Source organism: Dyella sp., assembly GCF_035486915.1.
Classification (GTDB): domain Bacteria; phylum Pseudomonadota; class Gammaproteobacteria; order Xanthomonadales; family Rhodanobacteraceae; genus Dyella_B.
In genome coordinates, this window is sequence record NZ_DATHMR010000010.1 from 1 (window position 1) to 45,736 (window position 45,736).

At 57.1% G+C, this 45,736-nt stretch carries 35 protein-coding genes and 1 tRNA gene; 19 read left to right on the forward strand and 17 right to left on the reverse strand.

Annotated features, from left to right (window positions below; translation table 11 throughout):
* Positions 1–208, forward strand: a 208-nt coding sequence (locus VK725_RS00750; RefSeq protein ID WP_325316160.1) for a hypothetical protein, incomplete at its 5' end; no start/stop codon positions are given.
* 71 nt (positions 209–279) lie between these two features.
* Positions 280–1,128: a nuclease-related domain-containing protein gene (locus VK725_RS00755; RefSeq protein WP_325316161.1), complete on the forward strand. Its 849-nt coding sequence runs from the start codon at positions 280–282 to the stop codon at positions 1,126–1,128.
* Between the two features lie 742 nt (positions 1,129–1,870).
* Here the strand turns inward: VK725_RS00755 and VK725_RS00760 are convergent.
* The 3 genes from VK725_RS00760 to VK725_RS00770 form a co-directional block, all read right to left on the reverse strand.
* On the reverse strand, positions 1,871–2,062 hold the full coding sequence (locus tag VK725_RS00760) for a hypothetical protein (RefSeq protein ID WP_325316162.1): 192 nt from the start codon (positions 2,060–2,062) through the stop codon (positions 1,871–1,873).
* A 369-nt stretch (positions 2,063–2,431) separates the two neighbouring features.
* The gene (locus VK725_RS00765) at positions 2,432–2,614 is read right to left on the reverse strand and encodes a helix-turn-helix transcriptional regulator (RefSeq protein WP_325316163.1); all 183 of its coding nucleotides are present in this window, start codon (positions 2,612–2,614) and stop codon (positions 2,432–2,434) included.
* A 683-nt stretch (positions 2,615–3,297) separates the two neighbouring features.
* Complete coding sequence (locus tag VK725_RS00770) at positions 3,298–4,203, reverse strand: integrase domain-containing protein (protein WP_325316164.1); 906 nt, start codon at positions 4,201–4,203, stop codon at positions 3,298–3,300.
* A gap of 1,090 nt (positions 4,204–5,293) precedes the next feature.
* Here VK725_RS00770 and VK725_RS00775 point away from each other — a divergent pair.
* Together VK725_RS00775 and VK725_RS00780 are read left to right on the forward strand one after the other, a co-directional pair.
* A complete protein-coding gene (locus VK725_RS00775) occupies positions 5,294–6,100 on the forward strand; it encodes a tetratricopeptide repeat protein (protein ID WP_325316165.1) in 807 nt (268 codons plus the stop codon).
* Between the two features lie 242 nt (positions 6,101–6,342).
* On the forward strand, positions 6,343–6,714 hold the full coding sequence (locus VK725_RS00780) for a lysozyme inhibitor LprI family protein (RefSeq protein ID WP_325316191.1): 372 nt from the start codon (positions 6,343–6,345) through the stop codon (positions 6,712–6,714).
* 871 nt (positions 6,715–7,585) lie between these two features.
* On the opposite strand, the gene VK725_RS00785 is transcribed toward VK725_RS00780, so the two are convergent.
* Positions 7,586–8,314 carry a peptidoglycan-binding protein gene (locus VK725_RS00785; protein ID WP_325316166.1) on the reverse strand — a complete coding sequence of 243 codons (729 nt, stop codon included), beginning with the start codon at positions 8,312–8,314 and terminating at the stop codon, positions 7,586–7,588.
* 812 nt (positions 8,315–9,126) lie between these two features.
* Here VK725_RS00785 and VK725_RS00790 point away from each other — a divergent pair.
* Positions 9,127–12,555 (forward strand): hypothetical protein, encoded by a 3,429-nt coding sequence (locus VK725_RS00790; protein WP_325316167.1) that lies wholly within the window; start codon positions 9,127–9,129, stop codon positions 12,553–12,555.
* A 111-nt stretch (positions 12,556–12,666) separates the two neighbouring features.
* Here the strand turns inward: VK725_RS00790 and VK725_RS00795 are convergent, their stop codons facing one another.
* Both VK725_RS00795 and VK725_RS00800 read right to left on the reverse strand, forming a co-directional pair.
* The gene (locus VK725_RS00795) at positions 12,667–13,020 is read right to left on the reverse strand and encodes a hypothetical protein (protein ID WP_325316168.1); all 354 of its coding nucleotides are present in this window, start codon (positions 13,018–13,020) and stop codon (positions 12,667–12,669) included.
* A gap of 505 nt (positions 13,021–13,525) precedes the next feature.
* Positions 13,526–13,602: transfer RNA gene (locus VK725_RS00800), tRNA-Arg, on the reverse strand.
* Positions 13,603–14,180: 578 nt separating this feature from the next.
* On the opposite strand from VK725_RS00800, the gene VK725_RS00805 reads away from it, so the two are divergent.
* Positions 14,181–15,878: an MASE1 domain-containing protein gene (locus VK725_RS00805; protein WP_325316169.1), complete on the forward strand. Its 1,698-nt coding sequence runs from the start codon at positions 14,181–14,183 to the stop codon at positions 15,876–15,878.
* A 134-nt stretch (positions 15,879–16,012) separates the two neighbouring features.
* On the opposite strand, the gene VK725_RS00810 is transcribed toward VK725_RS00805, so the two are convergent.
* Positions 16,013–16,513 carry a hypothetical protein gene (locus VK725_RS00810; RefSeq protein ID WP_325316170.1) on the reverse strand — a complete coding sequence of 167 codons (501 nt, stop codon included), beginning with the start codon at positions 16,511–16,513 and terminating at the stop codon, positions 16,013–16,015.
* Positions 16,514–16,973: 460 nt separating this feature from the next.
* Here VK725_RS00810 and VK725_RS00815 point away from each other — a divergent pair, with 460 nt between their 5' ends.
* From VK725_RS00815 to poxB, 6 genes are all read left to right on the forward strand, one after another.
* Positions 16,974–18,509, forward strand: coding sequence for an aldehyde dehydrogenase family protein (locus tag VK725_RS00815; RefSeq protein WP_325316171.1), 1,536 nt, complete (start codon positions 16,974–16,976; stop codon positions 18,507–18,509).
* A gap of 137 nt (positions 18,510–18,646) precedes the next feature.
* Positions 18,647–18,940, forward strand: a complete 294-nt coding sequence (locus VK725_RS00820) for a DUF4190 domain-containing protein (RefSeq protein ID WP_325316172.1) — start codon at positions 18,647–18,649, stop codon at positions 18,938–18,940.
* A gap of 22 nt (positions 18,941–18,962) precedes the next feature.
* Positions 18,963–19,730, forward strand: coding sequence for a class I SAM-dependent methyltransferase (locus VK725_RS00825; RefSeq protein ID WP_325316173.1), 768 nt, complete (start codon positions 18,963–18,965; stop codon positions 19,728–19,730).
* A gap of 3 nt (positions 19,731–19,733) precedes the next feature.
* Complete coding sequence (locus VK725_RS00830; RefSeq protein ID WP_325316174.1) at positions 19,734–20,771, forward strand: quinone-dependent dihydroorotate dehydrogenase; 1,038 nt, start codon at positions 19,734–19,736, stop codon at positions 20,769–20,771.
* 10 nt (positions 20,772–20,781) lie between these two features.
* On the forward strand, positions 20,782–21,810 hold the full coding sequence (gene murB / locus VK725_RS00835; RefSeq protein WP_325316192.1) for a UDP-N-acetylmuramate dehydrogenase: 1,029 nt from the start codon (positions 20,782–20,784) through the stop codon (positions 21,808–21,810).
* Between the two features lie 89 nt (positions 21,811–21,899).
* A complete protein-coding gene (poxB, locus tag VK725_RS00840) occupies positions 21,900–23,630 on the forward strand; it encodes a ubiquinone-dependent pyruvate dehydrogenase (protein ID WP_325316175.1) in 1,731 nt (576 codons plus the stop codon).
* Between the two features lie 38 nt (positions 23,631–23,668).
* Here poxB and murJ read toward each other — a convergent pair whose 3' ends face one another.
* From murJ to VK725_RS00855, 3 genes are all read right to left on the reverse strand, one after another.
* Entirely contained in the window at positions 23,669–25,249 is a 1,581-nt protein-coding gene (gene murJ, locus VK725_RS00845) for a murein biosynthesis integral membrane protein MurJ (protein WP_325316176.1), read from the reverse strand.
* Between the two features lie 91 nt (positions 25,250–25,340).
* Positions 25,341–25,649 carry a hypothetical protein gene (locus VK725_RS00850; protein WP_325316177.1) on the reverse strand — a complete coding sequence of 103 codons (309 nt, stop codon included), beginning with the start codon at positions 25,647–25,649 and terminating at the stop codon, positions 25,341–25,343.
* A gap of 14 nt (positions 25,650–25,663) precedes the next feature.
* Positions 25,664–25,987 (reverse strand): YbjQ family protein, encoded by a 324-nt coding sequence (locus tag VK725_RS00855; protein ID WP_126672044.1) that lies wholly within the window; start codon positions 25,985–25,987, stop codon positions 25,664–25,666.
* A 186-nt stretch (positions 25,988–26,173) separates the two neighbouring features.
* On the opposite strand from VK725_RS00855, the gene VK725_RS00860 reads away from it, so the two are divergent.
* Positions 26,174–28,879 (forward strand): pitrilysin family protein, encoded by a 2,706-nt coding sequence (locus tag VK725_RS00860; RefSeq protein ID WP_325316178.1) that lies wholly within the window; start codon positions 26,174–26,176, stop codon positions 28,877–28,879.
* Positions 28,880–28,938: 59 nt separating this feature from the next.
* On the opposite strand, the gene VK725_RS00865 is transcribed toward VK725_RS00860, so the two are convergent.
* A complete protein-coding gene (locus VK725_RS00865; RefSeq protein WP_325316179.1) occupies positions 28,939–30,198 on the reverse strand; it encodes an MFS transporter in 1,260 nt (419 codons plus the stop codon).
* Between the two features lie 112 nt (positions 30,199–30,310).
* Between VK725_RS00865 and VK725_RS00870 the strand changes: the two genes are divergently transcribed.
* A complete protein-coding gene (locus VK725_RS00870; RefSeq protein ID WP_325316180.1) occupies positions 30,311–31,102 on the forward strand; it encodes a helix-turn-helix transcriptional regulator in 792 nt (263 codons plus the stop codon).
* Between the two features lie 146 nt (positions 31,103–31,248).
* Positions 31,249–33,375: a polyphosphate kinase 1 gene (ppk1, locus tag VK725_RS00875; protein ID WP_325316193.1), complete on the forward strand. Its 2,127-nt coding sequence runs from the start codon at positions 31,249–31,251 to the stop codon at positions 33,373–33,375.
* 10 nt (positions 33,376–33,385) lie between these two features.
* Here ppk1 and VK725_RS00880 read toward each other — a convergent pair whose 3' ends face one another.
* A complete protein-coding gene (locus VK725_RS00880; RefSeq protein ID WP_325316181.1) occupies positions 33,386–33,943 on the reverse strand; it encodes an NAD(P)H-dependent oxidoreductase in 558 nt (185 codons plus the stop codon).
* A 357-nt stretch (positions 33,944–34,300) separates the two neighbouring features.
* Here VK725_RS00880 and VK725_RS00885 point away from each other — a divergent pair, with 357 nt between their 5' ends.
* Positions 34,301–36,001, forward strand: coding sequence for a diguanylate cyclase (locus VK725_RS00885; RefSeq protein WP_325316182.1), 1,701 nt, complete (start codon positions 34,301–34,303; stop codon positions 35,999–36,001).
* A 48-nt stretch (positions 36,002–36,049) separates the two neighbouring features.
* On the opposite strand, the gene VK725_RS00890 is transcribed toward VK725_RS00885, so the two are convergent.
* The 5 genes from VK725_RS00890 to VK725_RS00910 form a co-directional block, all read right to left on the reverse strand.
* Positions 36,050–38,320: a thiamine pyrophosphate-dependent enzyme gene (locus tag VK725_RS00890; RefSeq protein WP_325316183.1), complete on the reverse strand. Its 2,271-nt coding sequence runs from the start codon at positions 38,318–38,320 to the stop codon at positions 36,050–36,052.
* Positions 38,321–38,417: 97 nt separating this feature from the next.
* Positions 38,418–38,885 carry a hypothetical protein gene (locus VK725_RS00895; protein ID WP_325316184.1) on the reverse strand — a complete coding sequence of 156 codons (468 nt, stop codon included), beginning with the start codon at positions 38,883–38,885 and terminating at the stop codon, positions 38,418–38,420.
* Positions 38,882–39,421, reverse strand: a complete 540-nt coding sequence (locus VK725_RS00900; protein WP_325316185.1) for a GNAT family N-acetyltransferase — start codon at positions 39,419–39,421, stop codon at positions 38,882–38,884. Before VK725_RS00900 ends, VK725_RS00895 begins: the two co-directional genes overlap by 4 nt.
* Positions 39,415–39,975, reverse strand: a complete 561-nt coding sequence (locus VK725_RS00905; RefSeq protein ID WP_325316186.1) for a GNAT family N-acetyltransferase — start codon at positions 39,973–39,975, stop codon at positions 39,415–39,417. Before VK725_RS00905 ends, VK725_RS00900 begins: the two co-directional genes overlap by 7 nt.
* A gap of 38 nt (positions 39,976–40,013) precedes the next feature.
* Positions 40,014–41,183 (reverse strand): acyl-CoA dehydrogenase family protein, encoded by a 1,170-nt coding sequence (locus tag VK725_RS00910; RefSeq protein WP_325316187.1) that lies wholly within the window; start codon positions 41,181–41,183, stop codon positions 40,014–40,016.
* Positions 41,184–42,132: 949 nt separating this feature from the next.
* On the opposite strand from VK725_RS00910, the gene VK725_RS00915 reads away from it, so the two are divergent.
* The 3 genes from VK725_RS00915 to VK725_RS00925 form a co-directional block, all read left to right on the forward strand.
* Positions 42,133–43,008 (forward strand): DMT family transporter, encoded by an 876-nt coding sequence (locus VK725_RS00915; protein WP_325316188.1) that lies wholly within the window; start codon positions 42,133–42,135, stop codon positions 43,006–43,008.
* 298 nt (positions 43,009–43,306) lie between these two features.
* A complete protein-coding gene (locus tag VK725_RS00920) occupies positions 43,307–44,560 on the forward strand; it encodes an efflux RND transporter periplasmic adaptor subunit (protein WP_325316189.1) in 1,254 nt (417 codons plus the stop codon).
* A 19-nt stretch (positions 44,561–44,579) separates the two neighbouring features.
* Positions 44,580–45,736: efflux RND transporter permease subunit (locus VK725_RS00925; protein ID WP_325316190.1), on the forward strand; the 1,157-nt coding region annotated here is incomplete at its 3' end.

The following is a 45,736-nucleotide window of genomic DNA, read 5'->3' on the forward strand; positions in this document are numbered from 1 at the left end:
CACCGACCGGTTGACCCACTCGCACCTGGACACCCCGGCGTTCAACATCGATGGCACGCCAATGATAGATAGGTCTTTGGACATCCACGGAAATATGTACGGCGTTACTTCCCCCAGTTTCAATGTGGACGGCTCACCAATGTTCGGCAGCCTCGATATTCATGGCAATCCGTTCGGCGTGACATCCACGTTTCCTCACGACACCTGAGGCAGCACTCCCCATTTTATCGCGCCACCGAACTCATATCCGTTCTAACCGAACGCATCACCGAGGAATCCATGCAGGTCATCACTCTTTCCGATCACACCGGTGACAAAGCGCGCCAAGCACGCCAGGCTCGCGAAGCAGCGTTTTCAGATCAACAGCAAGCGCACGACGTAGCGCTGCGCACGTTCAGCGCGCATCGACAGGCGTTGCGTCAACACGCGCGTGAGGCATGGCAAGCACGCCGTCTCGGCGCATTCACAGCAGCCGCGCTGCACGTCATGATCAATGCATGTCGTCGCGCACCAGCGTCACCGCGCATGCCTGAGGCAAGTGATCAGGAACGGATATGGGAAGCCGGTAATGATGGCGAGAGCCGACTCCTGATGCGATTGCAAGCACAGCTCGGTCCAGCGTGGACCGCTTTTACTGGCTATAAGAATCAAAAGGGAGAAGGCGACCTCATTCTGGTTGGACCACCAGGATTACTTGGGATTGAGATCAAGAACATTGCCGGCGTGATCAGTTGCCGTGGGGATGTCTGGGAGCGCGACAAGTACGACAACTATGGAAACTGTAAGGAACGCCATATACCCATCACGGATCGCGGCGGACGCAGTCCCGCGCAACAGATCAACGACGTGTGCGGCGCGCTAAGCGCGTTTCTTGCTAAACGTCAGGTGGAAACCACCATATTGACGGCCGTGGTGCTCACTCATCCCAAAGCACGCATGGGGAGCCTCGTGCAGCCCACAGTCAACTACGTAGGCCCCCTGGAATCCTTGGAGGTCGAGCGCTTGTTCGAGCAATGCGCACGCCACGCACCTGCCCATGACACTGCGGCACTTACGCGCCTGATCACCCAGGACCACGCGCACCATGCGCAAGGTTCTCGCCCGCGCCGGATACCCTCATCGACTTGACGAAGCGCTGGTCAAGTCGAACGGCACACGCTGTTACATCTCGTGCGGGAGGCACGATGAGCCTATTTATGGCACCTCCGCGCGACTCATACGTCACTATTATCACCTGGGTAATGCCTGCCACCCAGACTAACTACCATCTTTCGTTACGACCACAATGATCTTACTGATAAGAATCTTAGAGAGCATGGCGTCCTCTCTAATGCTGAACACCTTGGCATCGACTCCATGTTTCACAAGGTGTTCCGACACTATCGTTTTCGGTCCGCGCCACACGGTTGGATTGATGTAGAGACCCTGCCGAGAACCCGATTGCTTTTTCTTAGCCATATCCTCTCCTGGTCTGACGTGGCAACCATTTAACCGCCCTACCGGACTAACAAGCGCGGCCGTAGATGTCGTGTAGAGGTACTCCGGAAAAGGTGTTCATGTCGGCCCACCTGAAAACGGAACCTATTTCTAAAACAGCTTTCGATTGGCGCAAGAGTCAGTAAATGACTGCGTCAAATGAACATGCGCAATTCATGAGAATTGCCACGCCTAAGCGCAATTGGGGATAACTCCTCCCGAGTCATTGAGTCTGTCCTTCATGGACTACGACCGGAACTTCTTCCCGCCATCATGTTACTGACGAAGCACGCCAGAGAATAGGTTGCCTCAACTCCCAACTGTGGTTCGCTTGATTTGTTTGCGGAAGCTCAGACAGGTCAAAACTCATAGCGGAGGTTCAACTATGCATATCTCACAAGTCACTCGTCCCTGGCTTGACGCCCTGGATTGGATCCAGCGAACCGGTTGGCGTAGCCGCGTCCATGACGTCGCCGTCGCCAAATGGATATTCGACGGTTGGTGGCAGCAAGTCGAAAAATCGTGCTGCGCGAGTGAAAAACAGAACCTGTGTGGCTTCATCGAGGCGCTCGAAGAGGTGTTTCACGATTCTCATGACGCAGATGCGGTACGGCACCTGTGCTTTCTATTCCACGAGATGTTCGAAAGTGAGTTCGTATCGCGCCGATGGGCTGCTTTGAAATGCTCATCGAGCTGACAACAAAATGTGCGGCGAGAATAGTTAACAACTTCCGGTAATTAACCTCTATTCCTTTGAGTTAGATTGTGCCAGTCGCGCGACCACCCCTTACAACGAAGAAGAGTACCTGAGCGAACGCGCATAGCGAAGACCTGTCTGACTGGACTGAGGAACAATGATTTTCATTACCGAGCTGTTGAAGAAAGAGCCGCGAACGACCGAAACTAATACCGTTCGCGGCGAAACAGGAAGCCACAAAATCTTATGAACTGCAGACTAGCGATTGCCGTCGATGAATGCATTCATCCAGGCTTCCACTTTGTCCGAAACCCACCTTTTACAGCGCGGGGACAGTTTGATGGGACTGGGAAACTTCCCTGCTTTCACTAACCGGCAGAGTTCAGACTTGGAAATACGAATTTTTGCCAAAACGTCTTTTTCAGTGAGGAATGTCGACATAAAAAATTCCCAATTGCCTAAAGCTTCTTGTTTTTTGGGAATTCAAACCCCCGCATATCTCACCATGAAGCATAGCTAGCCGATCATGCTGATCCGCTCACACTCGAACCATCGAATGTCGCACCAAATTCGGGGCTAGGGTCCTCAATGAAGAGGAGGAGAGATTGCCGATGCGGAATTGAGGACTAGTAACCTTGATCTAAGGTACCGCGCGCGCATCAAGCACGGACACAAAATCAGCATTAGCTGTAATTGACCAAGGACAGTCTGCAAGCAACAAGGTCGCCGCAACAAACAAAATTTCGCATACAAATGCTTTATCAAAGCACTGAAATTTAGGCTCTGAACCTCAGTTGGGCACAATCTCCCAACAGGGATTGAGTTCTTGAAAATCGGAGATCTAGAAAGACGATCTTCAAATAAAAGCTCTCGCAAACCACGACCTTCTTGCGAAGGGTTAGAGTTCAAGAACTCTGCATGTAGTGGAGGTAATGGACCTCGATCCAACGCGATTCGTTGCGCGATTTAAACATAATTCAAGATCCATTTAAGCACAAGTGGTCTGTTGCACGAAAGAGCAAAAAAACTAATTAGCCACTTTGAAAACTAGAAAGAGCGCCAAAATTTTGGCGCGCCCTTAAGTGCCTGAGGTCGCATCCTAATAACTTCTTGATGCATGGATCTTACTTACCACGCAAGCTCCTGGTGTACACACTTCGAATCCAACGACCACGACCACTACCGTGACCGAGATCCGCGGCCACTAACAGTGAAGCCTCCCTGTTAGAGAAGCCCTCTCCAAGATAGGCGACGTAATTTGAACATGCAAAGGCGTACCTAGCGGCGTGAGGCTTAATACCCGCGCGGTGCATCCATGTGTGATAAATCCCGCGAGCCTGACGCAGACCACCCGCTGCCTCACCATTCTTTCGCATCACCAGAAAGCCGTGTTGTGCAGATGCCACGTCAAGTGCATGGCATATCGCTGCGCGCGCTTTTCCAACGTCTTTGATGTGGACGTAGCGAGTTCTACCACCCTTCGTACCCGCGATCACAAAGATAATCTGTGTGCTATCCAATTCACGAAGCCATCGACGCAACGTGTCCGGAAGAGCATGAAGCGCTTCATTACCGCGAAGTCCTAAGTACCGTTCTAACCCAAGCGCGCATCCCATGCCCTTTCGCTGCAATCGCTCACTCCGCATGTAAGCCACGTTAAGCTCATCGTTCGTCAATGGCTCTTTCTTACCGATCCGGGAACCACCAGAAACCCCGAGAGCGCGATTGCTCGCCTCGGGAGAATCGGCCAGTTCCTTTTTCCCGCATTTCCGCAAGAGGCTCCTCAGGTGAGATAATTCGTTCTGAATTGTTCTGATCTCGACACCCTCATCCTTACGGTAGTCAACGTATACAACGAGGTTTTTTAAGCTAATGTCGTGCGGATCTTTCAAATGAGTGAAGCCTAATTCGAACACCAAATCGGAAAATTTTCCGATCGTTTTAGTACGGGCCTCCTTCGTGTGATGCGAACCTTTAATACTCAAAATCTTTTCGCGACATTTCGCAGCGAAAGCGTTTTTCTTAGACATAATTCCTCCTATCTGGTTGAAGTTAAACTGCAAGCATGGTGCCGTGCTGACGGCTCTGATTCCAAAAGCAAATCGCATCCCCTCTCAGCACGGCTGAAAGTAGTTGAGTAACGAGCCCCGCAAACGGTTGGCAGATCCAACCGATGCACAGTTATTACTGCTAGAGGGGCGAGCCTCTGTGAGGCGAGGGAATGAAACAAGATTGACGGGAAGCACGACGTCGTCGATGACGGCAAGTGCAATAAGAGATGAAAAGAGTTCTCCGAAAGCGAGGTCGGAGAGATCGGTATTTATTGAATGGGCACGACACGCAGACCGCGCCAGGTCAGGGATATTTTAGGTGACGTACCACCCACTCAGCGGTGATATGTCTCCATGCTGACTTCACTGGAAAAGGTGACCAGCATTCTCAAGAATTAAACAAACAGTATTTATATGGTGAATTCACGGCAAGACGTGAATTCACCTTTAGTTATAAAAGCGTGGAAAAGGTTCTCCTTTCCACCTATCACCATACTTCAGCGCCGCAAACGTGGGGCGTCACGACCAGTTAGTTGGTGACTCTTTGTAAATGAGAATTTAGCTTCTTGCAACCGTTTTTTGCTACGCAAATTCGTCAGATTATCGGCATGGAATCATATGGAGCGAATAGAGACCATATGGTCAATTAGATCTTTTTTAAAAGGCATTCCTCGCGGACCTCACGCGACCGGGAATGTCTAAAAGCGTGAGCGCTAGGTATTAACGGCAGGCAACGCGTTTCGCTCGATGTAACGCATCTCAATGATTTACCTGCACTTCGCTTTGGCGTCACTGGAGCGTTTCTTTGCGATATCTTTGATTTCAGTATGGATTTTACGCGTTCGCTACGTGCGTCACTCTTTCGGCACGCTGAGTTTTGCAACTGCTTAAAGCAGCGTAAGCACCGGTGCGCACACCGACAGAGTTGATCAGTACGACCAATCGATCATGATCAGTCCACCGGCCGGAATCGGCCAGGAGCGGTCAGTCGACATTGAAGCCCAAATCGCTAACAATCGGTGGCCGCCTTCTTTGCCAATTATCTGTTTTCGGATACCTCGGAGTAGCCATGATGCATCCTATTTCGAGATGCTTCGACAGTTTTGGGGTGTGCGCGCGTGCGGCCGCACTGGCCGCATTGGTCTTAGGCATGATCAATACCGCCGCCGCAGATCAGCTTGAAGATGCGGCAGCAGCGTTGCATAGAATGGACTACGCAACCGCAATCGCACTTTGGCAGCCTCTTGCTCAACAAGGAAACTCAAGAGCAGAAATGGGTATGGGCAAACTGTATGATTCCGGATTGGGTGTCCCTAAAGATCCGGCACAAGCCACCGTTTGGTATCAGAAAGCTGCGAATCAAGGTGACGTCGAAGGCGAATGCTTCGTCGGCGAGAGGTACGTACAGGGATACGGCGGCCTGCCTCATGACGTTTCGCAGGGGTTGACGCTAATGGAAAAGGCCGCCGATCATGGAAATGCAAACTGCGCGGAACAGATCGGAGAACTCTATCGAAATGGTCTATTCGGCGCCCCCAAAAATCCCGTGCAAGCAGTCGCATGGTATCGAAGAGGGGCGGAGATGGGAAATACGCTCGCCGAAGGCCGACTTGGGGCCGATTATCAGTTTGGCATTGGAGTTCAGCAAGATTCCGCGCAAGCTGCATATTGGTATCGGAAAGAGGTAGAACAAATGCGGAAAGACGCCGAGCAGGGCAACGTTGTTGCGCAACTGAACTTAGGCGAATCTTACGAAACGGCATCATCCGGCTTAGCCAGAGACAAAACTGCAGCCTTGTATTGGTGTGGGAAAGCAGCGCAACAGAAAAGTCCCCTAAAGATTTTTGCGGAGCAATGCGTCGCATTGGCTAAATAGGGGACGCCGTTAACTCTGCTAGCGCGCAGAGATGCCTATCGCAGTCGTTCTGCTGCCAGTACGAAAAGAGCAAACACTGTGACGCCCCGAATGTCCGGAAGCGGACACTTCCATTTCTTCGTTGCCCTCTCTAGAACGTAGTTTTGCCCTGATTGTCGAGCATGATCCATTTTAAACTCTGAACTAACCAGCGGGTGACGGGGGCATCTATGCGGGCTCGATTGCTACTTCTTCTTTGCGGCATGGCCGTCTGTGAACTGGCCATAGCCAAACCGACGTGCGATAGCAAAGGCTTCAACAGCCACAGTGATCAAATCGCCTGCGAGGTCCGCCAAAGCCAACAACGCTCTCAGGAAGTCGATCGCGCTTTCGCGGACCTAATGTCGGCCAATGATCACTTCAATCGTATTCCCGGAACCAAGCCCAATATTTTCACGGAGTGGTTAAAATCCGATCAAGTGCAATGGCGCGCGTTCACCAGCAAGGACTGCGAACTGCAAGGCGAGGTGACTATGGGGACGGCGGGCTCCGATGTCGTGCAGCAATGCCTGCAAGAGGCCTACACGCAACGCAGACAGGTGCTCCATCAAATGGCGCAACTGCTGGGCAACTGATGGCTCAGGCCAGCGCTTTTCCGCGTCTCACTAAGGTCTGCTTCGGGTCGATTTCCGCCGGTCGATGTGGACCCGCAGCTGATCATACAGACCGGCAGACTGGTCATCGTCGATCGGTCGTGTGATGCATTCGATCCGGTGCACGCACACCGGCGATGAACTTCCTGCCAGGTGCTGGCGAATGGGGCCGTTAGCCTTGAACTGCGATGGCACAGCTTTACACCCATTCTCAGATAATTAAGCCGAGCATAACCTTACGTTCGAAGACGTTCATAGATACATAGCTTTTCCGCAATAATTTATTTGTGGATAGGATGAGCGGGCAAATTCGACTAAGTTTAAGTAGCTAAGGCAACCAGCTGGCTCAGTCTTTCGTCACGGGGGTATTTTCGGGGGTATAAATAAAGGCATAGCCTCTGCTAATGCATATAAATCAATAAGATATATCCAAGATATGAATCCTATTTCCGCACCACTTGCTTGTTTCATGCCGTCCAGCGACGTGTCGTGAAACCACGAAAACCCGCCAAATGGCGGGTTTTTTTGTGCCGTATCTTTCCACGCCGTCCCATTGAAGCCGAATAAGCGTGGGTGTTTTAGGGGGCTACATCCCCCTGCTGGGGCATTTGGTCCGGGAAAGCGGTCATGGCTCGCGACACCGGTATCGGCGTAGACACCTACCGGATGACTCATTGGCAGCATGGCCGCACTCATCATCGCTTTCTTATTCGTCTCGTTCCTTACTACCTACACCCGTTCCTTTGGATGTGCTCAACACATTCCTGAACAAACACCCAGAACTCTCTGAACAATGCAAGAGCATCAGTCGATGCTCCCGCGCAGTTTTGTTTCAAGATTAATCCCGATGTGCTCAACGCGCCTGCAGTGCGTCGATCGTTGCCGCATCAAGCTGGCCGGTGACCGACAAGCCATTTGCTTTCTGGAAGGTGCTGATGGCGCGGTTCGTCCCCGGACCGGGAACGCCATCGACCTTGCTGCTGTATAGGCCCAATTGAGCCAGCTTGCGCTGTGCGTCAGCCAGCGAATAGTCACCCGCTCCGGAAGCAGCACGACCCATTATCGCAGCGCTGGAATTCCCGGCCCCGTCCACACTCAAGTTGCCACCCGTACCCAATCCACCCGCAACACGTTGGGGAGCGTATTCGCGCACAGCCTTGACCATCTGGTTGTAGGCATCGAGGAAGGCCGCCGCAATTACTTTGCCCTCTGGTGTCTCACTGTAAGCACCGAGACTCGCACCGCCCGATCCAAAATGATCAAACAAGCCGGCTACGCCGAAGTCAATGTTCTTGGCACTCCCTTGCGCGGCAGCCACTTGCACGCTTGAACGCGAATCAGTAAGCATCATGGTCGTGGAGGCTTCGTTGCTTTTCATCGAACCCGCGATGGCACCAAGGATTGCGCCGTAGGAACCACTTACTGCAGCAAGCGCACCGCCAGCACGACCGGTACCCTGCGAGAATTGGATGGAAGGCGTGACGATGTAGTCCGCCGCCACCATCTGCCTTTTGTCCATATGGCTGCTCTGGCGCAGTTCGCCTGAAGCATTGAGATCACGCTCGCCCATCATCGAATTCATAGCCTCCGCGATCGACCACCACAAAGCAATACCCGCGTGACCAACACGTTCCTTGTTTCGAGCGCACTTGACGATCCGACCTTCCGTAAGTCGGATGTGAGAAAACTCGCAAGTGCTTTATTCCCTTACATCCAGAAAAGAAGGCTAGCTTTCGTGCCTTTTAAATAAGCAATTAAAGGTTTAGCGCAATAAGAGAACAGCCATTGAATCGCGGTCATGTTCCCAATGGCATACGCCCGAAGCGCTTTGGGTGACTGCCTCACGTCAAGGCGCTCTACTTACGCGCCACTTAGTCGCGTAGATAAAAGGATCGAGCCTTCCGTACAAAAATCGCATCATTCAGGCGGCATTGACATCAGACCTGCCTGAAAGAGGTGTCTGAAAACGACTAATAGAGTGCCCGCGCCCGATTCAATCGATCGGTAGATCGTCATTTCCCGGACTGACGTACCATGCCATGACCGGCAAATATTCTTGATACGTCTCATAGCAGCGGATTCGGCAACACAGGATTGAGCCACTGCATGCAGCAATGGGTCTAGTTCAACCCCACACCAGGTCACTCGCTGATCGCAGAAAACGAGAACGTTTTCCGCAAATCAACCTGTCCCCCTTAGTGGCGTGGCGCGCATCGATCGCCGCCGCTACAAAAATATTTCCTTATCCAAATTTTTCCTATGTCAGGCGTAGCGTTTCGGCGGAGGGCACTTTCGGGCAACGCGTTGTGACTTGACGTCTCTACATCGCGCTGAGGACTTCCTTATCACACGCAGAAAGCCGTATCGCTGGCGATGCGGTTTAGGAGCACGGATATGGCGGATATCAGAGTCCTGATGGTTACCGATGGAAGTAACTTCAACTACGGGCCACAAGTCACTTCGCACTACGACGCGGATTGCTTTTCGTTGGTCACGCTGGTCGATGCCCTCAACAATCCGAGCAATATCCCGTCGATCCAGGTTGATACCGCGCATCGGCGCGGCGCCCAGTTTGCCGGGCAAGATCCCGACACGTCGCAGAATCTGACCTATCCGGGCGACTTCGTGTTTACACAGATCGCCGATCTGTCGATCTATGACGTCATATGGCTGATCGGGGATGAAGGCTACAACGGGGGTGAACTGGAAAGCTTTAATTCCAATATCACACCCGATGAGCAGATCGCGTTGTCTGATTTCATGCAGAACGGTGGCGGCATGTTCGTGGTCGGCGATCACGACGGCCTGGGCGCGTGCATGTGCGGTGGCCTACCACGCGTGCGAGTGATGCGCAGGTGGTTCGAGTGGGACCACGTTTTTACCGATCCGGCGACAGGACAGATATTCGCGCCGAATTGGTCGGTTGGTGGCGATGCCTCGTCACCCGGTTATCCCGGCGCGACAAGCCGATTCGACACCCTGCAACCGGACGCCACGTTATTTGGTGGGCAACAGGTTTACTTTTTCTGGGATCAATCGGATCTGATGCCGCAGACGTTGATGGATGCCAGCGGCAATCCGCTGACGACTTCGCCAAACCCGATCCACGCTGTACTGCGCGGTAAAGAAGGTGTGCCGATTGCCTATTTTCCGGATCATATGCACGAAGGCGAGGCCACGGATTTCACGACCATTTTAGCTGGTGGTGGCTCGTTCAATCCGAACGGCACTGGCGGCACACCGAACGCGCTGTCGTTTACCGACTCGCACGGAAACTCGCATGCTTATCCTGAGTTTCCGATCATCGGCAATTATCAGCCGACACCGGAAGTGATCGCCTACTCGTTCGATGTCGGCCACACGACCTATTACGGTTCGGTACCGCCTGCAACACCCGATTACCCAACGACCACAAAAAAATGGAAGGGCGCCATCGGTGTGTACGACGGCTGGGGGGCCGGGGTGGGTCGAATCATTGCCGGCTCGACCTTCCATCACTATCTCGACAAGAATTTGATTGGCGATCCGTTGTCGAATGAGCAAGCAGGGCCGCCCACTAATACGACGCTGGGATTGCCTCAGTCCATTCTGGACCCGATCCGCGATTACTACGTCAATGCCGTCACTTGGCTCGCGCGCTGTAGCTCGACCTTCCATTTTTGGACGCTCAAGAGCACGTTCGGCTCCGATGAGGTGCAGAGCGCTGCTACGAGCGGTTCGAATTTCGCCAACGCGTTTTATCTTGCACTCGAAGGATTTGCGCCCAACGTGGTCGGCAACCCGACGATTAAATTGTCCGGAGCTTTCGCCGCGACGGGTGCCTTGTTTCAGCCAGGCTCTCCGGTTTATAGCGGTAACGCCAATGCTGCGCAGCGCATCCTGTTTCCGTTCACGGTGTTGTCGATCCCGAACATGGCGTTTCCGAATAGCACGTCGTCCGCGATTGTGTATCCACTCGAAGCGACCATCGCCTTTGGTTCGAATGTCTTCAATGCCGAAGCGCTGTTTGAACTGACTCCTGGCGCCGATCCGTATTTCACCAATGTCGATTCGACTACCGCTCCGCCCAATGCCTTCTATTTGAGCCAGGATTTGCGGGTCTTCCAGGTTGTGCCGGATCTGAACGAGGAACCGTTCGTCACGTTTCCAACTGGAACTGACGGTCCCTTCACTTACATCCAGAATGTGCTGCTCTATCTCAACGACATATCCAACGGTTACACGGTGCAAGGCGGCAGCGATCCGTTCACAACACTGCAGGAACAGAATGATCTGACTGAAGAATCATCGGTGTCGAATAAAGTGAAGGGCCCGGACAATAAAACGCATACCGCGTATAACTTTGCGATTGCACGTGTCAGATTGAGAGGAGCAGGATCGACGGCCACCAACGTCAAGGTATTTTTCAGGCTGTTCGCCACCCAATCCAACGACACCGATTACGATCCGCAGACGACTTACCTGTGCACGTACGATGCGTTGAATCTGCCCGACAAGCCGTTACCGGGTATCGATTCGACGACGTCGCCACCTGACAAGCTCACCTTTCCCTTCTACGCTACCGACAATGGCTCGGGCGATTACGATCAGGGCGGAAGTGATCCGGGGGCGAACGAGGCGACGATTACTGCGTCGAGCAATAAGGAAACCTATCATTATTTCGGTTGCTATCTAAACATCGGCGCATTGCCATCCGATGCGCTGCCGGGAACGCACCACTGTCTCGTTGCGCAGATCGCTTACGACAGCGCGCCGATTATAAATTCCAATGGCATAACGTTGAGCCCGGAAAACACCGACAAACTTGCGCAACGCAATTGCCAGGTGACTTGGTCTGGCAATCCTGGTGGCCCTGCGACACATCGCATTCCCCAGACATTCGACAACCGACCGAGCGTGCGTACGAGCAATGCAGTTACTACGCTGCTGGGTTATCCCGATGAGCTGATGATCGAATGGGGCAACGTACCCAAAGGCAGCGTTGCGAGTATCTATTGGCCGCAGGTCAACGCGCTCGACGTAACGCGCCTGTCGATGCTGCTTTATGCCGACACGCCGTGGATCGCGACCGATGACAACACCGTGCAGTGCACGGTCGATGCACCGGTAACCTATCTACCGATTCCATTCGCATCGGGTGCCGGTTTTGCCGGGCTATTTACCGTCGATTTGCCGAACGGGATCAAAGCCGGACAGCAGTTCGAGATCGTCGTGCGCCGAATCCGTAGCCGGCAACCGCCGGACCAATCAAACAAGCCTGAGCCAGTGGCCCAATCTCGCGAGGCTGTGCGCCAGAATTTGACCACTGATTGGCGCTACGTGGTCGGCACATTTCAGGTAACGATCCCCGTGTCGACCGACGAAAAGCTGCTGTGGCCTGAGGAAAACACGCTCGCGATTCTGAAATGGCGGTTCCAAAATACGGCGACGACAAACCGCTGGTACCCGGTGTTGCAGCGCTATCTGTCGTATATCGTCGGGCGCGTGAACGGATTCGGCGGTAAGGCGGGTGCCATTCCAGCCTCACCCAATGGAGCTCCCGGTCCAGTCTCCGGTTCCGCACCGGGCAAGAGCGGTTGCGACGCAGGTTGTGTACCGCTCGTGCGCTACCAGGGCAAAGTCGCGGAGGTGTTGTTCGATTGCTTCGGCGATTTCGAAGGTTTCTTGCTCGAAAACTGCTCGGGTGTCCACCGCTTCACGAGCTGCGAACGAGGCATTGCCGACCTCGTGTTGCGAACCTGTCGAGAACGGTTGGTGTTGACCGTCTTCGTCGAGGACGGACATGAACAACGCATTCGACAACTGATAGTGAGTTGTTGCTGAGCCGAGCCGCATCGCGTGCAGCAACGCGGTCCGTGCCGCCGATAGAAAAATAAAACCTCCCGTGCTTGCGCACGGGAGGCTTGAGGCTTGCATGATCAGTGCAATCGGGGCTTAGTGCTTCTGCTTGTAGATGCGACGGCTGTTGCCGTTTTCGGAACGGTTGAGGTTGCGCTGCTCCTGTTTGGTCAGGTGACCACCGTGACGGGCTTCATCTGCGCTCTCGCGACGTGCGATGTTCTCGTCGTGCTGGTCATCGCGCTGAGCTTGCGCCTGTGACATGGTGCCGTTCTTCAGGCCGTTGTCGACGCGGTTCTGCTGGTTTTGCAGACGGTTGTTCACTTCGTTGACGCGCGGATGACCGGGAACATCGTTGTTGGCCGGCGCTGTCTGTGCCATCACCGAGCCGGAGGCAATCGCTGCACCGATCACCAGGCCAATGACGGTAAGTTTCGATTTTGCATTCATGGCAAATTCCTTGAGTCTGTTAGCGGACGTTACTTTGTGGAATCTGTCGCCTTCCCGTTGTGGGAAAGCGGCATGCATGCGTCGGGCGGGGTCATCTGTTTTTGCGCACAATCGATGGTGTCTCCTCAAGCGTCTTGCTTCCATCGCGTGCCCTCACCTCGCGCATTCGCCATGAACGGGTGTCCTTGTGGCGCGTTGACAGACGACGTTTGGGAAGACCGAAAGATTCAGCTGAGGATTAGCTTGGAACATTTTTCCCGTCGGAAGCGCACCATTCTGTCGCTGAGCTGACGGCGAGACAGGACCGTGTCCAGGTATTTGTGCAGTGCAAAGTATTTTTGGCCGCAGAGATAAGGGCTGTTCGGCTAGCACTGCATGGAAAACAAGCTCTGGCGGGCGCACTTGCGCCGCACAAGTCAATCTAACTACGTCGTGGTTGTACTCATTGGGAGATGGCACTGTATCGCCGTCGTCGCTTTTCAACGTTTGCCAACAAGCAAAAGAATGGTGCCCCCGATACGATTCGAACGTACGACCTTCCCCTTAGGAGGGGGATGCTCTATCCAGCTGAGCTACGGGGGCGATGGATATCTTCCTGATGCGACGAACCACAGCAGCGCGATTATACGTGGTCGAAGGATTCGAGACAGCCCCGGCTTTTTTGGCCTATTTTTAGTTGCTCGCTCAACGTCCCCGAAGGTTTCGGTGTGTCAAGCGAAAAGTGCTGAGACGAATAAACAGTGCGGTGAGTCGCACACGTTGCGATGACGTTGATGCGATCTCCCTCCAAGACATTCGAAAAGCAATCGGATGACTTCAAATATCGATATACCGCTCAACAAACGTGGACCCGATATCGCTACACGATCAGCTTGACCATGCAGCTTCGAGTCGCTCGGCAACCTAAGGATGCTCACCTGCGTTGTGCAAACAGTTCGGCCTTCTATACCGCTTTTATGCACTTCGCCGTGACGCAGGCATCATGCGCGCCCCTGCATGGACGTCTTTATCTACTGTGATGCTGGTTGTGTAGACCGCCTTCACCTTTTGTGGGCGCCAGACTCGTATGATGCACCCCAATAAAGCGGGGCGCGTCAGCCCGTAGGTGTGCCAGGTAGGTGGGCGAGCGCACCAGGTTTTGCAAGTGGCGTTTACCGAGAGTGAATTTCATCGATACCCAATGGGCGTTCTGTGGGGGAACGAGAATGGGGCCAAGACCGGGCTGGACAAAAAATTGGCTTGTGCAAGATATTGCGACTGGGCTGATTTACCTGGCCCTTTACCTTCTTGTGCGGCCACTTTCTCACAGCATCTGGATCGTCACTGCCGGCCTGCGCCTTAGCGCGTTGCTTTTGCTCCCCTATCGTCAGTGGCCTGCCCTGGTGATTGCAGATACTGCAGGCCTGCTCTATTACGACCTACCCTGCCTGGGTCAGTTCGGTCCACTCTTTGTAACTGTCGATTCCACATCTCCGTTCCTGCTGGCGGCGCCAGCTGTGTGGTGGTTTCGGACCAAGCAAGGGCTTTTCCCTTCGCATCGCATGGTCAAGGTAAAAGCCCTGCTCTGGTGTCTGGTCACTGCGACGTTGATCTGGACCGCCGGTAGCATGGTTACCGTACAGACGCTCCCCCTTCCCTATTCACAAATGGGCTCTACCCCAACCTATGTGCTGTACACCGCGCTGGGCAAGTTGGTAGGCATTCTTACCTTTGTGCCGCTTGCACTGTGCTTCAAACTGCGCGACACGTCTGTTCCTTTGACAAGCCAAATCAAGCGTGTATTCACCAGCCGGCTTGCTGTCGACGCCCTTGTCGTGGTTCTGCCGACATTGCTGGCATTGTTCTTGCTGTCCCGCCACGGCCAGCAGGAATCAAAAGACGTTATTCGGATCTTCATGTTCGTACCTGTCGGCTGGCTCACGCTTAGACACGGCTGGAGGGCAGCAAGCTTCGGTACGGCCATCGTCATGTCCGCACTGTTCATAAACATGGCGCACGTCCCGAACCCGGCGCTGGTCCAAACCCAGGCATTTATTTGTTTTACCACTGTGTCGTTACTGGTACTTGGCGCGCGCACGAGTAGCGAAAACCTGTTCCAAGAACGGGAGCGCCTGGAAGCGAAGGAAGCACTGAGGCTGGCGCAGCAAGGGCTGTATTTGTGCGAAGTGAGAATGCGGCAGACCGCTTACAACCTAGAGCAGATCGCAGGCACTTTGCAGGTCACTCATAACGGAATCTTGAAGCGTTTCCGGCACATGATTTCGCTGACGGAAAGTCAGAATTTCTTCCGCCAGGCGAGCGCCACGAACGCGCAAATCTACCAGTTAGCCGATTCCCTGCACCCTCTTTCGTGGCGTGAGAAGGGGTTGCCGTCCGCGCTCCGCGAATCCATCGGCCGGACCTTGGACGAACAAGGATTTGTGTATCACTGCTCGCTTGAGGGGAGAGGCCTAAGCAAGCTTTCGCCGGGCGTGCATTCGGCCATTTATAGGTTTGCGTGCGAGGCTGCCGTATACGTTTGCGAAAACTTTGCCTGCTCGCACGTCTATCTGACGCTACGCGGCGGGTTTTCGCATGGGCAACGCTGGGTCGTGATTCGACTTGAGGGCAAACAAATGCCTAGCGATATCAACGACCCTGTCTTTAGAAACACAAGCTCCAGTCAGCTCGCAACCAAATTGGGCACACAAGGACTGGGATTAGACTCGATGCGATCCTATGCGCATCTGTTTGATGGCTGCATGCACGTTAGAGCAGCTTCGGACTCACTGAGAATAACCGCGCTCCTGCACGATATTAATAAGGCTAAGATCGAACAGCAGAGCGACTCGGTTCCGCTAGCGATGTATCTTCGTTAGTCCAAAGAATTCATTAGCTCAAGCAAATAGCCACCCGATCAAGGGTGGCTATTTGCTTGCTTTTCTCGCGTCATACTCACAGGGCGTAGTGCGTCAGCAAAGTAACTAGCGACGCGCTGCCAGGGTTGTGCAGGTCAATGGGTGGTGGACGCCGCAGGCGCTCCTACCTGCCCCGATACGCCAATAACTGCACAATCCGGCGGCTCGCATGCGTTGTCCAATACAGTGACCGTATTGACGGTAACGTGGCCATTCTGCTTTGGCGTGGCAGTCAACGTCACGCCCTTGTCGTTATAAACCGTCTCGGATGCGTTGCTGGTTTGAGGCGACGCCGAATGCGTTGCGTCACCTGCATCCAATCCGATCGGCAGCGTAAGTACCACGCCATTGGCAACCGCAACGGCTGCACGAACGTTGCCGTTGAGATCATTGACCTGGAAGTAGCGAATACCGTCTTTGTAGAACACGTAAACGTGATAGTGCGGACTTGTGCTTACGTCCGCAGCGTTTGGCCACGACTGACCTAGTCCCGTGACTGCGTCCGCGTTCTGTTGAGCGAGCGCAGGTACAGCGGATAAGAGGGTGCAGATGCAGAAGCCACCGACTAACGCCAATGAACGCGGTATACGAACCATACTGCCCCCTCTCGATGATGACTCTTGGCACGATTGCCTCTGCTAAATCTATCAGCAAAATGCTGAAAACCATGTCTAGCTTCGCACTTTGATCAGTGTGCATTTAAGCAACGAATTACTAGAACGATCCAAGTGTCGCAATTCCTCTCGTTGCGCAGATTGTTCGTCACAAAATATTGACGAACCTGTTGTCAAAGCGATGTGTTGAACGATGCTTAGGAAACGCATGTCGTACTTAAAGGTTGAAGCACTCGGAGTTGCCCTATTAGTGAACTGCGAATGCAGAAGCAGACGACGCGCGGATCGTCTGAACCGAGCTTCGTCGCCCCATGAGCGGGCGGTCGCCCGACGGCCCCGAACCAACCCTCGGCCCCGGCGGGAGCACCACCCTGGCACCCCCTGATACAATGGGCGTTTCCCCATTTAGGGCACCCTCGGGTGCTACGGCTCAGGAGCACGCATGTCCCACGATATCCTCAAGGCGCTTGGCCTTACCGGCGAGCAGTCGGGTACCTATCTCGGCAAGGGCGAGTGGTCCAAAACCACCAGCGCCGGCACGCTGCAACCGCTGAATCCAGCCACCGGCGAGGTCATCGGCACCGTGCACGCCTCCAGCGCCGCCGATTACGAGACCATCGTGACCCGTGCCCAGGACGCCTTCAAAGTGTGGCGCATCACCCCTGCCCCGCAGCGTGGCGAGGCCGTTCGCCTGTGCGGCGAAGCCCTGCGCAAGCACAAAGATGCGCTCGGTTCGCTGGTGGCGCTGGAAATGGGCAAGATCAAGCCCGAGGGCGACGGCGAAGTGCAGGAGATGATCGACATCGCCGATTTCGCGGTCGGTCAAAGCCGCATGCTCTATGGCTACACCATGCATTCGGAGCGCCCGGGCCATCGCATGTACGAGCAGTATCAGCCGCTCGGTATCGTGGGCATCATCAGCGCGTTCAACTTCCCCGTGGCGGTATGGGCGTGGAATGCCATGCTTGCTGCGATCTGCGGCGATATCTGCATCTGGAAGCCCTCGCCCAAGACGCCGCTGTCGGCGATTGCGACAATGAAGATCTGCAACGAAGCGCTGAAGGCTGCCGGTTATCCGGATCTGTTCTTCCTCTTCAACGATGCTGGCGTCGAACTCTCGCAGAAGTTCGTCGACGACAAGCGTATTCCGCTGATCAGCTTCACGGGCTCGACGAAAGTGGGCCGCCATGTGGGCGAGCGCGTGGCGCAGCGCATGGGTCGCTCCTTGCTGGAACTGGGTGGCAACAACGCGATCATCGTGGACGAAAGCGCCGATCTGAAACTGGCGATTCCGGCGATTGTGTTCGGCGCGGTGGGGACGGCCGGTCAGCGTTGCACGACGACGCGTCGCCTGTTTGTGCATGAATCCATCATCAACGATGTCACCGAAAAACTCATTACTGCGTACAAGCAGGTCGAAGGCAAGATCGGTGATCCGACGCTTGCGACGACGCTGATGGGCCCGCTCAACAGCAAGGAAGCCGTGACCGCTTATCTCGCCGCTATCGAAAAGGCCAAGGCCAGCGGTGGCACGGTTCGCACCGGTGGCGCGGCGCTGACCGACCGCAAGGGCAACTTCGTACTGCCGGCCCTCGTCACGGGCTTGAAGAACAGCGACGACGTCGTGCAAACGGAAACCTTCGCGCCGATCCTCTATGTCATGCCCTTCAAGACGCTGGATGAAGCGATCGAACTGCAGAACAGCGTGCCGCAAGGTCTGTCGTCGTCGATCTTTACGCAGAATCTGAAGTCGGCCGAACAGTACCTGTCGTCGGCCGGTTCCGATTGCGGTATCGCCAACGTCAACATCGGTACCTCCGGTGCGGAAATCGGTGGTGCATTCGGTGGCGAGAAAGAAACGGGCGGTGGTCGCGAATCCGGCTCGGATGCATGGAAGGTCTACATGCGCCGTCAGACCAACACCATCAACTATTCGAACTCGCTGCCGTTGGCACAAGGCATCAAGTTCGATCTGTAATCGCGCGAACGTCCAGTGGTGTCGTACGCCACGACACCACTGGGCTGCCGCTCGCGTTGCGAGCGTGATGACCGCGGCACCGGGGTACGGCGAGTGCCGCTACACTAGCGCCACTTCGGACGCAGAGAGGAAATGCCATGAGCTATCAGCCTCCCGTTTATCGCTCCACGTCGTCGCTGGCCATCGTCAGTCTGGTTTTCGGTATTTCCACATGGTTTGTGCTGCCGTTCGTGGGTGCCGTCGTCGCCATTGTTTGTGGACACATGGCCCGCAATGAAATTCGCCGCGCACCGGCTGGAACGCTGGAAGGCGACGGCATGGCCATCGCTGGTTTGGTGCTGGGATACGTTCATCTCGCCCTGATGTGTCTGATTGTGCTCATCGCCATCGTGCTGATGCTGCTCGGTTTCAGTTTCTGGCATTGGCACTAAGGTTCGACAACGGAGCCGCCGCATGAAAGACCTTCGCTCCACCGAACGCTTCAGCGACCGCGTTGCGGACTACGTCCGCTATCGGCCGGATTACCCTGCGGCGCTGCTGGAGTGGCTGCACTCGGCACAAGGCGTAACGCCAGACTGGCGTGTCGCCGATGTCGGTGCCGGAACGGGCATTTCATCCAAAATGTTCCTCGACGCGGGACATTCGGTCGTTGCGGTGGAACCCAACGCCGCGATGCGCAACGCAGCGTTGGAATGGCTAGGCAGCAATCCAAAGTTCAAGGCCCTCGACGGACGCGCGGATGCGACGACGCTCGGCGATGACAGTATGGATATTGTCTCCGTCGCACAGGCTTTTCACTGGTTTGATCCGGCAGCTACGCGACGTGAGTTTCATCGCATTCTTCGCCCCGGCGGTCTAGCGGCGATCTACTGGAACTCACGCCGATTGACCAGCACGCCTTTTCTGGTCGGTTACGAAGCGCTGCTGCAGACCTACGGCACCGATTACACCAGCGTCGCCGAGCGCTATGGCGATGAACCGAGCATGCGCCAGTGGTTCGGTGAAGGATGGCGCGGAACGGCCGAATTCGATCATTGCCAGTTACTGGATTTTGAAGCGCTGCGCGGACGTTTGATGTCTTCCTCCTATGCACCGAAACCGGAACATCCCAACCACGAACCGATGATCGCCGCACTGCGCAAACTGTTCGACAAATGCGCTGTCGACGGGCACGTCAGTTTCGATTACGACACACGCGTTTACGTCGGCGAGGTGCCTTGACGCATGTACGACTGGATTCGTCCGCTGCTCTTCAAACTGGATGCCGAGACGGCACATGGATTGACGCTATACGGTCTGGGCGTCGCACATCGCAGCAACCTCGGAAGCTTTGTTGTGAGAGAGCCTGGGGATCTGCCCACCACGGCGTTCGGGCTGCATTTTCCCAATCCGGTCGGTCTCGCCGCAGGGCTGGACAAAAATGCCTCGCATCTGGACGCGTTGGGCTCCCTTGGTTTTGGCTTCATCGAAGTCGGCACCGTGACGCCACGTCCGCAAGTCGGCAACGAGCGCCCTCGCCTTTTTCGCTTGCCTGAGCACGAAGCGATCATCAATCGAATGGGCTTTAACAACGACGGCGTGGATGCATTGGTGCGCAATGTGCAGCAATCCCGGTATGAAGGCGTGCTAGGCATCAACATCGGCAAGAACAAGGACACCCCCAACGACAAAGCGGTGGATGATTACCTGTTCTGCCTCGAGCGCGTCTATCAACACGCCAGTTATATCACTGTCAACATCTCTTCACCCAATACCAAAGGCCTGCGCGACTTGCAGGAAGAAGCGACACTACGACGCTTTATCGAAACACTTCGCGAAGCGCAGGAGCGCCTTGGCTCGCAGAGTGGTTCACGCAAGCCCATGCTGCTGAAGATCGCGCCCGATCTTACGGAAGCCGAACTGGACAGCATCGCTGAAGTGCTAATCGCGGCAAACGTCGATGGCGTGATTTGCACCAATACGACAATCGATCATTCGGCGGTCGCAGACGATCCGCATGGCCATGAAACGGGAGGCTTGTCGGGCAAGCCGCTTTTCCTGCGCTCCACAGAAGTGGTACGGGGCATGAAGCAGCGCTTAGGCGATCGTGTAGGCATCGTCGGTGTCGGCGGTATCCTCGAAGGCGACGACGCTGCGGAAAAAATGGAAGCAGGTGCATCGCTGGTGCAGATTTATTCCGGGCTGATCTATCACGGCCCTTCGCTTATTGGCGAATGCGTCAACGAGATCCGCCGCCGCCAGGAACATCGCGATGGCCGTTGAGCGTATCGACATGGGTGGCTACACCCTGATTGAAAACGCGCCGCTAGCGACGCGTAACACACTGCGTGTCGCCGCGCGTGCAAAACTGCTCGCCGAAGTGCGCGATGCCACCAAACTGCCTGAATTGCTGGATTTTCCGGCCATTCGCGGCAGCCGCCCGTTTATTTTGGGCGAAGGCAGCAATGTACTCATCACCGGCGATATCGATGGCACCGTCATCGCCATGGATACGCGCGGCGTGCATGTCGAACAGGACGGCGACGTTGCCCGTATCGCCGTGGCGGCCGGCGAGCGCTGGGATGACTTCGTGCGCTGGACGCTCGGCCAGGGTTTCGCCGGCCTCGAAAACCTGATTCTCATTCCCGGCACGGTAGGTGCCGCACCTATTCAGAACATCGGCGCTTACGGCACCGAAGTGGCGGAGTTCATCGAAAGCGTCGAAGCATGGGATCTGATCGAGCGTCGTGTTGTCACGTTGGGTCGCGACGCTTGTGCATTCGCCTATCGCGATTCCCTGTTCAAACACGAACCGGACCGTTTCATCGTGACAGCCGTACGCTTCGCACTACCGCGCAGCCACGCACTGCGGCTGGACTATGCCGGCATTCGCGAAGAGCTGGAGCGGATGGGTGTCGACAAACCCGCGCCGTTCCACGTCGCCGAAGCCGTGGTGCATCTGCGCACCCGCAAACTGCCCGATCCAGCCGTGATCGGCAACGCCGGCAGCTTCTTCAAGAACCCCATCGTCGATGCCGCGCAGGGCGAAGCGCTAAAGCGCGAACATGACCAATTGGTGGCATGGCCAGGGCGTGACTCGCGCTGGAAACTCTCGGCCGCATGGCTGATCGAAGCAGCGGGTTTCAAAGGCATGCGCGACGGTGACGCGGGTATTTCCAACCGCCATGCGCTGGTGCTGGTCAATCATGGCAAAGCCACAGGCCAGGAATTGTGGGCGTTTGCGCAACGTGTCATCGAAGGCGTGCAAGCACGTTTCGGGGTGCGGCTGGAGCCGGAACCCATGGTGATTGGCGCACGCTGACCCGCTTTCTTCTTTTTCGCCTTCACGGAAATCAAAGCACTGCTTTGCGATGATCAAGGCCTTGCCTGGGTTACGAAAGGTGCTGTGCCATGAGCATTCGCAACGTCGCCGATGTCCTCGTCGAAACACTGGCCCAAGCAGGCGTCAAGCGAATACATGGTCTGGTGGGCGACAGCCTCAACGGCATCACCGAGTCGCTGCGCCAGCGCAAAGACATCGAGTGGATTCACTACCGGCATGAGGAAGCGGCGGCCTTTGCCGCGTGTGCCGAATCGCAATTGACAGGTGAGCTGGCCGTCTGCGCCGGCTCGTGCGGACCAGGCAACCTGCATCTGATCAACGGCCTCTACGACGCGCAACGGTCGCGGACACCGGTTCTAGCCATTGCGGCGCATATTCCTTCTGCAGAGATTGGCAGTGGGTATTTTCAGGAAACGCATCCGCAGAATCTTTTCCGCGAGTGCAGTCATTACTGCGAACTCGTCAGTAGCAACTCGCAGATTCATCGCGCGGCGGCGATCGCGATTCGCACTGCGGTTGGGCAGCGCGGTGTATCGGTGTTGGTCATTCCGGGCGACGTCGCGCTTTCCGAATCCAGCGGCCCTGTTGTTTCAGGTGTGAGTTTGCGTCCCGTTGCACCGAACATCACCCCTACCGATGAAGAGCTGAACAAACTCGCTGCATTGCTGGGCAGCGGCCGTAAGGTAACGCTGTTCTGCGGCCGCGGCTGTGCAGGCGCGCATGATGAAGTGATTCGGCTTGCCGAAACATTGAAAGCACCCGTGGTGCATGCACTCGGCGGCAAGGAACATGTCGAATGGGACAACCCATACGACGTCGGCATGACGGGACTGATCGGCTTCAGTTCCGGCTACGAAGCCATGATGAACTGCGACACCTTGTTGCTGCTCGGCACGGATTTTCCGTACCGGCAGTTCTTCCCGGACGACGCAAAAATCTGCCAGATCGACTTGCGCGCTGAAAACCTGGGACGCCGTTGCCGTCTGGACCTTGGATTGGTCGGCGATGTAGGCACGACCATTGCCGCGTTGCTTCCCAAATTGAAAGCGTCGAGCAGCGACGCCCATCTAAAGACGAGCCTTTCTAATTATCAGAAGGCTCGCGAAGGCCTGAACGACCTTGCCGTCGGCAAGGCGGGCAGCAAACCGATTCATCCGCAATACGTCGCCAAGGTCGTCAGCGATCTCGCCAGCGACGATGCCGTGTTCACGTGCGACGTTGGCACACCCACCATCTGGGCGGCGCGCTATCTGCATATGAACGGCAAGCGTCGTCTGCTCGGTTCATTCGTCCACGGCTCGATGGCCAACGCGATGCCGCAAGCGATTGGCGCACAGACGGCCTATCCGAACCGGCAAATTGTCAGTCTGTCTGGCGACGGTGGTTTCGCCATGCTCATGGGCGATCTACTCACACTGGTGCAACACAAGTTGCCGGTGAAGATTGTGGTCTTCAACAACGGCACACTGGGCTTCGTCGAGCTGGAAATGAAAGCGTCTGGTTTTCTGCCCGTTGGCGTAACGCTCGACAACCCGGATTTCTCAGCCGTGGCACGCGCAGCAGGCATTTACGGCATACGTGTGGAAGATCCGGCCGATCTGGAAAAAGCCGTCGCGGACGCCTTCGCACACGAGGGCCCTGCTTTGGTCGATGTGGTCACCAATCGTCAGGAATTGTCGATGCCACCGAAGATCCAGCTGGATCAGGTAAAAGGTTTCAGTCTGTGGGCCCTTCGCACAGTAATGAACGGGCGGGGCGACGAGCTCATCGAATTGGCGCGCAGCAATCTGCGTCGTTGACAAAAACCGTGTGCATGAGCTGACGCACACCACCTGAATCAGCCGATGCCGATGCGCCGCGTGATTTTTCCAATCAGCTCCACACATACCTTAATGCGCAGGAGATAAGTCGCTGCAAAATAAGCTACGCCGTAAGTCGAGAGCACAAACAGCGCCCTGAAAATCGGACCGCGATTAGGCAAGTAGTATTCAACGGCGCACGCCAACAGCGCAGCGACCCCCGCGCCACCCCACAGCTTCACCATCATCGCAGCAGAAACGCCGGTAGGCCCCAGCCGCTTGTTCATCTTTCTGCGCAACAAGTGAAACTCGATCCACCCCGCCACACCTGCAGAAGCCGTCAAACCCACCGCTCCCCACTGCATGGGAATGCCGAACCATCGCGGCAACAGCAGCGCGCTAGCCAATCCGAGCACCGCGGTGAAGGCTAGTCTCACCAGAGCGAAACGCAACGGTGTTCGCGTGTCACGCAATGCGTAATACGTGGATGCATAGAGACGACCGAACGTCGATGCGAGCAGCCCTACACCCGAGCCCGCGAGAATCGCCCAAACGTATAACGAATCCTTGCGGGTAAACGCACCGGATTGATAAAGCGCCGCCACCACGACGTTGCCCAGCGCAAAAAAAGCCATCGCCGATGGCACGATGAAGAACGCGATGCGCTCCAGTCCGTTGTTCAAACGCACGGAAAGCTTTGCAGCGACATCCGCATTGACTTCATCGCCCGCCATGCGGGAAAGCGTGGGCAATTCCGATGCTGAAATGGCCATGCCAAACAGGCTCACAGGCAACAGGTTCACGGACGACGCTGTCGTCATGCCCGCAATCGCACCGCTACCGAGCAACGTGGAAATGGCCTGATCCACAAATGCGCTGATCTGCACCACGCCACGACCGATCGCCACACCCAGAAAACTTCCACCAACCTGCTGCACATGTGCGCTGCGAAGGTCGAGCCGAAACCGCATGCCCGGCGCGAGCTTCAACACTGGCCCCAGCTGTACGAGGAATTGCAGCAAACAACCGAGCACGGTGCCCCATGCGAGATAAACAATCAGATGGTTCGCATCGAGGTGGCGAAAGATCAACATGGTCAGAATCATCGAGAGATTCCAGACCACAGGCGCAGCGTAAGAAAGAAAGAATTTGTGGTGACTGTTGAGGATGCCCAGACACCATGCCGACCACACCAGAATGCCGGTGCCCGGAAAGAGAATCCGCACGATCAGGATCGTCAGCTCGCGCTTCTCGCCGATGTAGCCGGGCGCGATCAGCCATAAAAGATAGGGTGTTGCTAGCACGCCCAACGCAACAATCACTGAGATGATCAGCGCGAGGACCGCGGCGATGGCGCCAGCCAGTTTGTCGGCGTCTTCCTGTTTGTTTTGCGCGAGAAGGCGCGCATACACCGGAATGAAGGACGCCGACAGCACGCCCTCTCCGAACAGGTTCTGCAGAAAGTTGGGAACGCGCAGCGCAGCACTGAAAATGTCGGCCGCATCGGAAAGACCGAAATAGTGCGAAAACACACGCTGCCGCACCAGCCCGAAAAGGCGGCTGCAAAGAATGCCCGCCCCCACCAGGAAGGCATGCCCCCGGCCAACCTCTTTCGTCATACCCGCCCGCTACGCTGGAAAAACGCCAAGCCTACCATCCGGCAGCCCTCGGCCACCCTTTTCCGGATAGGCGTCGTTGCCCCGGCGGGGCTCAGTGCAGCGTGTCCTGCGAGGTGACCACGATGTAATGGCGCTCGCCGCCCTTGGGATCGAAATACACGGCGGTGAGCTGGCCGCTGCCGGGGTCCACAAAGCGCTCCCCCGTGTCTTTCCAGCTCGGATCGGGCCCCGTTTGCAGCAGCGGCTTGTAGCGCCAGCGCTCGATGGCCAACCCCACGATAAGCAGCAGGCCGCCGAACAGCAGTTGCGGCAGCAAGGCGATCATCACGCCGGTCACGGCGGCAATCGCCGCCCCAATCAGCAGCAAACCGCCCAGCACGTACATCACGAGGGGGAGCATGAAGCGTCCACCGATCAAGTTGGCGGATCCAGCACCACGGCGGTGCCGTAGGCCACGATTTCGCTCATGGTTTGACCGATTTCCGCGGAATCGAAACGCATCATCACCACGGCATTGGCGCCCATCAGCTTGGCGTTGGATACCAAGCGGTCCAGCGCGTGGCGACGTGCTTCTTCCAGCATCTGGGTGTACTCGTGGATTTCGCCACCGACCAGCGAGCGCAAGCCGGCCACCATGTTGCCGCCGATACCACGGCTGCGCACCACGACGCCAAAGACCTGGCCTTTGACCTGTACCACCTGATGACCCGGCACGTTCTCAGTCGTTACCACCAGCATACCCTTGCCTCCCAATATCCGACGAAAGCCGTGATGGTGAGAAAGATACGCTTCGCCATGCATTACCGATAGTGGGACTTGCCCTTACACCATGCCACCTCAATGCCATCTCATGGCACGTATGCCGTTAACGGGCGCTATGGCACCATCGGCCGTCCAAGATCGTTTTTACAAGGAAAAACAAACATGATGCCGAGCCGGATCAAGACATTGGCATGGAGCCTTATGCTGGGCGCGGGACTGGTATCGACCAGTTTCTACGCCAGCGCGGATACGCCCGCTGCGGCGACCGCTACCGATGGCAAAGTGCTGCGCGCCACATTGGATAACGGCTTGCGCGTGGTAATCGTGCGCGAAACGCTATCGCCCATGGTCACCACTCAGATCACCTATCTCGCCGGTGGCTATCAGACGCCAGATGAATTCCCCGGTACGGCGCATGCGCTGGAACACATGATGTTCCGCGACAGCAACGGCATGACCGGCGCACAGCTCAATGAAATGACCGGCAAGATGGGCGCGGACAACAACGCCTTCACCACGAACGACGCGACGCAGTATTACTTCGTCGCTCCGTCCAACTATCTCGATATCCTGCTGCACATCGAATCGACGCGTATGGAAGGCGCGCTGCTGACGCAGAAAGACTGGGAGCGCGAACGCGGCGCGATCGAACAGGAAGTATCGCGCGACATTTCCGATCCGGGCTATCTCGCCTTCCAGAATGCCCAGCGCGTTCTTTATGCCGGCACCGGCTATGCGGAAGACGCGCTGGGCACGCGCCCGTCCTTCGATAAGACCACCGCTGCCGACCTTCAATCCTTTTACAAAAGTTGGTACGCACCCAACAACGCATTGCTCGTGATCGTCGGTGACGTGGATCTACGGCAAACGCTCGCCAAGGTGCATGAGCTGTTCGACAAGATTCCCAAGCGCACCTCGACTGCCGCCATCCCGGTAAAACTGCAAGCGATCAAGCCCGAGACGATTTCAAACACCACGCCCAAAGGCACGGGCTCGGTGCAATTCATGTACCGCATGCCTGGTCTGATGACCAAGGACAATGCCGCGGCGCAAGTCTTGATGGATGTGCTTACCAACGCGCGCAGCTCGCTGTCCGCACTAGCGGTGGATGGCAAAGTACTGTCGACGGATGCAGGGATTCAACCCTTCAGCTACGGTGGCGTCGGTGTCGTCGAAGTAGGTTTTCCCAAGGGTGGCGATGCCAAAAAAGCGCAAGCCGATCTGGAGGGTGTGATCAACGGTCTGCTGAAGAACGGCGTGTCTGCCGACCTTGTGGAAGCCTCGAAGAAATCGGAAATCGCGCAGGCCGAGTTCAATAAGAACAGCGCCGTGACGCTGGCCAGTGCATGGTCGCAAGCGATTGCCTGGATGGGCCTGAACTCGCCGGAAGAAGCGGAGGATCAGATCCGCGCCGTCACCGTGGATGATGTCAATCGCATCGCGCGCCAATACCTGCAACCCGACCAACGCGTCACCGTCGTATTGACGCCCGCCGATAACGGCCAGCGCCCGCCCGATAGCTCCGGCTTCGGTGGTTCCGAATCGTTCGCCGGTGACGACAAACTCGATGCGCCGCTGCCCGTGTGGGCAGCCGATAAGTTGAGCAAACTCGAGATGCCGCGCTGGACGCTGGCTCCCGTACAAATGAAGCTCGACAACGGCATTCGCCTGATTGTGCAGTCCGAGAACATCAGCAAGACCATTACTGTGCTGGGTCACATCGACAACAACGCGAAGTTGCAGGAGCCTCAGGGACAAGATGGCGCAGCGCGTTTGCTGTCCTCATTGTTCGATTACGGTTCGGCGACGCTCGATCGCGATGCCTTCCATAAGGCGCTCGACGACATTTCCGCCAATGAAACCGGCGGTACGGATTTTGGTGTGGCGGTACTCACCGATCAGTTCGATCGCGGCATGCAATTGTTGGCAGACAACGAGCTGCACCCCGCCCTACCGCAGGATGGCTTTGCCGTGCAGCAAGATACGCTGGCACGCACGCTGGCCGGCGAGATGCAAACGCCGCAATACAAGATGTCGATTGCCTTGAGGAAGGGATTGTTGCCGGCGGGCGATCCCGACCTGCGCCTGCCGACACCGGAAACCGTGAAGGCATTGACGCTACAGAACCTCAAGGACTACTACGCGAAAACCTATCGCCCGGATCTCACTACCATCGTGGTGGTGGGCGATATCACGCCTGAAAAAGCCAAGGCGACGGTGGAACGCTACTTCGGTCAATGGAAAGCGCAGGGGCCAAAACCCGATGTCATTTCCAAGCCTATACCCGTGAATCCTGCGGGCTATACCGCCGTCGATAATCCGTACGCTTCGCAAGACACCGTGCTGATCGGTCAGGCACTTGAACTGAACATGCACCATCCCGATCGCTACGCATTGCAGCTTGGCAATGATGTGTTGGGCGGTAACGGTTTTGCATCGCGACTGATGACCGACATTCGCGTCAAGCACGGTTACGCGTACGGCGCCGGTTCGGGCATGCGCTTCGATCGCTCTCGCTCGATCTTCTTCATTCAATACGGCAGCGACCCGCAAAAAGTGTCGGCGGTTGACGATCTGATCCGCAAGAACCTTTTGGACATGCAGAACACGCCGGTGAAGGATTCAGAGCTGACCAATGCACGTCAGTATGAAATCCGATCCATTCCCGTAAGCGTTGCCAGCATCGACAGCATCGGCCGTTCGTTGCTGGCATGGGCATGGCACGATGAACCGCTCGATCAGCCCATGGTGGCCGCCAAGTACTACCTGCAGCTCACTCCTGCGCAAGTGCAAGCGGCATTCAAGAAATATTTGAAGCCGCAGAATCTGATGCAAGTTGTACAAGGGCCGCCACCGGCCAAGCATTGAATAAAAAAAGCCCCGCATTGCGGGGCTTTTTTTATCCGCCATTCCGAAACCGGAACCGATCAGGCTGTTGCTTTCTTCAATCGTGCCGGGCGTTCCAGATTCGGCAAAAACACCGCGAGCACGCCAATCAACGGCAAATACGCGCAAAGCGAATAGACGTAGTCGATGCCGTGCACATCCGCCACGCGTCCGAGCACCGCAGCACCGATGCCGCCCATGCCGAATGCGAAGCCGAAGAACATGCCAGAGATCATGCCCACACGACCAGGAATCAATTCCTGCGCGTAGACGAGAATTGCCGAGAACGCCGACGACAGGATCAGACCGATCGCCACACTCAGCACGCTGGTCCAGAAAAGATTGGCATGCGGCAACGCCAGCGTGAAAGGAGCCACGCCGAGGATCGACACCCAGATCACCCACTTGCGCCCCACCCTGTCGCCGATCGGGCCGCCGAAAAACGAACCGGCAGCCACCGCAAACAGGAAGATGAACAGATGCATCTGCGCGCTTTGCACAGACAGACCAAACGTGTGGATCAAATAGAACGTGTAGTAGCTGCTGATGCTCGCCAAATAGAAGTACTTGGAGAAGATCAGCAAGCCAAGAATCACCAGCGCCATGACGACGGTGTTGCGGCTCAACGCTTCACCGGCCGTGTGGCGCACGACCTTGCTGCGGATGACGTGATGCAGGCGATACCAGCGCCCCACCTGCATCAACACCACCATCGCAAGCAATGCAGCAAGCGAGAACCACGCGACGCTCCCGCGGCCATGCGGAACGATGACCCACGCGGCCAGCAGCGGCCCGATGGAAGAACCGGTGTTGCCGCCCACCTGAAAGAGCGATTGGGCGAGTCCATGTTGGCCGCCCGATGCCAAACGTGCCACGCGCGAAGACTCCGGATGAAACACAGACGAACCGGTTCCTACCAATGCCGCCGCCACCAACAACACGGCGAAATTCGGCGCCACCGCAAGCAGCAGCAGACCGCACAACGTAAAGCCCATACCCACCGGCAACGAGTACGGCATCGGTTTGCGGTCGGTCACGACGCCGACCAGCGGCTGCAGCAGCGAAGCGGTCACTTGATAGGTCAGCGTGATCAGGCCGATCTGTCCGAAGCTCAAATGAAAACCGCCTTTGAGAACCGGATAGATCGCCACGATCAACGACTGAATCATGTCGTTGAGCAAGTGCGAAAAACTGATGGCGCCCAATATTGCGTAATCCGTGCGCTGCACGGGGGCGATAGCTGGCAACGGTTCCGCCTGGACGGGCGTCGGCAGCGCAATGGTTTCGGCTGTGTTTTCCATAGACTCAGGGAGTGTGGGTACTCGATTTGCGTCAATGCGAGTCACACCTTAAAGTAGGAAGTCACGGCCTGCATACACTATCGGGTCATCAGTTGTTGAATTCGGGCCAATTGTGCGAAATACCCGCGTAAGCGCCTACGAAGACACGCCACGCGACGTTGTCGCCACCGGCAACGACTATCCTGCCGGCACGGTATTAGCCAGCCATACGCATCGGCGCGGGCAGTGCCTTTACGCCATTACCGGCGTACTGACCGTGACCACTACGGAAGGCAGCTGGGTGGTGCCACCCCGCCGTGCGCTGTGGATTCCTGCCGGCGCCGCCCATGTGGTGCACATGGGCGGCCGTACCACCACCCGGAGCGCTTATATCCTTCCCGAAGCGGCCGAAAAAGCGGGCCTGCCGGAACATTGCACCGTCATTAGCGTGTCGCCCCTGCTGCATGCCCTTCTGTCGGAAGCCGTCGATTTGCCGGCGGAATACGCGCTTGGCGGCCGCGACGATCATCTGATGCGCCTGCTGGTCAATGAAATCGCGGCGATGCCTACGCTGCCGCTGAGCACACCGCTGCCGCAAGATCCACGGTTGGCTCAGCTCTGCCATGCGATGATCCAATCTCCCTCGCTGGAAATCGACATCGATACGATGGCGCACAAAGCCGACATGAGTCGCCGCAGCTTTACCCGCCTTTTTCGTCAGCAAACCGGCATGAGCTTCAGCAACTGGCGCCAGCAAGCCTGCCTGCTCGCAGCGCTGGCTCGGCTGGGGCGCGGGCAATCGGTGACGCGCGTCGCGATTGAGCTTGGTTACAGCAGCACCAGCGCTTTTACCGCCGCTTTTCGGCGCACACTGGGCGCAGCGCCCAGTCATTACTTGATTCCTCATAAGGTGGACGTGGCATGACGCAAACCGATTCCGATGTCACACCCGTGTCAACCCGCTCACGCAAGATGGCAAAACACAGTCCCGCACGCGCGGGCAAGGCCTCGCCATCCAAAGACCGCTCCATGGATGGTGCACCGATGAGCAAACGCCACGAGCAAGACGCCATGTCCGCTGCCACCGCCGCCGAAGTCACTGCACCGACACCAGCTGTCGATCTCAACGACAAGGCGTATTACATCCATCGCGAGCTCTCGCAGTTGCAGTTCAACAATCGCGTGCTGGAACAGGCGCTGGACGAACGCACGCCGCTGATGGAGCGGCTGAAGTTTCTGCTGATCTTTTCCAGCAACATGGACGAGTTCTTCGAAATCCGCGTTGCAGGCTTGAAGAGTCAATTGGCATTCGGGCACGAAATTGCGGGGCCCGATGGCATTCAGCCGCGACAGGCGCTTGCCGAGATCAGCGAGATCGCGCATCGCCAGATCACGCGCCAATACGCCATCCTCAACGAACGCTTGTTGCCTGAACTGGATAAACACGGCATTCGCATCGTGCGCCGTGAAAGCTGGTCCGCCGCGCAGAAGCGTTGGGTGCACCGCTACTTCCGCCAGGAAGTGGCGCCGATGATGACGCCGATCGGCCTCGACCCGACACACCCGTTCCCGCTGCTCGTCAACAAGAGCCTGAACTTTATCGTCGAACTGGAAGGCGTGGATGCGTTCGGTCGCGATTCGGGTTTGGCGATTTTGCCGGCACCACGCGTGCTCCCGCGTACCATACGTTTGCCTGACGATGTCTGCGACGGCGGCGAGAACTACGTACTGCTTTCTTCCATCATCCATGCACACGCCGATGAACTGTTTCCGGGCATGGAAGTGCGCGGTTGCTATCAATTCCGCCTGACGCGCAATGCCGACCTCACCATCGATCCGGAAGAAATGGACGATCTCGCGCGCGCACTGCGCGGCGAATTGTCTTCGCGCCGATTCGGCGATGCCGTGCGCCTGGAAGTAGCCGACAACTGCCCGAAGAAACTGACCGACTATCTGCTCAAGCAATTCGGCCTGAGCGAAGCCGAACTTTACGAAGTGAATGGCCCAGTCAACCTCACCCGCCTTTTCGGCATCGTGAGCCGCTGCCAGGATCCCTCACTGCAATATCCGCCTTTCGTACCGGCCATTCCGAAATCGCTGAAAAAAGCCGAGGATCTGTTCCAGGTGATCAGCAAGCAGGATGTGCTGCTGATCCATCCTTACGAATCGTTCTCCACTGTCGTCGATCTGGTGCGCCAGGCAGCGAAAGATCCAGCCGTGCTCACCATCGAGCAGACGCTCTATCGCACCGGTGCCAACTCCGAGATTGTGGATGCGCTGGTGGAAGCCGCGCGCGCCGGCAAGGAAGTGATTACCGTCGTCGAGTTGCGCGCCCGCTTCGACGAAGAATCCAACCTTGGACTGGCCACGCGCTTGCAACAGGCCGGCGCTGTAGTGATCTATGGCGTGGTGGACGTCAAGACACACGCAAAACTCATTCTGATCCAACGCCGCGAGGGCCAGAAACTGCAGCGCTACGCGCATCTGGGCACTGGCAATTACCACAGCGGCAATGCCCGCCTGTATACCGACTACAGCTTCCTGACATCCGACGCTGCCCTGTGCGAAGACGTGCACAAGCTTTTCAGCCAGCTCACCGGCATGGGCAAGCTGCTGAAAATGAAGAAGCTGCTGCATGCGCCTTTCACGCTGAAGAAGTCGTTGCTCGACATGATCGCGCGTGAGACCGCGCACGCAGAAGCGGGCAAACCTGCGCACATGATCATGAAGATCAATGCGCTGACCGATGCAAAGATGATCCGCGCGCTGTACAAGGCAAGCATCGCAGGCGTAAAGATCGACCTGATCGTTCGCGGCACCTGTTGCCTTCGCCCCGGCATTCCCGGCGTTTCGCAGAACATTCGCGTTCGCTCGATCATTGGCCGTTTCCTTGAACACAGCCGCGCTTACTGGTTTGCGAACGACGGTGACGAAGCGCTGTATCTGGCAAGCGCGGACCTGATGGAGCGCAATCTGGATCGCCGCGTGGAAACAGCGTTTCCGATTGAAGACCGCAAGTTGCGCCAGCGAATTCGCAAGGATCTGGATATCTACCTGTGCGACAACACCACCGCATGGATGCTGCAGCCCGATGGGCAATATGTCCGACTGCATCCCACGGACTCGCAGACACCGCACGATGTGCAGCAACAGCTGCTGGAAAAGTATTGCGGTGCAGGCGCGCCGGCAGGTCGATAACTACGACACGCTACGCGTGGAGTTGCTTGCGCACCCACGCAACGTAATGCTCGACGAAGCCCTGCAGGAATTTCTTGGTGTGTTCGTTGGCGACGTTGCCATCGGCATCGAACATTCCTTCGGTGTGCTTGATAAACATTTCAGGCTGCCCCAGCACGGCAACATCCAGGTAGGCCAGCACGTTGCGCAAATGCTGCTGCGCCAGCGCCGTTCCCGTGGCGCCGATCGATATGCCCATGACTGCGCCCGGCTTGCCGGCAAACGCACTCGTACCGTAAGGGCGTGAAGCGATATCAATCGCGTTTTTCAACACCCCGGGAATCGACCGGTTGTATTCGGGCGTTACAAAAAGCAGCGCGTCCGCCGCCTTGATGTGCTCCTTGAGAGCCGTGCAGGCCGCGGGATAGTCGTGATCAAAATCCTGATCGTAAAGGGGCAAGTTATCGATCTGGATGTGTTCAAAGGAGAAATCCGAGGGCGCCAGCCGTTCCACGGCACGCGCCAGCTGACGGTTGAACGAACTCTTGCGCAAGCTACCTACCAGCACCGCCACCTTAATCGCCGCCATACATCCTCCGTCGTCACAAAGCTGACCCAGCCGGTCACACCTAGCCGAAAGAAGATGCTTCAACCCCCCGTAACTCAATGTGAAACCGCCAGTTAAGCCTATTAACGGGCTGGCACGTCCCCTGCATGATTGCTGCAGAATAATGACCGGAGGTTTCCCACCCCCACAGGAAGTCCACAATGGGGGTGCCATGGTCGATCCATGAAATTGATCGGGCGTGAGAGAGGAACACCGGAGTCAGGCCAAGGCACGCGCACGCGGCGCCTGCGGCCACTTCAGGAACAAGGGGCTGAGGTGACGACGGACGTTTTACCAAAGGGATGGCATCACCGCAGGTGGCTTCTGGCTGCCTTGCCCTTGGCTTGGCTGATCCTGTTCTCGCTGTTACATGCGAGTCCGGGCTTTCCGCTTCGTGGCGCATGGCGCGAAGTCGTTCGCGGCGATGTGCCGGCACGGATAGTGGATGCATTCCGCCAAGGGGCACTGCGCCCGTTCAACCCGACCATGCTGCAACGATTTCCGCGCGACACGCTTGGCAGCTGGGTCGTGCTCCAGCCCCTGCCCGTTCGTGACGGCGATGAACGCGTGCTTTCGATCTACCCCGCTCCGCTCGGATCCATCACGCTGTATGGGGCGAACGACGCACCCATCCGTACACTTGCGCTAGATGATTTCTCTGCTCCGCTGCACGGACATGGTCGTCTCGCATTCCGCCTGACGACCGTCGACAGCGGCACTGCCCAACCGATTCTGCTGAAGTTCGAACCCAGCGACACGCTCGCCGCTCCGGAACGTTTCGAACTGCAGAGCCTCGACGATTACCTGCAGGACGACTCCAACTGGCTCGCCTTCGCCACCGCGTGTTTTGCGGTGATGGTGGCGATGGCGCTGATGGCGCTGTGCTTCGCGCTCATTCTGCGCGACATGACCTTCGCCTGGTACGCCGGCTACATGCTTTGCTATGTCGTCGTGCAAGGTGTGCAGACGGGTTTTCTCTTCCATCCGCTTGGCATGAGCTGGCTCGCCGGATATGAAACGCTGGTGGGCGCATCGGCCGTTGCATTGTCGGTTTCCTTTGCCGCCTTGTTTATCGTTCGCTTCTGCGATCTTTCGCGCTATGCGTCTACCTTGCGGGTGCCGGTCGTGGCGCTCGGCATTGGCATGACGCTCATTGTGCTGCTGCGTTGCAGTCACATTCCAGCGCTCGTCACGATGGCGCAGACGCTTATCAACCCCGTGCTGATACTTGGCGCACTATTGCTATTGATTACCGCACTGACCGCCGGCGTGCGTGGCTCGCGTCAGGCGTGGTTCTTCCTCGTCGGATGGACGCCGCTATTGGTGCTGACTGCGATGACAAGCGCACAAGTGACCGGTGCGTTGCCGACGCTGGATTGGCTCAACGATGCGAGCATCGCGATGGGTGCGTTCGAGGCCATCGTGCTGTCGCTGGGCCTTGCCGATCGCGCACTGACGATGCGGCGCGACCGCGATAGCGTGCGCGTGCTAGCCGACCGCGATGCACTCACCAACTTGCTCAATCGCCGCGCGTGGACAGAAGCGGCCAGCAAAATGATGGCGGACACCGCCAACACGAATCAGCCTATCGCTCTGCTATTTCTCGATCTTGATCACTTCAAAGCGCTCAACGACCGCCAGGGCCACGTGGCCGGGGACCGCGCGCTGGTTGCCGTTTCCGAAGTGCTTAGCCACGAACTTCGCCCCAGTGATCTACTGGGACGTTACGGCGGCGAAGAATTCGTCGCCATGTTGCACAGCACGAATCAGGAGCAGGCCGTGCAGGTTGCTACGCGTCTATGCCGACGCGTACACCGGCTGGAAATTCCAGTGGATCAAAAAGACCTTCTGCTGAGCGTAAGCATCGGTCTTGCGATGCGCAGCCTGGGCGATACGCTGGAATCGCTGATCGAGCGTGCCGATCAGGCGATGTATTACGTCAAGCTCAACGGCCGCAATCAGGTGCACACGTTTGAGCGGCGCGCGGCAATGATCAGCGGTCATCACAAAACCCGTCATTCGCGCGAACAAGAGCGTTAACGCCTTCTCTCCGTTTCGAGAGAGAAGGCGTCCAAACACTTCATCGATTTACTTGCGCGAGGCGAGTTTCTTAGCCGCTGCGACAACGTCTGCATCGCCCGGCAACACAAGGAATGCCGCGCCGGCGAGCGGCGTATAGGTATCGGCACCCACCACGCGCTCAAGCGGTGTGCTGCCGTAACCGGCTTCGACGATGGCTGTGATGACGCCTTCACCCACCCCAGCGCTCTTGCGTCCTTCATCGAGCACAAGGATACGCTTGGCGTTCTTCGCCTGTGCGGCAATGAACGCATCGTTGAGCGGCGCGAGCCAGCGAAGATCGACAACGCGCGTTTTCCAACCGAGTTCTTTTTCAATGACACGCGCCGAGCGCAATGCCATCGGCACGCCGTTGCCAAAGGTGAAGATCACCAAGTCGTCAGCTTTGTCGTCATAGACACGACCTTCGCCCAGCGGCATCGCTTCGCCCGGTGCGGGATACACGAACTGCCACTGGCCGTCACCGGCGTCATAGAGATCTTTCGTCATATACAGCGCGATCGGCTCCAGATACGCGCAAACGCGGCCGTCAACTTTGGACAGCGCCATCATCGTGCGCAGCATGGTGGCGGCATCGTCACCGCGACTTGGGCAACCGACGACGAGACCGGGAATATCGCGCAACGGGGCAATCGAGTTGTCGTTATGGAAGTGGCCGCCGAAACCACGCTGATAACCCAACGACGCCACGCGCATGACGAGTGGATTGCGATACTGGTCATTGGAGAAGAACTGCAGCGACGCCGCTTCGCCGCGGATCTGATCGCAGGCGTTGTGGAAATAAGCCAGATACTGAATTTCCGGAATCGGCAGCATGCCCATGTTGGCGTAACCCTGCGCGAGGCCCAGGATCACGGTTTCATCGAGCAGCGTATTGAAAACGCGGCTTCCCTTGAATGCTTTCTGCAAACCTTTAGTGACGGTGTAAACACCGCCCTTCTGCGCGACGTCTTCACCGAATAGCAGTGTTTCCGGATATTTGGCCATGACGTCGTGCAGGGCATGATTGATCTGGATGGCCAGATGCCGCGGCGGCTGTTTCTCGGGAAGTTTTTCTTCGCCACCGAAAACAGCAACACGCCTGTCGTTGTAATCGGCACGTTCCGCCTCGGCTTTCACCTTGGCCGGGGTGTAAGGCGCAAGCGGCGCCATTACATCATCGAGACGTTCAATCTTCGGACGGCGATCGGCTTCTTCCGCCGCTGCAAAACAACGCTTGCGAAGGGTGTCGTTGAGTGCGAGCAACGCATCCTTCGTGTAAAGGCCCGACGCGAGCGCGATAGCAGCGGAGCGCAGCAATGGATCGGAAGCTTCGACCGTAACCAGCTCTTCAATGCTGCGCCACTCGATTTCGAAGTCGGTACCCGCGTGCCCCATGACGCGTGTGGTTTTCAAATGCAGGAACGTCGGACGACGCGTGTTGCGGCAATGATCCACCGCGCGCTGCACTTGCGCGTAACCTTCGGCCAGATCGAGGCCGTCGGCAAAGAAGTAATCCAGATCAGGGCGATGCTGGAAATTGTTGGCGACCCAACCGCTCGGCGTCTTCACCGAAATACCGATGCCGTTGTCTTCGCACACGAACAGCACGGGTGCGGGAAGTTTCTGGTAAGCCGTCCAGGACGCCGCATTGAAAGCAGTTTGCGCGGTCGCGTGGTTGCTGGATGCATCGCCGAACGAGCAGATGGCGATGGAATCGTCCGGTATCGGTAGTTGATGGCCAATGCGGCGTGCCTGTTCGATGGCAACTGCCGTGCCCAACGCTTTGGGTAGATGCGAAGCGATCGTCGATGTCTGCGGCAGCACCCAGAGCGGTTTGCTGCCCCATACTTTATGGCGGCCGCCCGATGCCGGATCGTCCTTGCTTGCTGCAAACGACAGCGCCGAATCCATCACCGGATCCATGTCTGGGAGTTTGCGGAAGCGCTCGGCCATGAAACCGCCGGAACGGTAATGCAGGAACGCCGGATCGGTATGCCGCGTAAGACGCGCGATCATCGCGTTGCCTTCATGACCGGAACTGCCGATGGTGTAGAACACCTTGTTTTGCACGCGCAGGACACGCGCCATCAGATCGAGGTGACGCGAGATCAGCTGCGATTCCAGCAGTTCGCGGAATCCGCGCGCATCGAGCGCACTGCCTGGCAAGATCGGATCGTTGTCGCGCGGCTTGGCGCGAACGTCACCATTCCAATGCTGCACGAACTCCGTGAAATTCTGATCGACGATTTCGGCGCGGTTGAAGCCCTTGTGACGGGCGGCGATGGGACTGACGGACATGATGGTTACGTTTCTCGTTTAAGACGGGTCGCACGATGGCGAATCAAAAATCAGTAGAGGTGCCTGACAACCGACGGCACGGGAAAGCACAGCCGCTTCATAAGGCACGCAGCAATTCAGTACGTAGCAGATCCTTGGGCCGCGCAAAACATTCAAGTATGCGAATCTGCTCACTGAGTGCCGGAATGGGCACCTGCACGCCTGCACATGCAATGTGCACAATCTCGTCGACTTGCACGGGCTGCCACGCGCTGGCGTCATAAAGTTCGAGGCCGCCCATCACTTCGACAGGCATCGCAGGAAAATCGAAGCGCGCGAAGTGCGAGCGGAACAGTGCTGTACCGGCAGGCTTATAAGTCGTATTCAGTCGCGACTTCCAAAGCGTTTTAAGGCGTTCTGCGTCGTCGACACTACTCATTACATCAAGATCGGCGACCGTCACATCGGCGCCTGCAAGCGCAGCAGCAGCGCTGCCTATGATTACCCATGGATCGCAGCAATGCTGATGGAGCTGCGGCACGCAGACTTCAATCACGTCGCGTAGGGATGGGCTGATCGGCGTCATCTGCGTCGCTGCCACTGTTCTCGCGTTTGCCCCCAGATTTCGGCCACCCGGTCCTGATACGGTGGCGGCATGCCTACTTTGCGCTGCAAGGTGGAACCAAGACGTTTGGCGAGCGCGAGCGACGCGGCGTTATCCGAATCGATGGAGTGAATCATGTTGCTCCAGCCCAGATGCTCGAACGTCCAGTCGATGGCGGCGACGCAACCTTCGTAGGCGTAACCTTTGCCCCACGCTTCCCGTGCCAGTCCCCAACCGACTTCGGTGCCTGGCCAACCCACCGGATGCCAGGGGCCGAGACGACCAATCCATCGGCCCGTTTCTTTCTCGATGATGGAGAACATGGCGAAGCCTTGAATGGCCCACGCCCCAGCAAGCGTAAGAAAACCACGCCATGCCAGTTCGCGCGGTTGCTGACCGCCGATAAAGCGCGATGCTTCGACGTCGGCCATGTTTTCCGCGTACGCCTCGAAATCCTCAGCCAGGGGTGGCCGCAAAATCAGGCGCTCGGTTTCAATGCGAACATCGGGAATCAACACGACACGGCTCCTTGTTGTCGTCGCAGCAACCACTGTTCGCGCGTCTGGCCCCAAATTTCGGCCATGTCCTCTTCCACCGATGACGATAGGCGCTTCGTCTCGCGCAACTGCGAACCCAATCGTCTCGCTAGCGTTAATGACGATTGATTTTGTGGATGGATGGGATGAATCACCTCGTGCCAACCGAGGTGTTCAAAAGCCCAGTCGATGGCGGCGACGGCGCCTTCATAGGCATAACCTTTGCCCCACGCGCGCCGATTCAGAGTCCAGCCCACTTCGGTGCCGGGCCAGTCAACCGGGTGCCATGGACCCAGGCGGCCGATCCATTGACCCGATGCTTTCTCGATCACGGAGAATGTGGAAAACCCCTGAATAGCCCACGCGCCTGCCGCGGTCAGAAAGCTGCGCCACGCTTTGGCGCGCGTCTGTTCCCCGCCGATAAAGCGCGCAGCTTCCGGGTCAGCCATGGTTCGGGCGTACGCAGCGAAGTCGGCCGCCACAGGCGGCCGAAGAATCAAACGCTCGGTCTCGATGCGTATATCGGGGATCGACAAAGCTCGGCTCCTTGAACTCCCCTCTCAGGGAGAAGGGATCAGAACGCGTTAATGCCCGTGAGCTCGCGGCCCACCACTAGCTGATGCACGGTTTCGGTGCCTTCGTACGTGATAACCGACTCCAGATTCAGCGCGTGACGAATCGCACAGTGTTCCACCGTGATGCCCGCTCCACCGAGGATGTCGCGGCATTCGCGCGCGATATCCAGCGCCATGCGCACGTTGTTCCACTTGGCCAGCGACACCTGCGTGGGTTCCATCTTGCCCGCGTCTTTGAGGCGGCCAAGATGCAATGACAGCAGTTGCGCAGTGGTGATACGACGGCCCATATCGGCCAACTTCAGCTGGATAGCCTGATTCGCTGCAAGCGGGCGACCGAACAGGATGCGCTCCTGCGTGTAATCCAGCGCTTCCTTAAGACACGCCTGCGCAGCGCCGATCGGGCCCCAGGTGATGCCGTAACGTGCTTGGTTGAGGCAGCCGAGCGGACCCTTCAGCCCCTTCACATTCGGCAAGCGGTTGGCATCTGGCACGCGCACGTTGTCGAAGAACAGCCCGGATGTCACCGACGCGCGCAGGCTCATCTTCTTGTGCACTTCCTGCGCGGTGAAGCCCTTGGTATCCGTGGGAACGATGAAGCCCTGGATACCCTCGTCAGTCTGTGCCCACACAATGGCGATCTGCGCGATGTTGCCGTTGGTGATCCACATCTTGGCGCCGTTGATGATCCAATCGCCACCGTCTTTCTTGGCATTGGTCTTCATGTTCGCCGGATCGGAACCGCCGTGCGGTTCGGTCAGACCGAAGCAGCCGATGATTTCACCGGCGGCCATCTTCGGCAGGTAATGCATCTTCTGTTCTTCGTTGCCGTAGGCGTAGATCGGATACATGCACAGCGAACTCTGCACGGACGCGAAACTGCGCAGACCCGAATCGCCGCGTTCCATTTCCTGGCAGATCAAGCCGTAGCTGACGCCATTCATGCCGGCGCAGCCGTACTTTTCGGGAATGGTGGCGCCCAGCAGACCGAGGCTGGCGATTTCCGGAACCAGTTCCTTGGGAAAGCGCCCTTGATCGAAGCAGTCGCCAATGATCGGCAGGACTTTTTCGTCAACGAAACGGCCGACGGTGTCCTGGACCATGCGCTCTTCGTCAGTGAGCAGGGAGCGGACGTCGTATAAGTCGAGCGGATTCAAACGAGCTGCCATAGCGGTTCCGGAAACGGTCGGGGAAGCCCTACATTCTAGCTGGGGGGCTGGTTCCGGGTCATCTCGGGGCGCGGAAGCCCGTCAGCCTAGAGCCAGCTGTGATCGCGGAGGCAGCCCGGGCGCGGCCGAATACGCCACCCGGCCCTTAGAAGTAGGACCCGACGCTCATGAAAGTGGCCCCTCGAGTCGTTAACACCTTTCCCGCTATCGCCGATACAGGGATCGTTGCGCCGTTCCCGCCACTCTGGGTAGATCGAGAGGAACTTGAGCGAAAACGCCGTACCGATGATCCAACGTTCCATATTGCGAAATTGGGGGCGGATTTCAAATAAAGGTCGCAGCTCGTATGCAGCTGCGCATCCTCAATCCATCCGCCGAGACAGCTGCCCGGGATCGCGCAGCTCGCATTCGCCTGATAAAAGTTGCCACGCATGGTCAAGTTGTAAGGGCCGCCGTAGCCGCTGAAGCTGATCGCTCGGTGGTCGCCATTCGAAGTCTTCAGCGGCATCGTCTGCGGGTGTATTGCAGCCTTACTGCTACGTGGTCCGTTCTCGCCCGCGTCATAGCGCTGACTGTCGCGATGTGTGCCGAGGTTGTACAACGTGGATGCGAGCATGGAATTGCCGAACTCGTTTTTCCACGCCCCGTCTGCGCGTTTCGTGCAAACTGCAAAAAAACAGTGTGGTTGCCGCCATAAGTCGCAGCTATCCTTGTCGGTGAGACGAGACGATCACGGAAACACGCGTTGTCGCCAACAAGAACGCATCCTGCGGAACCCTGCCTTGCAACAAGCGTGGCTCACGTCAGCCATTGCGCAGCGAGCCAAGGAGAAACGCCAATAACCTTCGTCATCCGTATACGTGATTAGTATTCACTTGAGCATTTTTTTGTACATCTCTCGCTGCGCCCCTGTCGAACACGACGCACCACTCGCCCCACTGGACCACACATGATCAAAGGTGTCCTCCTCGGCTTCGCCAGCTTCGCGGCTTACGCGATAAGCGATGCGTTCGTGAAATGTCTGCACGGCTCGATTCCGCCTTACGAGTCGGTTTTTTTTGGCGCTGCATTTGGTTTGCTCGCGCTGCCCTTCATCATGGCCAAAGAAGACCGTTGGCGTGACGTGGTGACAGCTCGCAAGCCTGCGCTCTGGTGGGTACGTGCGTTATCGGGTGCGATCGGAAATATCGCCTCGGTGACCGCATTCACCCTGCTGCCGATGGCAGAGGTGTTCACGCTGATCTTTCTTATGCCGATCTTCGTGACGTTGCTGTCCGTGCTTTTTCTGAAAGAGCATGTCGGCTGGCGGCGCTGGTCTGCCGTGTTTGTCGGCTTCTTTGGTGTGCTCGTGGTATTGCGCCCAGGTTTTCGCGCGCTTGGCGCGGGCCATCTGGCCGCGCTGATATGCGGTCTTGTCGCCGCCGCTTCGGTGGTTGCATTGCGCATGGCAGGCCCGCATGAAAAGCGCATCAGCCTTTACGGTGCGGGTGTGGTCGGTCCGCTGATCGGCGGCGCGATGCTGATGATTCCGCACTTTGCTTGGCCGAATCTGCAGCAATGGGGACTGCTCGCCGGTTACGGCCTGTTAGCCGCACTCGCTGGCGTGTTGTTGATGTATGCCACACTGATTGCGCCGGCAAACCGCGTCGCGCCCACGCAGTACAGTCAGATGCTGTGGGCGATCGGCTTCGGCTATTGGCTATTCGGGGACAAACTCGATTGGCCGATGCTCATCGGCATCGTGATGATTCTCGGTGCGGGTTTGTTCACGTTGGTACGTGAAGAAAAGGTCACGTCGTGGTGGAAACGCACGAAGATGGTGTGATGGCGTGACCTTGTGTCCCGCTTGAGGAACGACTCGATTCCTCTGCAGTCATAGAGACGTTGTCAGTGAACAAACGATCGTTCGCTGCGCGTATCCACATGGAATCTAACCAATAGTCTCATATATGACGACACCCTCATATAGGTCAGGGGTCACCCTCCTTCCACGTCAACCGCATGAACAATTTCCCGTTTCCCTCACTTTGAGCGTTTCGCCGACACTGTCTTGTCTCCTTTTGTGACGCTTCGGCAAATGGAAAAGCTCTTGTAAACTGAAGAATGAACCTCTGGAGATGGTTATGACTGCCGATACCCCACGCGCAGCCGGACACGGTCAAAAGAAACGCGGTGTATGGATCGCCGCGATCGTGGCTTTGGTGATTGTTGCCCTGATCGTGTTACATATCTTTACAGGGCAGAAAACCAAGCAGGGCACACCGCCCATCGTCGTGAGCAGCGCCAAGGCCACTTTGGGCAGCATGCCGGTGATCTTGAACGAGCTTGGCACTGTCACTCCCGTCGCCACTGTCACCGTGCTTCCACAGTTGAGCGGCTATCTCACGGAAGTGGGTTATCAGGAAGGCCAGGACGTCCAGAAGGGGCAGTTCCTCGCGCAGATCGATCCGCGTCAATACGAGATCAACAAGCAGCAGGCCGAGGCACAGCTCGCCAAGGATCAGGCCAGTCTCGATCAGGCGCGCTCCGACCTCGCCCGCTTTACGCAGTTGCACGAACAGAAATCGATTGCCGAGCAGACGTTCACCGATCAGAAGTTCCTGGTCGAGCAGGATGTAGCAGCCGTGCAGGCCGATAAGGCGGCTATCGCCCAGGACGAACTCGATCTTGCGTACTGCCACATCACCGCGCCGGTCGCTGGCCGCGTCGGTTTGCGACTGGTCGATCCGGGCAACTACGTAACGGCGTCGAGCTCGCCGGGCATCGTGGTCATCACCACGATGAAACCCACCACAGTGCAATTTACCGTGCCGCAAAATTCGCTGGGCGATGTGCTGCAGCGTGTCGGTTCCGGCGCAAAGTTGCCGGTGACGGTTTACAACAGCGACAACTCCAAGCAACTCGCAACAGGCGCGCTGTATGCCGTCAGCAACCAGATGGCGACGAGCACAGGCACCGTAACGCTGCGTGCGACGTTCCCGAACGATGACGAATCGCTGTATCCAAACGAATTCGTCAACGCACGATTGCTGGTCAACACCATGCAGAACGCCGTGCTGGTGCCGACGCCTGCCGTACAAACCGGCGCGCCAGGCGAATTCGTGTATCTGGTCAATAGCGATGACTCCGTGGCCGTGCAAAAAGTGACGATCGGTCCGAGCGATGGCAAGAACACCGTGATCCTCTCAGGCGTTTCCAGTGGCCAGACGGTGGTGACAGATGGCATGGATCGCCTGAGCGACGGCGCGAAGATCAAGCTTGCCGGCGCGAAACCCGCAGAGTCAGGCACTGCGCCTGCACCCGCTTCGTCCTCGGCAACAGCGCATCAGGGTGGGAAGCACAAGAAAAGCTCCAACTCTGATTCGTCCGCTTCGTGATTAGCGGACGCGCGATCCGATGAATATTTCCCGCCTGTTCGTTCTCAGGCCGGTGGCTACATCGCTGCTGATGATCGCCCTTGTGCTAGTGGGCCTCGTCGCGATGCGTTTTCTGCCGGTCTCGTCACTACCTGACGTCGACTATCCGACGATTCAAGTACAAACCTTCTACCCTGGCGCCAGCCCTTCGGTGATGGCGACCACGGTCACCGCACCGCTGGAAGTACAGCTAGGTGAAATTCCCGGCTTGCAGCAGATGACGTCAAGCAGTTCTGCCGGCGCGTCAGTGATCACCTTGCAGTTCGATCTATCGCTGAATCTCGATGTCGCCGAACAGAACGTGCAGGAAGCGATCAACGCGGCCAACAGTTTGCTGCCGGCCGGCCTGCCCGCTCCGCCCACTTATGCGAAGGTGAATCCCGCCGATCAGCCGATCCTTACGCTGGCGGTCACCTCCAAATCGATGTCGCTGCCGCAGCTGCAGGACATTGCCAATAATCGTCTAGGCACGAAGATTTCCGAAGTATCGGGTGTGGGCCTCGTGACTCCGGCAGGTGGCAACGTGCCCGCCGTGCGCGTGGAAGCCGATCCGCAGAAGCTGGCCGCATACGGGCTCAACATCGACGACCTTCGTTCACTGATCTCCAACGTGAACGTGAGTCAGCCGAAGGGCAACTTCGACGGCCCCGATCTCGATTACACGATCAATGGCAACGATCAGATCCAGGATCCCATTGATTATCTGAATACGGTGGTTTCGTATCAGAACGGCGCACCGGTGTATCTGCGCGACGTCGCACGCGTGACGCAAGCTGCGCAGGACACCGAGCAAGGCGCGTGGTACAACAAAACGCCAGCCATCGTGTTGAACGTGCAGCGCCAGCCTGGCGCTAACGTGATCGCCACGGTCGATCAGATCCAGAAGGAATTGCCACAGCTGGAATCGACCTTGCCCGCGGGTATGAAGGTCGATGTGGTGTCCGACAGTACTGGCGTGATCCGTTCCTCCGTGTCGGATGCGGCATTCGAGCTGGTACTCGCTGTAGTGCTCGTAGTGCTGGTGATCTTCGTATTCCTGCGCAATCTGCCAGCCACGATCATCCCCAGTATCTCGGTGCCTGTGTCGTTGATCGGCACGCTGGCGATGATGTACGAGCTCAATTATTCGATCGACAA

Bases quoted from the DNA above. Each gene is read 5' to 3' on its own strand.
- VK725_RS00755 (WP_325316161.1), top strand. From the start codon at position 280: ATGCAGGTCATCACTCTTTCCGATCACACCGGTGACAAAGCGCGCCAA.
- VK725_RS00765 (WP_325316163.1), bottom strand. From the start codon at position 2,614: ATGTCGACATTCCTCACTGAAAAAGACGTTTTGGCAAAAATTCGTATT.
- VK725_RS00770 (WP_325316164.1), bottom strand. From the start codon at position 4,203: ATGTCTAAGAAAAACGCTTTCGCTGCGAAATGTCGCGAAAAGATTTTG.
- VK725_RS00775 (WP_325316165.1), top strand. From the start codon at position 5,294: ATGATGCATCCTATTTCGAGATGCTTCGACAGTTTTGGGGTGTGCGCG.
- VK725_RS00780 (WP_325316191.1), top strand. From the start codon at position 6,343: ATGGCCGTCTGTGAACTGGCCATAGCCAAACCGACGTGCGATAGCAAA.
- VK725_RS00785 (WP_325316166.1), bottom strand. From the start codon at position 8,314: ATGAATTCGATGATGGGCGAGCGTGATCTCAATGCTTCAGGCGAACTG.
- VK725_RS00790 (WP_325316167.1), top strand. From the start codon at position 9,127: ATGGCGGATATCAGAGTCCTGATGGTTACCGATGGAAGTAACTTCAAC.
- VK725_RS00795 (WP_325316168.1), bottom strand. From the start codon at position 13,020: ATGAATGCAAAATCGAAACTTACCGTCATTGGCCTGGTGATCGGTGCA.
- VK725_RS00810 (WP_325316170.1), bottom strand. From the start codon at position 16,513: ATGGTTCGTATACCGCGTTCATTGGCGTTAGTCGGTGGCTTCTGCATC.
- VK725_RS00815 (WP_325316171.1), top strand. From the start codon at position 16,974: ATGTCCCACGATATCCTCAAGGCGCTTGGCCTTACCGGCGAGCAGTCG.
- VK725_RS00820 (WP_325316172.1), top strand. From the start codon at position 18,647: ATGAGCTATCAGCCTCCCGTTTATCGCTCCACGTCGTCGCTGGCCATC.
- VK725_RS00825 (WP_325316173.1), top strand. From the start codon at position 18,963: ATGAAAGACCTTCGCTCCACCGAACGCTTCAGCGACCGCGTTGCGGAC.
- VK725_RS00830 (WP_325316174.1), top strand. From the start codon at position 19,734: ATGTACGACTGGATTCGTCCGCTGCTCTTCAAACTGGATGCCGAGACG.
- murB (WP_325316192.1), top strand. From the start codon at position 20,782: ATGGGTGGCTACACCCTGATTGAAAACGCGCCGCTAGCGACGCGTAAC.
- poxB (WP_325316175.1), top strand. From the start codon at position 21,900: ATGAGCATTCGCAACGTCGCCGATGTCCTCGTCGAAACACTGGCCCAA.
- murJ (WP_325316176.1), bottom strand. From the start codon at position 25,249: ATGACGAAAGAGGTTGGCCGGGGGCATGCCTTCCTGGTGGGGGCGGGC.
- VK725_RS00850 (WP_325316177.1), bottom strand. From the start codon at position 25,649: ATGCTCCCCCTCGTGATGTACGTGCTGGGCGGTTTGCTGCTGATTGGG.
- VK725_RS00855 (WP_126672044.1), bottom strand. From the start codon at position 25,987: ATGCTGGTGGTAACGACTGAGAACGTGCCGGGTCATCAGGTGGTACAG.
- VK725_RS00860 (WP_325316178.1), top strand. From the start codon at position 26,174: ATGATGCCGAGCCGGATCAAGACATTGGCATGGAGCCTTATGCTGGGC.
- VK725_RS00865 (WP_325316179.1), bottom strand. From the start codon at position 30,198: ATGGAAAACACAGCCGAAACCATTGCGCTGCCGACGCCCGTCCAGGCG.
- ppk1 (WP_325316193.1), top strand. From the start codon at position 31,249: ATGTCCGCTGCCACCGCCGCCGAAGTCACTGCACCGACACCAGCTGTC.
- VK725_RS00880 (WP_325316181.1), bottom strand. From the start codon at position 33,943: ATGGCGGCGATTAAGGTGGCGGTGCTGGTAGGTAGCTTGCGCAAGAGT.
- VK725_RS00890 (WP_325316183.1), bottom strand. From the start codon at position 38,320: ATGTCCGTCAGTCCCATCGCCGCCCGTCACAAGGGCTTCAACCGCGCC.
- VK725_RS00895 (WP_325316184.1), bottom strand. From the start codon at position 38,885: ATGACGCCGATCAGCCCATCCCTACGCGACGTGATTGAAGTCTGCGTG.
- VK725_RS00910 (WP_325316187.1), bottom strand. From the start codon at position 41,183: ATGGCAGCTCGTTTGAATCCGCTCGACTTATACGACGTCCGCTCCCTG.
- VK725_RS00915 (WP_325316188.1), top strand. From the start codon at position 42,133: ATGATCAAAGGTGTCCTCCTCGGCTTCGCCAGCTTCGCGGCTTACGCG.
- VK725_RS00920 (WP_325316189.1), top strand. From the start codon at position 43,307: ATGACTGCCGATACCCCACGCGCAGCCGGACACGGTCAAAAGAAACGC.